We start from the raw sequence: 57,671 nt of genomic DNA, 5'->3' as shown, positions 1-57,671 counted from the left end.
AATAAATTCACTGTTCATATCACCCAGCCCGTAAAAACGATCGAAGTGGATGATAAAGCTGTCGCCGTTATCGGTGACGCGCAGCCGGTTTGGCTGGGTTTTCTGGTTGGTGATGTACTGATCGACAGCATCTTTACTGTAGGTGACCTGCACCTGGCAGGAGCGTTCTACTGACGCCTGGCCCGAACTCGCTACGGGTGCTGCACTCTGAGCAACGGGTGCGGCCTGTGGTTCGGGAGCGACCGCTGCCGGCGCAGCCGACTGAGGCTGGCTGCCGGAAACCGCTGCCGACTGTGCGCTGTCGCCGACGATCGCATTCAGGTCGTTCACGCGGTTCACGTAGGCGTTTTGCAGCTCGGTTAATGACGTGGATTTATTGCGAACCTCTTTTAACCACGCCAGCTGCGATTTTCTGATGGCGGCTTTATTGTCCGGGTTCTGCTTAATCGCCTGGCCGTATAAGCCGCTCACTTTGTCGTCCAGCGCGGACAGCGCCGGGGTTGAACAGATGGTCTGTTCAACGTAGCCGCTGGCTTTATTACAGTCGAAGCCGGCAGCGAAAGACACTGAACTAAAAATAACACTCGTAACGGCTAATGCAGCGAGACTCAACTTCTTGTTCATCTAAAGTCCGATTAATATTGTTGTGCTGGTGAAGCGTTATTTTCCAACAGATTCACAATCTGATTTGTTGGAAGTCTTATTATTTATACTGACTGGTTTAATGCTGTCTTGCCTTTAGGGACGTGATTTATATCTTTTTAATTCTGTGACTTACGTGAAGATTGCGCTGATCGATTCAACCATCAGAACACGCCCGCGATTGTATAGTATGCCCGCGTTGCCCTGCCAGATAATTTTACTGAAACGGGTTCTGATCCGGCTGGCGGTCTCACTTCAATAATAAATGGACTTAACGGTAATGACCGAAAACATACTGGATGAAAAGGTTTTAATGATTCACCATCACGCAGATAAATAATCAATGCGGGTAGCTCATCCCTTAAGTGGAATATCAATTGATGCAGCAGTTTCTGGTTTCGACCTGAGAGTGATTAATCCGACTAATCCTGGGCACTAAATTGTTAAACGATCAATCCGGAATGCTCATGTTCGCGCTGGGCTATGTCACCAGATCGGTCAGTCCCAGGTTTGGTTCCTGTACCGTCCATTCCCCTCCCCTCCCCGGCATAATGACCCCGATCACAGAAATCACTTCTGCATTTTGTAATCGATTACTTTTGATCGTAGTTTGTAATCGATTACTTATTAATAACAGGATGAAAATTGATGAAAAATTTGATGGCAACGGTGGGTCTTTTGGCGGCTCTGGGCACGGCGTCGGGCTTCGTTTCAGCGGCGCAGGTGGATGATGAAATCGCACTGCAAATGTATACGCTGCGCAATGTCGGCATGCCAGCCGAGCAGTTCGCGATGGCGCACAAGGCGGGCTTTAAGCACGTGGAGCTGGTCGGCACGCACGATCTGAATGCCGCACAGCTGAAGGCGCTGCTGGAGAAAAACCAGCTGACGGTCACCTCTTCACACGTCCAGCTGAAGGCGCTGGAGCAGGACTATCAGCAAACCGTGGCTTTTAACAAGGCAGTAGGCAACAGCACCATCGTGGTGCCGTGGATTGAACCGCAGGATCGCCCGGACAGCACCCAGGGCTGGATCGACTACGCACAAAGGCTGGATAAGCTGGGCGCGAAGCTGCACAAGGACGGCATCCAGCTGGGCTATCACAACCATAATTTTGAAATGAAGAAGTACGACGGCGTCACCGCACTGGACATCATCTTTAAGCACTCGCAGCCCGCCAACCTGAAGCTGGAAATGGATGCGGCGTGGGTATCGCGCGGCGGTCAGGACCCCGCACGTATTCTGAAAGAGTATCCGGGCCGCGTGTTTGCTATTCACGCCAAGGATAATGCCTCGATCGGCATCCGCGATGACGAAATGAACTTTGCGCCGCTGGGCGAAGGCCTGCTGGACTGGAAAACGATTCTGCCCGCCGCGAAGGCCAGCGGTGTGAAGTGGTTTATCATCGAACACGATAAGCCGAAGGATGCCTGGAGCATCATCACCACCTCGCTGAAAAATCTGCGCGCCGCGCTGGAAAGCCTGCCGAAATAACCGCAGCAGAGCGGCACCGGAAAGGGTGCCGCTCGCCACAGGAACCCGGAGCTGCACCACAGCCTCGATTTTTGGTAATCAGACGGCTCACGGGCTGATGCCTAACCCGTGAGCCCGCCCCGTCAGTCAGCGATGCGGATAACGACCTTGCCAAATGCACCGCGTGACAGGTGTTCGAAGGCCTTCACCGCATCCCGGAAGTCGTAGACCTGCTCAATCACCGGCTTGATGTTGTGCTCGGTGAGGAACGGATTCATGCGGTCAAACGATGAACGCGGCGCTACCGCGATACCCCGGATCGTGGTCTGGCGGAAAATCACCGGCATCAGGTCCAGCTGCGATGTCTGCCCGGTCAGAAAGCCGACCTGCGCGATGGTTCCGGCAACCTTCGTGGCGGCCACCGACTGGTTAATCCCGTCCCCCCCGGCGACGTCGATAGTGATATCAACCCCTTTACCGTCGGTCAGCGCCAGCACGGCGTTATGCCAGTCCGGCGTGGTTTTATAATTAATCCCTTCATCGGCACCCAGCTGTTTAATCCGATCCAGATTGGCATCACTGCTGGAGGTGGCGATAACGCGTGCGCCATACGCATGGGCTATCTGCGCCGCAAAGACGGAGACACCACCGGTTCCCTGTACCAGCACCGTCTGGCCCGGTTGCAGGTTGCCAATATCCATCAGCGAATACCATGCGGTCAGTGCGGCAATCGGCAGCGTTGAGGCTTCCTCATCGCTCATCGTGTCAGGGGCTTTCACCGCGCTGTCCTGATGAATAATCATATACTCGGCCAGGCCGCCCGGCAGCGGCATTCCAAGGCACCAGTCCGGCTCATCCGCTGCGGGTTCGCCGTCCAGCCAGCGCGAATAGAGGTGTGAGTTAACCCGTTCGCCGACGATGAAGCGGCTTACGCCCTCACCGACTGCCACGACGGTTCCCGAGGCGTCGGACACCGGGATCAGCGGTTTAGGAACCCGGTGTGGTTCATAGAATCCGTCCACGATCGCCTTATCCCGGAAGTTGAGGGATACCGCCCCCACCTTCACCAGCAGTTCGCCCGGACCCGGCGCTGGGGTTTCCACCTCGGCGAGCTGTAAATTCTCAAGGCCAAAATCTTTCAGTAACCATGCTTTCATTTTTGCGTCTCCACGGTATGAGTTAAGTGGCGGCCATCATAAAAACTGCGTGCGGCGGGAAAAAGCCGTGGAAAAGCACTTCACTGTTATTGCAGGGGAAACAATCCGCCAGGGTATACTTCGCTGTATTGATACCCGGTGGGTGAACGATTTCAGTGGAGAAACGATGCGCGCTAACATGCTGGAACTGATGGCGATTTATGTTCAGGTGGTTGAACTGCGTAGCTTCACCCGTGCGGCAGATGCCCTGCAACTGCACCGTCCGGCGGTGAGTAAATCGGTACAGCAGCTGGAAGACGATCTGGGGGTAAAGCTGCTGCATCGCACCACGCGCAGCCTGAGCATGACGGCAGAGGGTGAGGAAATTTATCAGCGTGCTAAAGGGCTGCTGACCGACGTCGGCGAGATGATGGCCTCGGTGTCGACGGATAAACCGCCGCGCGGCCGTCTGCGGATTGATGCGCCGCTGGCGCTGACCCACGCCATCCTCGTTCCCGCGCTGGACGAATTCCAGGCGCTGTACCCACAGATTGAAATCGTGCTGACGGCATCCGATCGCCTGACGGATTTTATTGCGGAAGGTATCGACTGCGTTATCCGGCTGGGCGAACTGAAAGACTCCAGTCTGGTCTCGCGCCACGTTGGCAGCGTAGCGATGGCGACCTGTGCCGCACCGTCGTATCTGGAAAAGTACGGAACACCGCAGACGCCCGACGATCTTGCCAGGCATAAAGCGGTAAATTTTTTCAGCGAGCACAGCCGGGAAATCATGGAGTGGAAGTTCACGGTCAACGGAGAAACGGTTTCACGACGCCCGGCCAGCAGCATGCTGGTTAACAATTCCGATGTGCTGCTGTCCTGCGGGCTGTCCGGCCTAGGGATGCTGCACGCATTACGCGCCGCGCTGGAACCGCATATTCAGGTCGGAAGGCTGACCGAGGTGCTGGCGGAGTACTCCACCGTTGCCAAGCCCGTCTCGGTTCTGTATCCCGATCGCCGCTATCTGTCACCGAAGGTTCGCGTCTTTATCGACTGGTTTAGCGCGATGTTCGCCCGCCAGCACCCGCGTTAACCGCGCATTCTTTTTCACTCACTCCCGCGTTATTTTTACGATATGATTGCCGCTTGTCGTTAAGAACGATAACTATTTTCATTCAAACATTCCGTCTCTTTATCATCCCCGCAGAATATGCGGTTGTTGGGAAGCCACTTTGTCAGCGTTTGAACGTTACTACACCGAACTGTTCCGTTTCCTGAGCGGCAAACTGCGGGACAAACACCTCGCGGAAGAGCTGACCCAGGAGACATTCAGCCGCGCGCTGGCCTCTCCGGAACAGGTTTCCTCGCACCGCGGCCTGCTTTACCATATCGCCAGAAACCTGCTGGTCGATCGCTATCGTCTGCATAAACAGCATGAAGATGCACCGGATGTGGACGCTGACGAACTGCCAGCGCCGGGTCACGAGCAGCCCGACAGCCAGCTGGAGAACCAGCAGTACATCGACCATATCGTTGCCGCCATTGAACAACTGCCACCGCGCTGCCGCGAGGCGTTTATCCGCCATCGCATTGATGGCCAGTCGCAGAGCGAGATCGCCGCCAGCATGGGTATTTCAATCAATATGGTGGAAAAACACATTATCCGCGCCATGCTGGCCTGCCGCGCCAGCCGTGAGAGCTGGCGGGATGAACCAACAGGGAAGCCACAATGACGACGCAAGATAAGCAGGCAGTTGCCGAACAGGCGATCCGCTGGCTGCTTCGCCAGCAGGAGGGCCTGACCCGGGCCGAGCAGGACGCCTTTCAGCACTGGCTGCAAACCCCGGCACACCGGGCGGAGTATCAGGACCTGTCCGGCCTGTGGCAGCAAACGGCGGCCATCCCCGCCGACGCGGTTAATCATCTGCGCCCTGTGCCGGTTCGCCGCCACGTCTGGCGGCCGCTGGCGTACGGCTGTGCGCTACTGATGCTGGCGGCGGTGCTGTGGCTGCCGCTGCGCGTTGAATTCGCCGCACCGGTTTACACTGCCAGCTGGCAGACCGGTCGCGGCGAGATGCGCACTGTCGATCTGCCTGACGGCAGTAAAGTTTCGCTGGATGCCGGAACGCAGCTGACCGTGCGCTATTACCCCGGCCGCCGGGAAGTGGAGATGCCGCAGGGACAGGCCTTCTTCCAGGTGGCGCATAACCCGCAGCAGCCTTTTGCGGTGTTCAGCGGCCCGTCGCGGGTGACCGTGGTCGGCACCGAATTCAGCGTGCGCTACCTGCCGCACACCATGAGCGGCGACGGCACCGATGTGGCGGTCAGCTCCGGTGCCGTGCGCGTTGGCCCGCGCGGCCGCTGGCAGAACGGCTGGTGGCGGGCGATGCAGCATCTGCATCTGCCGCAGGCCAGTGCGCATCTGGCCGTGCTGCACGCTTCCGAACGTGCAACAGGTGATGCCGAGGGGCGACTGATCGCACGTACCACCCTGCCCGCCGACAGCATTGCCGCCTGGCGCGATGACCGCATCGTGCTGGACAATACGCGCCTGGATATGGCGCTGGCGGAATTTGCCCGCTATGGCGACGTGTCGATCAAACCGGGATCGTCCGCCGTTGCCGCGCTGAGAGTAAGCGGGAGCTTTGATACCGACCGCGCCGGGAGCTTTGCGAAATCGCTGCCGCTGGTGCTGCCGGTGAAAATAAAAACCGATAAAAATCAGTTAACTATCGTTTCATCTGCTGCTGAACGAAAAAATAATTAAAAACGACGTCAGGATTTGTCTTCGCGCTGCGTCTTCAGAAGAGAATGATTATTATTCATCTTAAATCTGGGGATCATGAATGGCCGTTTTTTCTGCTTTACGCGCGTTTCGTACACAGCACCTCGCCGTAGTTATCGCCGCCGCGCTGCCGATGTCCGGCGCTTATGCGGCGGCAACCCTCGCCGTTTCGCTGCCTGCGCAGCCGCTGTCAACGTCACTGAACCAGCTGGCCAGGCAGGCTGGCGTGCAGCTTATCGCCGCACCAGCCTCTCTTGACGGGAAAACCGCTCCGGCGGTATCGGGCCCGATGAGCCTTGAACAGGCGCTGGGACAGCTGCTGACCGGCAGTGGGCTGGAGTGGAAACTGATCGGCGGGACCGTCTCCATTACCCCATCGGCCTCCGGCGACGGTACGCTGACCGTGACCGCCAGCGTCAGTAACGCTGCCGCTGTACCGCAGCAGACCCTGACTGCCACCAAAACCGATACCCCACTGATTGAAGTGCCGCAGTCGGTTTCAGTGATCACCCGCGAGCAGCTGGATCGCCAGAACGTGCAGACCGTCACCGAGGCGCTGCGCTACGTGCCGGGCGTGAAAACCGAAACCTACGGCGTCGATCCCAAGGGCTACGACTGGATTTACATTCGTGGCTTTAACGCCCTGACCACTAATGACTATCGCGACGGCCTGCGTCAGCTGAACAACAGCTACAGCTATTTCCGCACCGAGCCGTACGCGCTGGAACGCGTGGATATTGTCCGTGGTCCCTCTTCCACCCTGTTCGGGCTGGGTGACGCTGGCGGGATCGTGAATCGCGTCAGCAAAATGCCGGACGCGCGCGGCGTGCATGAAGTGGAAGTACAGCTGGGGAATTTCAACCGTCGCCAGGCGCAGTTTGATATGAGCGACAAGCTGGACGAGGACGGCGAGTGGCTGTACCGCGTGGTCGGCCTGGCCCGCGACAGCGACACCCAGTTCCAGTATCGCGACGGGCCACATGTGGAAGACAACCGCGTGTATCTGGCGCCAACGGTGACCTGGATCCCCTCATCGGACACCAGCCTGACCCTGCGCGCTGACTATCTGCGCGACACGTCCGGCGGCACCATCGCCGTACTCACTACGCCGGGCGGTCGGGCCACCGATACCCTGCTGGGTGACTACAGCTACAACCGTTTCCGCCAGGAGCAGTACAGCGTCGGCTACGAATTCAGCCAGCAGTTGGGTGAAAACGTCAAGTTCCGCCAGAACCTGCGCTACGGGCAGACGGATACCATCCTGAATAACCTGCTGCCGGGCAGTCCTGACTTCACCACCAACACCATATCGCGCAACGCGATTCGTTTTGATGAGCACATGAAGGCCTTCAATGTCGATAACCAGCTGCAGATGGATTTCAATACCGCGTCCGTAGCGCATACGCTGCTGGCCGGCGTGGACTACAGCTGGCTGGACGGCAACGCCAAGCGTTTTGGTGCCGTTGCCCCGGCGTTGAGTATCACTAACCCGGTATACGGGCTGAATATTGCCGATCCAACCTATGCGCTCAACAATAACGATCAGACCACCGCACAGCTGGGCGTGTATGTACAGGATCAGATCCACCTGACGGACCAGTGGCTGTTAACGCTGGGCGGTCGCCATGACGATATCAGCATGCGCACGCAGAATAACCTGACCAGCAACACCTCATGGATTGATAAAGATGCCTGGACCGGTCGCGCGGGGCTGACGTATCTGGTCGGCAACGGCCTGGCACCGTACATCAGCTACGCCGAATCGTTTATCCCCAACAGCGGCACCGACAGCCAGAACCGCACCTTCGATCCCAGCAAAGCGCACCAGTACGAAGTGGGGGTGAAATACCAGCCGGACAGCAATCTGCTGATGACCCTGGCGGCGTTTGAAATCACCAAGTCCAACGTGCTGACCAATGAGCTGGTTGACGGAAGGGCAACCGGCTATCAGGTCGCCTCCGGCGAAGTGCGTTCCCGCGGTATCGAGTGGGAAACTCAGGCGAAGCTGACGGATAACCTTGATGCGCTGGCGTCATACAGCTGGACCGATACCGAAATCACCAAAAGCAACAACGGTGACGAAGGCAAGCAGCAGGCTAACGTGCCGAAAAACATGGCCTCCGCGTGGCTCAACTACGGCTTCCATCAGGGGCTGTTTGACGGGCTGATGCTGAGCACCGGCGTGCGCTACGTCGGCAGCATGTACGGCGATAACGCCAACACCATCCAGGTGAAAAACTTCACCCTGGTGGATGCCGGTGCGAAATATCAGGTGAATAAAAATATCCAGGTTGGCGTGAACGTGCAGAACCTGTTCGACCGCCACTACGTGGGCACCTGCGATGGCGATACCAGCTGCTACCCGGGCCAGGAACGCACCGTCATTGGCTCGCTGAAACTGAACTTCTGATGCCGGAGTTCAGCCGCCGTCACTGTCTGAAAATGCTGGTGATGCTGCCGCTGGCGGCGCGTGCGGGTCTGCCGACGGTAGACCCGCAGCGTATCGTGGCGATTAACTGGGCGGCGGCGGAAACGCTGCTCAGTATCGGCATCACGCCGCTGGCGATTTCCGATACCGGCTATTTTCGACGCCGCATTCCGCAGCCGGTGTTGCCTGACGGCGTACAGGACATCGGGCCGTTCTGGGAACCGAATATGGAACTGCTCGATGCCCTGCGCCCTTCTCTGATTATCAGCGATGTGCTTTCTGCACCGGTGATGGCCAAAATGGCGGCTATCGCGCCGCTGGAAACGGTATCGGGCTGGTATGCTTCGGGCAATCCGTGGCAGGCGCTGCACGACTGGACGCAGCAAACCGGGCGGCGGCTGGGCGCGGATGCTGCGGCCGCGCGCTGGCTGCAGCGGGTGAAGGTTGAAGTGAACGATCTGCGTCAGCGCCTCGAGGCGCGTCAGCAGGCGCGGGTACTGGCAATGGTGCTGGATCAGGACGGTAAGCACGCCACAATCTACGGCAGCGGCAGCCTGGCGGATGCGGTTATCCGCCAGCTTGGCCTGCGTAACGCCTGGCAAAAAGCGGTCAACGCCGCCCATATTGCCCGCGTACGCATCGAGGAACTGGCGGATCTGCCCTGCGACCGGTTGTTCTATACCGAATTACCCACCGCTATGACGCGACTGATGCGCGCCAGGCAGCCCGACGGCCTGTGGCAGCAGTTACCGATGGTTAAAAGTGACCGCGTCACGCACCTGGATCATTTCTTCCCGTTTGGCGGCCTCGCCACCGGGCTGGCACTGGCCGGGGATATCACCCGGGCGCTGGAGGCGGAGCAATGAGATCGACGACTGCCGCCGTTATTCTGCTTCTCTGTTTCGCCGCCGCGCTGGCCTGCGTGGCGATGAACTATTTCACGCTGGTGGCACGCTATCCGACAACGCTTGCTGCCCTGTTACTGGACCAGAGCTTCCTGCCGCGCGTTGCGGTCAGCCTGCTGTGCGGCGCGGGCCTGGCGCTGGCCGGACTGCTGTTTCAGCAGGTGCTGCAAAACCCGCTGGCGGAACCGGGTACGCTCGGTGTGGCCGCCGGGGCAAATCTGGCGATGTCGGCCGCGCTGGTCTTCGCGCCCGGCCTGCTGGCGCTGGGCCTGCCCGTTCTGGCGCTGTGCGGCTCGGCGCTCGCCGTTTTACTGCTGATCAAGCTGACCTCCGGCCGCCGTTTTGCGCCGCTCAGCGTGATTCTGGTGGGGATGGTGCTGAGCCTGTACGGCAATTCACTCAATACCCTGCTGGTGCTGTTTAATCATGATTATCTGAGCGACCTGTTCAGCTGGCAGGCCGGTGCGTTAACCCAGAGCGGCTGGCGCAGCGGCATCCTGCTGGCGATCGCACTGTGCGCTGCCCTGCTAATCAGCCTGCTGCTGGTCAGGCCGCTGGCCGTGCTCAGCCTGTCGGAACAGCAGGCCAGCGCGCTGGGGATCTCGGTGGTGAAGGTGCGCATTGCGGCGCTGAGCGTGGCGGTGGCGATCAGCGCTATTATCACCAGCCAGGTGGGGATTATCGGTTTTATCTGCCTGGCCGCCCCGGCCATTGTCAGGGCCAGCGGCATCCGCCGTTTTCTGCATCAGCTGATCGCCACGGTGCTGACCGGTGCGGTGATGCTGACGCTGGTCGATCAGCTGGCCCTGCGCTTTTCCCCCGCCGCCGGGGATATTCCGGCAGGGGCGATTACCGCGCTGCTCAGCGCGCCGCTGCTGCTGGTGCTGCTGTTACGGCAGCGGGTGACGGGTTCACCGACTGTGCAGTCTGCCGCCCCGACGGTCGCCGGTTTTAAAACCCGTCAGCTGGGCATTCTGCTGCTGCTGTTAGCGCTGGCGCTGCCCGCCTCGCTGTGGCTGAACCGGGAACCGCCGGGCGCGCTGACCTCACATCTGCTGTCCTGGCGCTGGCCGAGAATCACCGGTGCGCTCTGTGCCGGCATGATGCTGGCATGTGCGGGCGTACTGATCCAGCGGCTCACGGGCAATGTGATGGCCAGCCCCGAGCTGACCGGCATCAGCAGCGGTGCCGCGCTGGCGGTATTACTGACCGTGCTGTTCACGCCACTGCCGATGACCTTTATGCTGCCTTCGGCAATCTCGGGCAGCCTGCTGGCGATGCTGCTGCTGTTCCTGTTTGGCGCGCGCAGCCGGTTTAATCCGCAGAAGGTGGGGCTGATTGGTCTGAGCCTGACCAGCCTGGCCGGGGCGCTGAATATGATCCTAATGCTGAGCGGCGATCCGCGTGCGCTGATGCTGCTGAACTGGAGCACCGGTTCTACCGCCGGGATTAATGCGGACATGGCCGTTGAAGCGCTGATCGCCGCCGCCGTGCTGTGCCCGCTGGCGCTGCTGATGCAGCGCTGGCTACAGCTGTTAGGGCTGGGGCAACTCACCGCGCAGTCGCTGGGTATCCATTTACCGCGCACCAACCTGCTGGTGCTGTTGCTGATATCCCTGCTCACCGCCGCCGGGACGCTGCTGGTGGGGCCGTTAAGTTTTATCGGCCTGCTGGCCCCACAGTGCGCCAGGTCGCTGGGGGCGCGTGCGCTGCGCCATCAGCTTTGCGCCGCTGCGCTGATTGGCGGAACGCTGATGGTGCTGGCCGACTGGCTGGGGCGCAATATTGCCTGGCCCTGGCCGGTTTCCGCCGGGTTGCTCACTGCGTTTATCGGCGCGCCCTGGTTTTTATGGCAGTTTTCCAAAGCGCCATCACGATGAAAGGGGGAAATCGATCAGAGCAGGTTACCTATTACCAATAACGCCACCCTGTCAAATGACTTATATGCTATAAATAACGTTATATGGAAAAATTATAGTCATGATAAGCAAAGGGTTTTTGAAAAAAATGATTTCATTTAAAGAAATGGTTTCCCTGCGAAATTACTGGAAGGTTGTGCTGATCGTTATCGCTACATGCACGATAATCGGTGGGTATATTTTAAGAGAATGCTTTAACTCATTCACCGTGATGGTGTTAACCATTCTAATTGCTCAGCTCAGTTATATTGGCGCGCTGTTTTTCAAAAACGATCTTAAGCGCATGACGGAGATCATGCCGGACATTTTGGTCTGTGTATCACTGGCGTCAGTGATTTACGATGCGCTTAATATGGATAAAGAACCGACCACATTTAAATCCGTGCTTTTCTACACCATTCCCCTATTTTTCGTCATATTTTACTTTTTCAAGTTTGCAATAATGGCAAACAGGGCATCCCATCAGGACTCCGTTGCGGCGGTATTAATCCGTGAAAAGATCATCGGTCTTATCAATCATCCCGGAACCTGGACGACGAAAATAGACTATGCCTCCCTCATCAATCAGCAAGCATGCAATCATGCCGATATCAGAATCATCGACAGCGTGCTGGATAAAATGAATCAGGCAAACGAAATTCGTTTTATTCAGGCATCAATGAAATATGTCGGAAAAAAAAGAGATAACAAACTCAGATCGATTCATAAGTTCAGAATTTATGGGAAAACGGTGACAATCGCTCATCCCGACGCGCCTGCGGATTCACATTAACGCTGGCAATGTGCAGATTCCGTGTCCTGGGCCTGAATAGTCAATCCAGGCCAAGTCATTACCTGTCTTCACCAGGAACGGCTTGTGCCAGCCGTTTATCAATGACGGAATCTCACCCGCCAGGCTTTTTGAAATAGTGATCGGTGAGGATTTCCGCACCGTCATCGATCGCTTTCAGAATCAGCTTCTCGCAGGCATCGGCATCGCCCGCCGTTAAGGCTTCCAGCAAATGGTCGTAGTTGTGGTGCCCCTGTGCCATCTCCGTTGACTGCGGGTAGAGATAGTTGAAGCACGGGCCAATCTGTACCCACAGCTGCTCGATGATCGCTTCCAGCGTTGGCATCTTCGCATAGCTGTAAAGCGTAAAACGAAATGCGCGGTTGGCTTCCAGCGCCATCTCAACGTCACCGCTCAGCTTGGCCTGCATAAAGCGCGCACAGAGTTTTTTTAACGCCGTCAGCTGTTTTTTCGTCACGGCCGTCGCGGCAGACCTCACCGCTAAACCTTCAAGCTGCTTACGGATCAGCGTGATCTCCTGATAGCGTTGCAGCGTGATTTCCGGCACCAGAAACGCCGCCGCGGGCGTGGCATCCAGCGCGCCCGCAGAAACCAGACGCAGCAGCGCTTCGCGCACCGGCGTGATGCTGGTACCCAGCTGTGCCGCCAGATCGCGGGTCACCAGCCTGGCACCCGGCTTGAGTTTCCCCACAATCAGCGCGCTGCGCAGCGTGGATTCCACCTGTGCGGTGAGACTTAGTCGCTGCGCTTTTTCCATCTCAATCATGCTTTTTAGTCCTTTCCCGGATATCGCAAATGGTTATTTAATTTTAATGTTTTATTGCTATTCAGCCTGACTATAGGATATATCATGTATTACAAAAACACAGCATTGTCCTCACAGTATTCACTCTTTTCACTACCTTGCCGATGGCAATTTGGGAAAACGTTATGAGACTACCTGCAGTGAAGTTTGCCACTACCGCATTGCTTATTGCTCTGCTGCCTGCCGGTGTGCAGGCGGCGGAGATCACCATTGGTCAGGCGGCCTCCGCCACGGCAATGGACCCCGGCTTTCTGAAAGAATCCGCCACCCTCGTGGATAATATTTTCGATACTCTGGTGCGCCGCGGTGACGATATGTCGCTACAGCCGGGCCTGGCTACCGAATGGAAAGCGGTGGACGCCACCACCTGGCTGTTTACCCTGCGCCCGGGCGTGAAGTTTACCGACGGCGAGCCGGTGAATGCCGAAGCGGTGAAATTCTCCATCGACCGTATTCTCGACCCGGCAAACCACGCGCCGACCATCTCCTACATCCGCACGATTAAATCCGTTGAGACGGTCGGTGACAATCAGGTTCGCATCATCACCAACGGCCCGGACCCGCTGCTGCCAACGCGGATGAGCCGCTATCCGGCGTATATCGTCCCGCCTGCCTACGTGAAAAAAGTGGGTGCCAGCGAGTTTGCCCGCAAGCCGGTTGGCAGCGGTGCCTACAAGCTGGAAAGCTTTATCCCGGATGAAAAAGTGGTGATGGTCGCCAATGACGCCTACTGGCGCGGCAAGCCGGCTATCGATCAGGTCACCTGGCGTCCAATCCCGGAAGCCACCGCGCGCCTGACCGCGCTGCTGACCGGCGAAGTTCAGCTGATTGAGAACGTGCCTGCCGACCTGGTTCCGGCGCTGAAAAACCGCCCGAACGTACAGCTGGAGCAGGTGAAAGGCGGCGGCCTGACCATCTATCTGGGCCTGAAAGATGAGGAAAAACCGCTTAACGACGTGCGCGTTCGCCAGGCACTGTCGCTGGCGCTGAACCGTCAGGCGTATACCCAGCAGCTGCTGCACGGATTTGGCACACCGACCGGGACGACCGCCGGAGCCAATGACTTTGGCTATCTGCCGGTTCCGGCCACCGTGCAGGACGTGGCGAAAGCGAAGTCCCTGCTGGCGGAAGCGGGTTACCCGAACGGCTTCACTCTGCGCTTCCAGGCACCGCGCCGCTATATCGCCAGCGCCGATGTTGCCCAGGCCATCGTGCAGGATCTGGCGGCCATCGGCGTGAAAGCCCAGCTGGAAGTGCCGGAATGGTCGGTCTACACCCAGCAGGTCGCGGCGCAGAAACAGGCTCCGGTTTATATGCTGGCCTGGGGCTCAACCCAGACCCTGGATGCCGACGCCGCGCTGTTCCCGATCCTGCGCAGCGGCGAGCCGTACTCCACCGTGCATGATGCCGAACTCGACAAACTGCTGGACCAGAGCCGTCAGATTGTTGATCCCGCAGCGCGTAAAAAAGTGCTGGAGCAGATCCAGCAGCGCGTCGCCGAACAGCAGCCTCTGCTGCCGCTGTATCGGGAAGACACCCTTTACGCCCACAGCGATTCACTGGTGTTTAAAGGCCGCGTGGATGCCCGCATCCCACTGTATGACCTGAGGCTGAAATGATCGCACCGACCGCCGTGCTGCGCCGTCGCCCGAGGCGACTGATCTGTGGTGATGCCGTGATTGGCGCGACCCTGCTGATCGCGGTTATCGCCGCAGCACTGCTGTCGCCGTGGCTGCCCCTGCCCGATGCGCTAAGTAATAATCTGCTGGAAATCTTCCTGCCGCCGGGTAGCCCCGGCGCGCAGGGCACCCACTGGCTGGGCACCCACTGGCTGGGCACCGACCAGCTGGGCCGCGATCTGCTGTCGCGCATACTCTCCGGTACGCGGCTGTCGCTGCTGGTGGTGGTACTGGCGGCGCTGATCGGCGCGGTCATCGGCACCACGCTGGGGATGATTGCGGGCTATCTTGGCGGCTGGGTGGATGCGCTGCTGATGCGCCTGATCGATATCCAGCTGGCCATTCCGTTTATCCTGCTCATTCTGCTGGTGATTGCCCTGATGGGGGCGTCGCTGACCAATATTATTGTGATTATGGGCTGCACCAGCTGGGCGATTTATGCCCGCGTGGCCCGTGCCAAAACGCTGGAAATCCGCGAACTGGAATATATACAGGCGGTACGGGCGATGGACTTCTCCACCCTGCGCATCCTGTTCCGCCACATTCTGCCCAATCTGTTTACTCCGCTGATCGTCCTGCTGACGCTGGATATCCCACGCCTGATCGTGCTGGAAGCCTCGGTCGGTTTTCTCGGCATGGGTATTCAGCCGCCGACGCCGACGCTGGGCAATCTGATTGGCGAAGGGCGCTCTTATATGCTGCTGTCTCAGTGGCTGGTGCTCTATCCGGGGCTGGTGATTGCTGCCCTGGTAATCGGCTGCAATCTGCTGGGCGATGCCCTGCTGCGCCGCACGCATACGAGGCTGGATTAAGATGCTGAATCTGCTGCTCAACCGCGTCGGCCAGTCGCTGCTGGTGATGTTTGGCGTCTCGCTGCTGATTTTCTTCAGCCTGCATATTACCGGCGATCCCGCTGCGCTGATGATGCCGCCCGGCTCCAGCCAGCAGGAAATTGACACGTTTCGCCACAGCATGGGCTTCGATCGCCCGCTGCTGTGGCAGTACGGCCACTACCTTAACGGCGTGCTTCACGGCGATTTTGGTGAGTCGCTGCGCTACAGCCAGCCGGTGCTGGCGCTGATTGGCGAACGGCTTCCGGCCACCGCTTTGCTGGCGGTCAGCGCACTGGCCTGGAGCTCCGTGCTCGGGCTGCTGCTGGGTATCGTCAGCGCCCTGCGCCCGCACAGCTGGCTGGATCTGCTGTGCCGTCTGGTGGCATTCAGCGGCCAGGCCATCCCGGTATTCTGGCTCGGCCTGTTGATGATCCTGCTGTTCAGCCTGCAATTACAGTGGCTGCCCTCCAGCGGCTACGGCACCTTTGCCGCGCTGGTGATGCCGGCGATCAGCCTCGGCGCGTTTTACATGAGTGCGGTTGCGCGCCTGTCGCGCGCCAGCCTGCTGGATGTGCTGCAAACGGACTATATTCGCACCGCCCGCGCCAAAGGGCTGAGCGCCTGGCGCATCGTTGTTCGTCACGGCCTGCGCAATGCGCTGATCCCGGTGATTACCGTACAGGGGATGTATTTTGCCTCGCTGCTCGGCGGCGCGCTGGTGACGGAAATCATCTTTGCCTGGCCGGGTATTGGTCGCCTGGCGATTCAGGCGATACAAAACCGCGACTTCCCGCTGGTGCAGGCCATCGTGCTGCTGGCTGCACTGGTGTTTGTGGTGATTAATCTGCTGATCGATCTGCTGTATCTGGCACTCAACCCGAGGATACGCCTGTGAGCCGCCTCGATGCCACATTAGAACTGCTGAGTGAACTGACCCGCTGGCGCACCGTAGCGGGTGAGAAGGACGCCCAGCGCGGACTGGCTGCCTGGCTGGAGCAGTGGATGGTCGAGCGGCTGGATGCTGCCGTGGTGCTGCCGGTGGCCGTACAGTCCCACGACACGCCGCCGCTGGTGCACGTGCGAATTGATAACGGCTTTGAGCGCACCGTGGTGCTCTACAACATGTATGACGTGATGCCCGCTGACGATAGCGGCTGGGACGTGCCGCCGTTTGTGGGCGGTCTTTGCGACTGGCCTGAACTGGGCCGGGTATTTGTCGGGCGCGGTGCCGAAAACAATAAAGGTCCGGTGGCCGCCATGCTGATCCTGCTCTGCGAGCTTCAGCAGCAGCAGCGGCTGGACTTCAATATTGAAATTCTGCTGGAAGGCGAAGAGGAAGTGGGCAGCGGCACCCTGCGCCGCTATCTGGCACAGCAGCCCTGCCCGATTGCACCTGCCGAGGCGGTACTGTTTCCGTCGCTGTGCGAATACGGTGGTGGTGCACCGCGCGTTTACCTCGGTTTTACCGGGCTGGCCACCGGTCGCCTGAGCGTCACCGGCGGCGAATGGGGCGGGCCGTCTTCCGCCATTCACGCCAGCAACGCCGGATGGATTGCCAGCCCCGCGTGGCAGCTGGTCAATGCGCTGAACGCCATTGCCCCGGCCGCCGACAGCGGTGTGCTGGGCCGCCTGATGCCGGACGAAGAAGCCAACCTGCTACTGGCCGAACTGGCCAAATCGTTCAGCCTGGAAGATGAATTGCGTTTTCGCCGCAGTCAGCGGCTGATGATTGAAGGCGACACGCTGAGCTGCCTGCAAACGCTGCTCGGCAGTGCCGTGCTGACGCTGGCCGAACTGCACAGCAATCCGCCCGGCGGCCGTGGGGTGATCCCGTATCGTGCCAGCGCGGAGCTGGCGTTCCGCATCCCGCCGGGATTTGACCAGGACGCGATGATCGAACGCGCCCGCCAGCGTATGGCGCAGTCGGATCTGGCCGGGAGTGAACTTGAACTGTTCGACAGCTATCCCGGCATTCGCTTCCCCCGCAGTGCCAGCGGCGTCGATGCGCTGATCGCCAGCTATCAGGCGCTGGACGCCACGCCGCAAATCTGGCCGTGGGCACCGGGCTGCGCGCCCGCCTACGCCTTTGCGGCGGTTGCCCCGGCCTTTCTGATCGGCGGGCTGGGCCACGGCGGTAACGCCCACGCCGTTAATGAGTTTGTCACGCTGGAAGGACTTGAACGCTTCCAGCAGTCGCTGAGCCTCTGGCTCACAGGATTCAATGATCCGGCCTCTGGCCGGGTCGCGCGCCACACCAGGGAAACACCAAAGACTATTAAAACAGGTAAAAAACCATGAAATCAGTTGAAGAGTTCGAACGCGTTCCGCTCGGCTTCTTCCCCACCCCGCTTGAGCCGCTACCCCGGCTCAGCGAGGCGCTGGGGATTACGCTGAGCATCAAACGCGATGACTACAGCGGCTTCGGCGGCGGGGGCAATAAGGTCCGCAAGCTGGAGTACCTGATGGCCGAAGCCCGCCGTTCCGGGGTTAATGTGGTGATCACCACCGGCGGGCATCAGTCTAACCATGCCCGTATGGTGGCCGCTGCCGCTCGTAAGTTCGGTATGCGTCCGGTGCTGGTGCTGCGCGGCAACCCGCCATCCAACTGGCAGGGTAACCTGCTGCTGGACAAGCTGTTCGGGGCCGAAGTGCAGTTTCTTGACCCGGACGGCTACTTCACCCAGATCGAAGGGGCGATGCAGGCACACGCCGATAAGGCGGTTGCCAACGGCGAAACCCCGCTGATTATCCCGCTCGGCGGCGCGACGCCGCTGGGTGCGTTGGGCTACGTACGTGCGGTGGAAGAGATCGCCGCGCAGCTTGAACCAGGCGGCACCGCTGCCCCGGACTTTATCGTCGCGCCGACCGGTTCCGGCGGTACGCTGGCCGGGCTGCATGTCGGCACGCGACGCTACTGGCCGGACAGCCGTGTCGTGGGCATCAGCGTCAGCGCGAAAGCCGACTGGTTCCAGCCGCGCATTGCCGGGATGGCGCAGGACTGCGCCGATCTTCTGCAGTGGCCGCAGCAGTGGCAGCCGGAAGATATCTGGATTGAGGATGGCTATGTCGGCCAGGCCTACGGCGTGCCGTCGGATGGCGGCATCGAGGCGATCTACAAACTCGCGCAGTCGGAAGGCGTGCTGTTAGATCCGGTGTATACCGGCAAGGCGATGCACGGCCTGTTCTCGCTGGTTGAGCAGGGCAAGATCCCGCAGGGATCGCGCGTTACCTTTATTCACTGCGGCGGTTCCCCGGCGCTTTATCCGTTTGCCGACCGCCTGCTGGAGCAGTAATGGACGGCCTGCTGCGCGTCCTTAATGACGCTGACGTCGCCCGGCTGGGCGGCGCAGACGTGGCGCTAGCGCTGGAGGATGTCCGCGAGGTGGTGAAGCTGATGCGGCTCGGCGAGGCGCAGATGCCCGCCGAGAACGCCGTCGACCTCGCCACGCCGCTGGGCAAAGCCTATGCGCTGCCCGCCCGCGTCGGAGGCCGTTTCAATGCGGCCGGAGTGAAATGGACGGCGCACCGGCCCCTGCGGCCGGATGCCCTGCCCGCCGCGCTGGCCGTAACGCTGATTAACGATGCGCAGAACGGCGTGCCGCACGGCCTGTTAGCCAGCGGCGCGTTAACCGCCGCGCGTACCGCCGCCGTTACCGCCGTAGCGCTACAGCACGCCGCACCGCAGCCGGTGAAGCGTGTGCTGCTGCTCGGCAGCGGTATCCATGCGCAGGCCCATCTGCAGATGCTCAGGCAGCTGTTCCCGGGCCTGGCGCAGATTGGCGTCTGGAACCGCACCCCCGGAAAAATACTGCCCGCCGCCGATCTGACGCTGGAAAGCGATCTTCAGCAGGCGCTGGCACAGCCGTATGACGCGGTGATTACCTGCACCAGTGCGGACCAGCCGATGTTAACCGAGACCGCCGTCCGCCCGGGGCGAATTGTGATTCAGGTGGGCTACCACGAGGTCAGCTTTGACGCCATTCGCGTCAGCGATCGGGTGGTGGTAGATGCGTGGGGCGATTTTGCCGAACGCAGCGCCAAGAGCCTGTTCCAGATGTACCGCGCCGGGCTGTTTCAGCCGCAGGAGGTGGCCGCCGATCTGGCCGCGCTGCTGCTGGACGGCTGGCGCGCCGCAGCGGATGACAGCGTCTACTTCTCTTCATTTGGCCTCAACGTGTTTGATATCGCCCTTGCCGCCCGCGTGCTACAGGCTGCGGAACGTGACGGGGTCGGGCAACGGCAGCCGCTGTTTACGGGAGCACTTCAATGATTATCTCAGCTCAAGCGCTGCACCTGCGCCAGTCGCGCGGCGAGCACTTTCTGCTGATAGACGTGCGCGATGCCGCCGAATGGCAGCAGGCCACGCTGCCCGGCGCGCTACACTGTAACGTTTATGACTATTTTATTGCCGACAGCACCGAAGCGGGCCTGGCGGTGATGGCCGCTGAGGCCGCCACCGCACTCGAGCCGCTGCTGGCGAGCTATCCCGGCGCCACTCCGGTCTTTTTTGAGAATCAGGTCGGCATGCGTTCACCGCGCGGTGCCTGGTTTGCCTGGCTTCTCGGCCATGAGGATGCGCTTATCCTTGACGGCGGCATTGAGGCCTGGCGCGAAGCCGGGTTTGCCACCGCTGCCGGGCAGGGATTAAGCCGGACGATCGCGCATCAGCCCGCCGCAGAAGCCACGCGCTGGCAGCGGGATCTGGTCTGTACCCGTCAGCAGGTGCAGGAGGCCGACGGCGTCGCGGTAATTAACGTTGATGCCCGTCGACCCAGCGAGTTCGACGGCAGTTTTGCCCACGACTGCTGCCCGCGCGCCGGGCGCATTCCGCATTCCGCACTGCTGTTCTGGGAGGATGTGGTGTCCGGTGGTCATTTCCTGGAGCCGGAGGCGATCCGCCAGCGTGCCCGGAATGCCGGACTGCGTGAAGAGGCAAAACTGCAGGTTTACTGCCATCGCGGTGCCCGTGCGGCAACGGTGCTGGCCGCACTGAAACGGGCGGGCTTTATCGATGTTTCAGTGTACGTCGGCTCGTGGCACGAGTGGGCCGAACATCCTGAACTGCCGCTACTGCGCGGCAGCTGAGCGCTGTGCCAGCGCCTGATGGACATCGGGCGCTGCGGCCAGCAGTTGCAGGGTATAGGGGTCCTGCGGCTGGCTGATAACCCGTTCGGTCGCCCCTTCTTCCACCACTTTACCGTGATACATCACCACAATGCGGTCGCACAGCTGACGTACCGCGCTGAGATCGTGGCTGATAAACAATACGGATAAACCCAGCTTGTGGCGCAGTTCGTTAAACAGCGCCAGGATCTGGCCGCGCACCGATAAATCCAGCGCGGCGACCGCTTCATCGGCCACCAGCAGCTTCGGTTCCATCGCCAGCGCACGGGCAATGACGATACGCTGGCGCTGCCCGCCGGAGAACGCGCCCGGCAGTCGACCGGCATGCTGCTCCTGCAATCCCACCAGCGTTAACAGCTCTTTGACCCGTGCCTGCACGGCCGCTTCGCCTTTGCGCAGCTGCCAGACCCGCAGCGGTTCGGCAATCTGCTCGCCGACGGTGATTTTGGGATTCAGGCTGGAGTAAGGGTCCTGGAAGATGATCTGACAGTGGCGGCGCAGCACTTTGCGCTGCCGCCCGCGCAGCGCCTCGCCCTCGAAGCGGATCTCGCCGTTATCGGCCTCAATCAGCCCAATCGCCGCGCTGCCCAGCGTGGTTTTGCCGGAGCCGGATTCGCCGATCACCCCGACAATTTCACCCTGCGCAATGCTGAGATCCAGCGGGTGCAGCACGGTCTGCCGCTTAGCGGGCCAGAACGGCAGCGGGCGCGGCAGCGGATAGCTTTTGCAGATGGCGTTCAGCTCAAGCAGCGGCTGCGTTTTGACGGCGGCCTGCGACGGCAGCTGCGCCACCGAGGCGTCTACTAGTTTGCGGGTATAGGGGTGAACCGGGCTGCCGAGCGTGGCGACCGTTTCCCCCTGCTCCACCAGCTGCCCCTGCTGCATCACGCACACGCGGTCGGCATAGCGGGCGACCACCGACAGATCGTGGGTGATAAGCAAAATACCCATGCCCATTTCCCGCTGCAGATCCTGCAACAGGCTGAGGATCTGCGCCTGAATGGTCACGTCCAGCGCGGTGGTCGGTTCATCGGCGATCAGCAGCTGCGGCTGGCCGCTTATCGCGCTGGCAATCATCACCCGCTGGCGCATACCGCCGGAAAGCTGGTGGATGTACTGCCGCGCGCGCAGCGCGGGGTTGACGATCCCCACGCGATCCAGCAGGGCAATCGCTTCCTGCTGCGCCTGCTTCCAGCTCATCTGGCGGTGACGCACCAGCACTTCGGCAATCTGCTCGCCGATGCGCAGTGTGGGATTCATGCTCGACATGGGTTCCTGAAATACCGTCGCTATGCGGCAGCCGCGCAGCGATTGCACGTTACCGGCTTCCAGCCGCTGGCCTGCAAAGGTCAGTTCGCCCGCCGCCTTCTGCACGCCCGCAGGCAGCAGATCCATCACCGCCAGCGACGTCAGCGTTTTACCGGAACCGGACTCCCCCACCAGCGCCAGGATCTCCCGCTGGTCGAGATGAAACGAGACGTTATCGACCAGCAAACGGCCTTCGGCAGTTTCCAGCGACAGATTTTCAACGGACAGCAGGCGGGAATGCGTCATCGGAACGGGCTCTCTTCGGGCTTAAAGAATACATGATATATTCTGTGTTATAGCGCCTCAAGAACAATAGGTTTTCATTCTGGCCCAAATGGAATAAGCCCCACGGGCCAGACATTTTACTTTTAACCCGATTGATTCAGTTTTACCAGGCCAATGGTTTTCTCAATCACCATCAAAAGCAGGATGGCAATGACGATAAAAATCACCGAAATGGCGTTCACCGTAGGATCGAAAGTCTGGTCGACATAGTTAAAGACCTGCACCGGGACGGTAATCGTGCCGGGAGCGGTCATAAACAGGCTGACCGACACCTCGCCAAACGAGGTAACGGCGGCAAAGACCGCACCGGCTAAAATTCCCGGTTTAATCAGCGGCAGCGTCACCGTGCGGAAGGTATACCAGCGCCCGGCTCCCAGGCTCATCGCCACCGACTCAAGGCGTTTATCCATCGCCGCAAGGCTGACGCTGACGGTGCGCACCACGTAGGGCAACGCCACCACCGCATGGCCGATCGCCAGCCCGCTGAGCGTTCCGGCGATCCCGGCGGCGGTCAGCACGTACAGCAGCGCGATGCCCAGTACCACCTGCGGGATCATCAGCGGCGACAGAATAAATGCCTGTAGCGCCTCGCGGTAGCGGAAATTAAGCCGCGCCAGCGACCAGGCGGCAAAGGTGCCCAGCACCACCGTTAGCGGCGTGACAATCGCCAGCAGCAACAGGCTGACCCACAGTGACTCAGTCCAGGCCGGGTCCTGCAACAGTGCTTCAAACCAGCGCAGCGACAGCCCCTGCGGCGGAAACTGCGGGTAAGGCTCCGGGCTGAACGCCGACAGCACGATCACCACGACCGGCAGCGCCAGAAACAGGTAAACAATAATACCGGCAAGGGTGACGGCCAGGCGGCTCAGCCGCAGCGACAGACGGTGTAAGGCATCAGCCATGATTTTTTTTCTCCCAGCGTTTCAGGAAAATACCGGCCACGCCCGCCACCGCCAGCGTCATCACCAGCAGCGTCAACGACAGCGCCGCCGCCAGCGGCAGATTAGCAATCTGCATCGCCTGCTGATAAATCGCAATGGGCAGCAGCGGCTGCAGGCGTCCGCCAATCAGCAGCGGGGTAATATAGCTGCCTGCGGCCAGCGAGAAGACGATGATAAAACCGGTCAGCATTCCCGGCAGCGTCAGCGGCAGGATCACCCGGCGAAAGGTCATCCCCGGCGTGGCACCCAGGCTCATCGCCGCCAGACGTAGCGCGGGGGCAATCTCATTCAGCGAGGTGATCAGCGGCAGCACGGCAAACGGCAGCATGACCTGCACGAAGGCGATCACCACCGCATTCATATTCCACAGCAGGCTCAGCGGCTGCGGGATCAGCCCGGTAAACAGCAAAAAGCCGTTAATCAGGCCGTTCTGCGCCAGCAGCACAATCCACGCAAAGGTGCGGATCACCACGCTGGTCAGCAGTGGTGAAATCAGTACCACGTACAGCAGCGTGCGCCAGTGACGTTGACGGGCGTTGACCAGCAGCCAGGCGGCGGGCCAGGCAAGCAGCACCGTGATGGCCGCCGTCAGCAGCGACACCCACAGCGTGGTCCAGAGCGCGTGCAGGTACTGGGGATCGCGGAAGATCGTCACGTACTGCGCCAGGCTGAACCCCGGTAGCGGATTGAGCAGGCTGTCGACATCGGTCAGGCTCTGGTCGAACAGCAGCAGCAGCGGCACCAGTAAAAACAGCAGCAGAAACAGCAAGCAGGGCATCAGCATCAGCCAGGGAAACAGGTTACGCGTGCGCATCATCACCCCGCACCTGCTGCGGCAGAACAATCACATCCCCGGCCTGCCAGTGCAGCCAGCAGCGGTCACCCGGCGCGGGCAGCCGGGCGAAGTGTGACTCGGCGGGCTGTACGCGAATTTCTCCCCCGCCCGGCAGATCGCACGCCAGCCGCAGCGTTGCGCCCGCAAAGCTGACCTCTCTGACCACGGCGGCACAGGCATTCACTGCGGCGATACCGGGTTCAGCGCTGTACTGCACGCGCTCGGGGCGAACCACCAGCAGATCCGCATTCACCGCCGTGGCCGCCCGTAGCCGCAGCGGCACGCCGTCGGCGACAAAGTGCTCGCGCGCGGCGTACTCTTCACCCTGTGTCGCGACGGGAAAGAGATTGGCCTGGCCGATAAACTCCGCCACAAAGCGATTGGCGGGCTGGCGATACAGCGCCGCCGGGGTGCCAACCTGCTGCAGCTCGCCGTGGCCGAGGATGCCGATGCGATCCGAGAGCGTCAGCGCTTCTTCCTGATCGTGGGTGACCAGGATAGTGGTGATACCGACGCGCTGCTGGATCGCCCGCAGCTCGTCCTGCATCTCTTTACGCAGCCGCGCATCCAGGTTAGACAGCGGTTCATCCAGCAGCAGCACCTGGGGTTCAATCGCCAGCGCGCGGGCAATCGCGACACGCTGCTGCTGCCCGCCGGAAAGCTGATGCGGCATACGCTGCGCCAGCCCTTCCAGCCGGACCAGCCGCAGCGCATCGGCCACGCGCTTCTCCTGTTCGCTGCGGGAAACCTTACGCACCTTCAGGCCAAACGCCACGTTGTCCCCCACGCTCAGATGCGGGAACAGCGCGTAGTTCTGAAACACCATACCGATATTGCGCTGGTAGGGCGGCAGCGCGGTCACCTCCCTGCCGCCCAGTAAAACCCGCCCCTGATTCGGGGCGAGAAAACCGGCGATGATGTTAAGCAGGGTGGTTTTACCGCAGCCGCTCGGCCCGAGCAGGGAAAAAAACTCCCCCTGCGCGATGGTCAGGCTGACGTCATTCAGCGCGCGGTGGTTGTCGAACTGCCGCGCGACGCCGTCGATGACGACAGAACTCACTGGTTACCGCCCAGCGCCTGGCTCCAGCGACGGGTCCAGTCGGCCAGCTGCGGGGTGGCCGTGCTGTAGTCGATCCAGATCAGCTTGCTGTAGGCCTCTTCACCCACCTTCACCTGGCTCTTGAGGCTGTCGCTGTACTGCACGTCTTTGTTGGTCATGCCGTACAGTGACTTATCCGAGAACGCTTTCTGCACCTCGGGGGCGGACATGGCATTCACCAGTTTGTAGGCGTTGGCGAGATTCGGTGCGCCTTTCGGGATCACCCAGTTTGCCGCACCCACCACCGGGCCGTCCGACGGATAGACAAAATCAATCTTCATCCCCTGCTGCTTCAGCGCAAAGACCCGACCGTCCCAGTACGGCACCACCCACGCATCGCCGCGCTCCAGCAGCGTCTGAATCGCCCCCGGGCTGTCCGGGAACGCCACGGCATTGCCGCGCAGCTCCTGCAGTTTGCTGAACGCCTTGTCCACCGCCGCAGGCTGGTTCAGCTCGCCGCCGAGCGCATGAACCAGACCGGCAAAGAACTGCAGCCCGGCCGCATAGGTCGGTGAGGAAATAGCAACGTGGCCTTTATATTCCGGGTTCCACAGATCCAGCCAGCTTTTCGGCGGGTTTTTCACCAGATCGGTGCGGTAGGCCAGGCCCAGCTGACCGAGGCTGAACGCGGCGGCATAGGTCTGATTATCGTAAACAAAACGCGACTGCACGGTTTTATACAGGTTGTTCAGGTTCGGGATATCTTTGGCATCCAGCGGCTGCAGCAGCCCCGCCGCCTGTGCGCGCTGGACGGTATCGGGCTGGAACACCACCACGTCATACGGCGCGCGGCGTCCCTTGGCGGCACGCAGTTTGGCGAACCATTCCGCGTCCGCGCCCGGCACGATGGTGAGCTTCAGGTGATTATCTTTGGCAAACTGCTCAAGGCCGGAGGCGCGGATGTTTTTTTCCCAGTCTCCGCCGTAAACGCCCACGACCACCGAATTGCTGGCCTCGGCCGCAACGGCGGCGTGGCCGATAAAGATGCCCACCAGCGCGGCGAGCAGACGTTTTTTATTATGAATATTAGGCATGGTTGTCTCCTGGTATTAAGGTCTCTGAAACGGCAAGCTGCTCCGCCAGCCTTTCCAGCGTGTCGGCAAAGGCACGCCGCGCAGGGGTTGGATCGGCAGAAACAGAACGGGGGAAATTCTCCGGCAGGCTGCCCAGCGCGGCGGCAAAGACCGCCTGCTTATGGCGCTGCCGTTCGGCCGGGCTGAGCGGATACAGCAGCCGGTTCAGCCGGGTCAGTGCGGCACTGTCAAACACGCTCAGCCAGTTGGCCCGCGCGTCAGACGTTGCATTATCGGATTGGCGCGGCTGGCTGCGGGCGGCTGCCGTGGCGGCGTCATCAACGCCCTGTGCGCCGATCGCCACGCCGTAGTGCCGCAGCGCCTGTTCGGCGGTCAGCAACTGGTTATCCACATCCCGCTGCACCGCAAGGGGATCGCGCAGCCAGGGATCGCCCCAGCCGCCGCCGCCCGGGGTTTGCAGCAGCACTTCATCGCCACGGTTGACGCTGAGCAGATCGATTTTGCCGAGTTTTTTCGCCTCGGGGCTGTCAGGATTTAAGGTCAGCGTGGTGGGCGCACCGGACTGACCGCCCTGCACGCCCCACGGCTGGAACAGCATACGCTCCAGGCCGCGCGCCAGCAGGGTGCTGTCGTCCTGTAAAATCCGTACACGGATCTGCTGGCCCATACCACCGCGCCACTGGCCCGCGCCTGCGGAACCGGGCCGCAGCGCGTACTGGCGAATTTCGATTTGAGTTTCCGCCTCTACCATCTCGACCGGGTTGTTCGCCAGGTTGGAGATACTGTTATCGCGGCCATCGATGCCGTCGCGCCCTGCCCGCCCACCGCCGCCGCCGACCAGCGGCTCAATCACCTGCACATTCTGTTCCCGGCCGTGACGCGCCGACTCGGCAATCACCAGCGGGATAATGGTTCCGCCGCTGGCGGCAGGCATCACGTCGGGCAGCGGCTGGCCCAGCAGTCCGTTCAGCAAGTCGTTTACTCTTACCGCCGCCGCATGGCGCACGCCCACCGCGGCCGGGTAGTGCGGATTGACCAGCGATCCCGGTGGTGCATACAGCGTAACCGGGGCCAGCAGGCCCGCATTCAGCGGCACCGTTTTATCCAGCGTGCACACCAGTGCAAGTATCCGCAGCGTCAGCCACGCGTGGGGATCGCCGTGGCTGGGAATATTGATGGCGGCCGCCACCTGCGCGTCGCTGCCGGTAAAATCCAGGTGGACCTGGCCGTCAGTAAAGGTGGCGGTTATCGCCAGCCGTACCGGCAGGCCGCTGCCTGCGGCATCATCCAGATAGTCTTCAAACTGATAAACGCCGTCGGGAATGCGTTTCAGCACCTGTCGCGCACGCGCCGCCGAGTAAGCCTGCAAATCCTGCTGTGCCTGGCGCACCGCCGGAACACCGTGCTGTGAGGCAATCCGGCTCAGACGCTCGCGGCCCGCATTCAGCGCCGCCAGCATCGCCTGAATATCGCCGCTAATCGCCTCCGGGGTGCGGCTGTTGGCGGTGAGGATCGCCATCACATCGCGATTCAGCTCCCCGGCGCGCAGCAGCTTCACCGGTGGGATCTGCAATCCTTCCTGGTAGATATCGCTATTGGTGGGGGAAATGCTGCTCGGCACGCGCCCGCCAACGTCTGAGGCGTGCAGGAATGCCCAGCCCCACGCCACCAGCTCACCGTCAATAAACCACGGCGCCAGCAGCTGCAGGTCGGGAAGATGGGTGGCCAGCCCCCGTGAGCGCCACGGATCGTTGGTCAGGATCACATCGCCAGGAGCCACTTCTCCGACGGCGGAAATCGCCGTCAGGGCATTCAGCCCGACGAAGCCGGACACCCCAATGCCTTTGGGATAGGCAAAAAAACGCCCCTGCAAATCCGCTACCGCGCAGCAGAAGTCGGCGGTTTCTTTCACGTACAGCGTGCGGCCGGTGCGTTGCAGAATATGGCACATCTCTTCCGTCAGCGCGGTGAGTTTCTGGTTGAGAATTTCAAGCGTAATCGCATCAAGCTTCATGCCGTGCCTCCCGGAATACGGACGATCAACAGATTGCCGTGGGCATCGGGACGCGCCGTCCAGCCCGGTAAAATCACCGTGGTCGTGTCATCCTGTTCGATGACCGCCGGGCCGTGAATCGTACTGTCGGTGCGCAGATTCTCACGCTGCCAGATCGCGGCGTCCATCCAGCCGTCGGTCAGGAAAACCGGCCGACTCGCCGGGGCAACGTGGGCCGTTTGCGCATCGAACGGTTTGTCCTCAGGCTGCGGCAGCGCCGCATTCAGATACAGGCGCAGCGTCGTCAGCTCAACGGTGGCTTCCGGGGTAATAAAGCCGTAGCGCTGCTGGTGCAGCTGCTGGAATCTGGCCCTGAGCTGTTCCAGCGTAACGTCCTGCGGAGAACCGAGGCTCACGCTGAGCTCGTAGGCCTGCCCGACATAGCGCATATCCGCTTCCACGCCATAATCAACCCGGCGGCTGAGGCGGCTGGCCTGCTGAGTAAACCAGCCTTCGGCCAGCTGATGCAGTTCTTCAAGCGTGGCGGCGATTTTGCTCCAGCTGCCCGCCGTGAGCGTTATCCGCAGGCTGCGGACAAAATCTCGCCGGATATCTGCGCCGATAGCGCCGTCGGCGCAGAACGTTCCCGGGCGCAGCGGCACCAGAATACGTTGCAGCCCGGCTTCGGCGGCGAAGAAGTTGGCGTGCGTCGGGCCTGCGCCGCCAAACGGGATCAGCGTCAGCTCATCGGAGGCAAGACCGCGCTGCGCCAGCGCCTTGTTCAGCTCGGTGGCCATCTGGGCCGTTGCCACCGCAATCGCACCGCGTGCTACCTCGGCTGCTTCCATCCCCAGCGTTTCGCCTATTTGCTGAAGCGCACGCGTGGCGGCTTCACGGTCCAGTTCGATACTGCCCGCCAGGCGGTTTTCAGCAGACAGGATGCCGCTGACCAGGTAGCAGTCGGTCAGCGTCGGCTGCGTGCCGCCGCGCCGGTAGGCAACCGGTCCGGGATCGGCTCCGGCGCTTTCCGGCCCGACTTTCAGGATGCCGTATTCATCCACCTGCACAAGCGAGCCACCGCCTGCGCCGATGGCCGATACGCCGACCACCGGCAGGATCAGCGGCAGGCCGCCGATTTCGGTGCGGTTTACCCGCTCGATTTCCCCTTCTGCCGACAGCGAAATATCGCTACTGGTGCCGCCCATATCGAAGGAAACGAAGCCGCGGCCCGCGGCAAGCCGCGATGCGGCCGTGACCCCGGAGGCCGGACCGGAGAGCAGCGTATCCACCGGGCGCTGCTGAGCGGCATCCAGCGGCAGCACGCCGCCGTTAGAGGCGGTGATCAATAATGGAACCTCAATCCCCTGCCCGGTCAGCAATGTGTTAAGGCGGGTAAAGTAGCGCTGCATCAGCGGCTGGATATAGGCGTTAAGCCCGGCCACCAGCGTACGTTCATATTCGCGAATTTCCGGCCACAGCTGCGCTGAAGAGAGTACCGGCACATTGCCGAGCCTGGCGGCCAGTGCTGCCGCCAGTTCCGCTTCCCGCGCCGGGTTGGCATAGCCATTGATGGTCACCAGCGCCACCGCGCTGACGTTTAACGCGGCCAGTTCTTCGGCAGCCTGTGCCAGCGCGGCCTCGCTGGGCCACTGCGTTACCTCACCCTCTGGGTTGAAACGCGCCGGGATCTCCACCACGCGACGGCGTGGTAAAAACGGTGCTTCGCGGTCGGCGTGAAAATCGAACGAGGACGGCATACGGGCGCGGGCAATCTCCAGCACATCGCGAAAGCCCTCGGTGATCGCCAGAGCAATATCCGCCCCGCGACGCTGGATAATGGCATTCAGCCCCAGCGTGGTGCCGTGCAGTACCAGCGACAGCGCGCTGGCCGGTAAATGGCTTTTTTGCAGGATCGCCTGTAGCCCTTCACTGACGGCAAGGGCAGGATCGGCGGGCGTACTGGGTTGTTTATGGTAAAAACGCTGCTGGCGCTGCGGGTCAAATAGAACAAAGTCGGTAAAGGTTCCGCCGACGTCCACGCCGACGGTTGCGTCGGCTGCGGGGCTGTTATCCACCTTACTTCTCCTGCATTACAAGTCACTGAGATAATCGGTACGGTCTGTAACCCCTTAATCTCCCTTGATTTGCCGGATATCACGACTAACAAAAATGACTTAGCTTTGCCGAAAAATGCATGAAGTGGATTCTTCACTTGATGGCTACTGAGATAAAATATCACTCACAATAGATTTAAGAGTTTTAATATAAGCTTTTAGAGTGGATTTATCGCTTTTAAAGGCGTTAAAACAACTCTTGTGATAGACTTGCGGTTAAAATTATTTGCTGACATAAAAGAGCTTAAAACACCCCTTGTCGGTGATTTAAACTATCAGGAGCGTTTATTATGTCTCTTAAACTCTATTCTGAATCGACACTGATTGCCCAGCTGGGGCAACGCCTGCGCGAACATCGTTTACGCCGCAACCTGCTGCAAAAAGAGCTGGCCGAAAAGGCGGGGATTTCAGTCTCAGCGCTGAAAAAACTGGAAAGCGACGGTAAAGTGACGCTGGAAAACTTTATGAAGGTCGTGTTCGCGCTGCGGCTGGAGAGAGAGATGACCGGCCTGTTTCAACTCCCGGCGATGAGCATTGCGCAGGTTGAGGCGCTGAAAGCGCCCACGCGGCAGCGTGCGGCTAAACGCAGGGCGCGGCCTGCGGCGCAGGATGCAGGCAGAACGAGGGGAAATCATGAAAAATAACTACGCCCCGCTCCGGCGGCTGGACGTGATCTACGAAGGCTGGGGAGAACACTGGGTGTTGGGTACGCTGGCCGAAGGTCGCCAGCGCGGCGAATGGCTGTTTGAATATTCCGCACAAAGCATCGATCGCGGCATTGAGTTTTCGCCGCTGCTCCATCCGCCGGTCAGCACCACCTACGCCGATTTTGAACGCCATCAGGAAGGTATCCCCGGTTTTATTGCTGACTCGCTGCCCGACGGCTGGGGGCGGCTGTTAATGGACCGGCTCCTGCGGCGCAATGCCATTGAGCCTGCGGCACTCTCTCCGCTGGACAGGCTGGCGATGCTGGGCAGTAACACCATGGGTGCGCTCACTTACCGGCCGGTGATGGAGGTTCCGGGGCAGGCAGCGGAGCAGCATACGATTAACGATTTGATGCTGCTGGCGCGTGAAATCGAAGTGGAGGTTGCCGGACTGGATTCTGACGTGCTGCCGGAGCTGGTGCGGCTGGGCGGTTCCCCGCACGGTGCGCGCCCCAAGGTGCTGCTGGATTTCGAAGCCGCCAGTGGAAAAATCCATTCGTCGCCGTTTGCCGGCAGCGATCCGTGGCTAATCAAATTCCCGGCGGCGCAGGAAGCCGCCTGGGTCTGCCCGCTGGAAGAAATCTATGCCCGGCTGGCGAGAAAAGCCGGTATTGAATTCCCCGAAAGCCGCTGGTTTGCGCTGGGCGACGGACTGTCGGCCTTCGGCGTGAAGCGTTTCGATCGCCAGCAGGGCATGCGGGTGCCGACCCTCAGCATGGCGGGTGCATTGCAGGCCGATTTCCGCCTGCCCTGCCTGGATTACAGCGATATTTTGCAGGCCACGGCGATGATTACCCGTTCGGCTACCGAGCGGGAAGCGCAGGCACGCCGCATGGTGTTTAACGTGATCATGAATAATCAGGACGATCACGCCAAAAACTTTGCCTTCAGTCTGAATCAGAACGAGGAATGGCGGCTTTCGCCCGCCTACGACATCACCTTCCAGAGCGGACCGGGCGGCCAGCACCAGTCTTCCGTTGCCGGACACGGGAAAAACATCAGCCGCAGGGCACTGATGACGGCCGCGAAATCGGCCGATATCAGCGAAAAGACGATGAATGTGATTATCGAAGAGGTCTGCGACGTTGCCACCGCCTTTGTCGCTACGGCAAAAGCGCTGGGCGATGCGATTCCGGCGGCGGTGCTTAACGAGGTAAACGCGAAGATTCAGGCCAGCATCCGCGCGCTTTAACCCGGTGAGAAGGCGAATGCCGGTTCCGCCGCTGCGGGCAACGGCGGCTGACGCGCTTCCGCCCCGCCAACCGCCGACAGAAGCTGGCGGGTCCAGGCGTGCTGTGGCCGGTGCCAGACATCAGCCGCATCCCCTGCTTCAATGATTTCCCCCTGATTCATCACCATAATCCGGTCTGACATATAACGCACCACGGCCAGGTTGTGGGAGATAAACAGATAGCTCAGACCCAGTTCCTGCTTCATCTCCAGCAGCAGATTAAGGATCTGCGCCTGCACCGAGACATCCAGTGCGGAAACCGCCTCATCGCAGATCACCAGCCGGGGTTTAACAATCAGCGCACGGGCAATGCCAATACGCTGGCGCTGACCACCGGAGAACTCATGGGCGTAGCGATGCAGCGACTGCCTCGGCAGGCCCACCCGGTCCAGCATGGTATGAATGCGCTGTAATCGCTGTGATGCCGGAGCGGGATCGTGCAGATGCAGTACGGAATCCAGAATAGTGAAAATGGTTTGCCGTGGATTCAACGACGCGTACGGGTCCTGAAAAATCATCTGCACGCTGCTGCGCAGGTTTTTCAGCCCGGATTCCGGAAAAGGGGTAAGATCCTTGCCGTCCAGCAGAATCTTACCGCTGTCCGGGCGCAGCAGGCGCAAGATACTTCGCGACAGGGTTGATTTCCCGCAGCCCGATTCGCCGACCAGGCCCAGCGTTTCACCGGCGTGTAAATCAAAGCTGATGTCTTTCAGGGCGGGGATGCTTGTGCGGCCCCGGCTGTAGCTCACATTGAGCTGGTTTACCGACAGCAGCGGCTGCGTTTCCCGCTGGCTGGCCGCCTCAGGAAACGACAGCGTAGCGGGCTGATGGAGATGAAAGCGATCGGCACCGTCGTGGCGAATTTCGGTGAGCAGGCGCTGGCGATAGTGCAGATCGCGCTCGCCCATCAGCGAGGCGGCCATCAGGCCACGCGTATAATCATGGCCCGGCTGGTGCAGTATCGCCTCGGCGGACCCCTGCTCGACAATCCTGCCGTTGTGCATCACGGCGACGCTATCGGCCCAGCGGGAAACCAGCCCCAGGTCGTGGGTGATCATCAGTACGCTCAGCGAAAGTTCCCGGCGCAGCCGGTCCAGCAGCGACATAATGCTGGCCTGCACCGTGACGTCGAGTGCGGTCGTCGGCTCATCGGCGATCAGCAGTCGGGGTTCACAGGCAACGGCCATCGCAATCATTACCCGCTGCCGCTGGCCGCCGGAAAGCTGATGCGGAAAATCATCCACCCGCCGGGCAGGATCGGGAATATTCACCAGCGCCAGCAGTTCGATGGCGCGGGCGCGGGCCTGTCTGTGCGACAGACGCTGATGAATCCGCAGGGTTTCTGCGATTTGCGCCCCGACGCTGTACACCGGATTCAGTGAGGTCATCGGCTCCTGGAAAATCATCGACAGCGCATCACCGCGCAGTTTTCGCAGGGCGGACGGCGGCAGTTTCACAACATCGCGTCCGGCAAATTCAATGCGCCCGCTGACCTTTGCCTGGTCTGACAGCAGCCCCATAATTGCCAGCGCGGTGGCGGATTTCCCGCTGCCGGATTCGCCGACCAGCGCGAGCATTTCACCCTGTACCAGGCTGAAATTCACGTTGTTAACCGCGGCATGACTGCCGAAACGAATGTGCAGATTTTCCACGGAGAGAAGCGGTTGCATTATTGGTCACTCAGTCTTGGATTAAAGGCGTCATTCAGCGCATCGCCCAGCAGATTCAGCCCCAGCAGCGTTATCACCAGCGCAACGCCCGGCTCGGCGGTCAGATACCATGCGGTGCGGAGCATTTCCCTGCCGCTGCCGATCAGGAAACCCCAGCTCACGACGTTAGGATCGCCCAGGCCGAGGAAGGACAGTGCGGCCTCCATCAGTATGGCGGAAGCCACCATCACCGATGACGTCACCACGATAGCCGGGAGGGCATTGGGCAACATCTCGCGAAAGATGATGTGCGCAGAGGAAAAACCCTGGCAGCGGGCGGCCAGCACAAAGTCAGACCCGCGCAGAGTACGGAATTCAGCCCGCACCAGTCGCGCGATGGTCGGCCAGGTGGTGGCACCAATACTGAGGGTGATTAAGGTTACTGTCGGCGTAGAGATAGCCAGAATGATAATCACCAGCAGAAAGGCGGGCATGGTCTGAAACAGCGTGGTGATACGCATCAGGAGATAGTCAACGCTGCCGCCGAAATAGCCGCTCAGGCTGCCGACCAGCGAACCGAGGAGCAGCCCGATCAGCGTGGCACCCAGCCCAATCAGCAGCGAGACGCGCGCGCCGTGAAAAATACCGGCGGCCAGATCGCGCCCCATCGCATCGGTTCCCAGCGGCCACGCCGGGTCGGTAAACGGCGCCAGCAGCGGTGAGGCGACCATATCCAGCGGATCGCCGGGGAACAGCCAGGGGGCGATAACGGCCATCGCGACGGTCAGCAGCAGGATAATTAACCCGGCGATGCCCGCCGGGTTGCGCAGAAACTGGCGCAGGGCGCGGCGGTTAACCGGGGAATGAACAGATACAACGGACAGAGTGGCCATAGATCATCTCGCAATACGGGGGTCTAACCAGGCGTGGAGAAGATCCACAATAAAGTTGGCGAGTATCACCATCAGTGAGGAGAACAGCAGGATGCCCAGCAGGATATTAACGTCGCGCGCCATCACCGCATCCAGCGCGAGCCTGCCCAGCCCCGGCCGGGAAAACACCGTTTCCACCACCGCCGCGCCGCTGAGCAGCGTCGCGATATGCATACCGCTCACGGTGACCAGCGGAATTAACGCGCAGCGGAGGGTGTGAACCAGCGTGACGCGCAGCGGCGACAGCCCTTTGGCATGAGCGGTACGCACAAAATCCTGATGGGCGATTTCCAGCATCGCCGCGCGCGTCAGGCGAGCGTAAATCGCCAGGAAAAAACTCGCCAGCGACAGAACCGGTAACACCGCATGCTTCAGCCGATCGCTGATATAGGCCCAGCCGTGCAGATCGGCACCGATAGTCATATTGCCGTTGCTGGGCAGCCAGCCGAGGTGCACGGAAAACAGCACCAGCAGCATCAGTCCAATCCAGAATCCGGGCAGGGAATAAAGCAGCAGGCTGACGAGTGATAATACCCGGTCAGGCCAGCGCCCGACGAATAACGCCATCAGCACACCGAAAATTACGCCAATAATTAACGCAATGGCCTGCGCGGCCAGCATTAAAATAAGCGTGGCGGGGAGCCGTGAAAGAATCAACGTGCTGACCGGAGTATTAAAGCGGGGGGAAAATCCCAGATTACCCTGCAGGATGTGGCTGCCCCAGTTAAGAAACTGCTGCCAGCCGGGCAGGTTCAGACCGTACTGCTCACGCATCAGCGCCATGCTGGCGGCGCTGGCTCCGCCCGACTCCCCCGCCAGTACGTCAACCGCATCACCGGGAATAGTTTTGAGGATGATAAACATAATCAACAGAATACCAATAAACGTTGGCACGACCTGAAGCGCACTTTTAAACAGAAATATCAGCAGCCAATGGCGCTCTCGCTGCATAGCCAGCGTCCTTAAATCACAATCTGTGGAGAGGGTCGAAATTAACAGGCGATGTTTTTCTCACTTAATAATTTTTCCGGGAAACCTTTTCTGAAATAAGACGATTGAGGAGCCATGACCGCTTTTGCAAATATCGAATGAGTTAACCCGAAATACTCAGTAGCCATCGTTTACCTGATGCCGGTTAATGACGCCCTCCACTTTTTATTATGTATAAAGGCGAAGGTATGTCAGAGAGAGGGGGTAACGGCCCCGTTAACCGGGTTGCTGTAGATGTTGGCGGGACATTTACCGATATCGTGATGCTGCACGGCAGTACGCAATTTTCCGCAAAAATTCTCACCAGTGCCGACGCACCGGAACGTGCGGTGATTACCGGCATCAGCGACGTGCTGGATCAGGCGAAATTAACGTTCAACGATATTGATGCGCTGATTCTGGGGACGACACTAGCCACCAATGCGCTGATTGAACGCAAAGGCGCGCGTACGGCATTGATTACCACTGCCGGATTCCGCGACCTGGTTGAAATCGGCCAGGAAGATCGCTTTGCCCAGTATGACGTTTTTCTGCAAAAGCCCCGGCCGCTGGTTGAGCGCGAATGGCGCTTCACCGTAGAAGAACGCATTGATGCCCAGGGACAGGTGCGCATTCCGCTCAACGAAGCGCAGGTTGTCGCGCTGGCGGCAGAGCTGCGGGCGCAGCAGTTCGAGAGCGTGGCGATTGGCTATCTGCAAAGCTTTATCAATCCGCAGCATGAACAGCGCACCGCTGAGATCCTGCGCGATTTGCTGCCCGGTGTGACCGTGTCACTTTCCAGCGAGGTCTGCCCTGAAATACGCGAGTACGAGCGACTGTCAACGGTTTCAGCCAATGCTTACGTGCAGCCGCTGGTCGCGGGCTATCTGCACCGCCTGCAACAGCAATTGGCAACGCGCGGTCTGCGGGTTCCGCCCTATCTGATGACCTCCGGCGGCGGCATTACCACCCTGGAAAACGGCATCCGCGAACCGGTCCGTCTGGTGGAATCCGGCCCGGCGGGCGGTGCGATTCTGGCGAGTAATATCGCCAGCCAGCTCGGTCTGCAAAAGGTTCTGTCATTCGATATGGGCGGTACTACGGCCAAAATTTGCTTTATCGATCGTTTCCAACCGCAAATCTCCCGCAGCTTCGAGTTTGGCCGCGTGCATCGTCATCAGAAAGGCTCCGGCTTACCGATTCGTATTCCGGTGATCGACCTGGTGGAAATCGGTGCCGGAGGGGGATCGATTGCCCGCATCGATCATTTGCAGCGCCTGCAGGTGGGGCCCGACAGCGCCGGTTCTGCCCCCGGCCCGGTCAGCTATAACCTCGGTGGTGAACTGGTCACGATTACCGATGCCAATGCGCAGCTGGGGCTACTCGATCCGGCCAGTTTTGCCGGTGGCAAAGTCGAGCTGAATGTTGCTAAAGCCGCTGCGGCGCTGACGCAGCAGATCGGCAAACCGCTGGGGCTGGGAACGGATGAAGCCGCACTGGCGGTTACTGAAATTATTGCCGAGAACATGGCTAACGCGGCGCGTGTTCACGCCACGGAATCCGGTAAGCAGGTGGACAGCTACACGCTGATTGCCTTTGGCGGTGCGGCACCGCTGCATGCCGCCCGACTGGCCGGCAAGCTGGGCATCGATCGCGTGGTGATCCCGCATGCCGCAGGCGTAGGGTCGGCGCTGGGTTTTCTGTGGGCACCGGCGTCCTATCAGGCCGTGCGCAGCTTTTATCAGCGACTGGATAACCCCGACTATCCTGCCGTCAATGCACTGCTGGAAACACTGAGCGAGCAGGCCCACCGCATCGTTCAGCAGGCCGATGAAACGGCGGAAGTCACGCTACAGTGCAGCGTTTATCTGCGCTATGCCGGTCAGGGACATGAGGTGGCGATACCGCTTGAGGGGCAGCACGTTGATGAGCAGGAGCTGACCGCACTGCATGAACGCTTTACCCGGACCTATCGCCAGCTCTACGGCCGCAGCCTCGATCACGTGGCGGTGGAAGCCATCAGCTGGACGGTCACTGCCACCACGGCCGCGCCGGAAATTGCCTTCCCTGCTCCCGGCGAGCCGACCGTGCCGACTGCCGGTGCGGCCGAACGCACGATCTACTCCCTTCAACAGCAGCAGCGGATTCAGGTGCCGGTCGTGACCCGTGCCGATATTGCGCACGCGGGGCAGCGCCCCGGTCCACTGGTCGTGGTCGATCCCGAAACCACCACGCTGGTGGATGAACGCTTTACGGTCAGCAGCACCCGCGAAGGCCATCTGCTGTTGGAACGTCAACCCCTGTCAGGAGCGGCACAATGAGCCAACAGGTTATTCAGTCTCAGGTGATCTGGAATCGTTTGATTTCGGTGGTAGAAGAGCAGGCGCAGGCGCTGATCCGCACCGCATTCGGTACTGCCACGCGCGAAGCGGGCGATCTGTCCGCCGGGGTATTTTTACCTGACGGGCGGATGATCGCTCAGGCGGTTACCGGCACGCCGGGGCACGTCAACTCGATGGCGGAGTCGGTTAAGCATTTCCTGCGTGAATTCCCGCTGGATACCCTACAGCCTGGGGATGTGCTGCTGACCAACGACCCCTGGAAAGGCACCGGACACCTGTACGATATCACCATGGTTACGCCGGTATTTCATCACCAGCGCCCGGTGGCGCTGTTTGCCTCTACGCTGCACGTGATTGATATCGGCGGCTTAGGCCCGGGACCGGACGGTCAGCAGATCTGGCATGAGGGATTATTCCTGCCGATCCTCAAATTTATCCATGCCGGACGGCTCGACCAGACCGTGCTGAATATCGTGAAGGCCAACGTTCGGGAACCGGCGCAGGTGGAGGGCGATTTTCTGGCGCTGGTGGCCTGTAACGATGTGGGTGCCCGCCGTCTGCTGACGCTGCTGGACGAGTTTGCCCTGACCGATCTGCTGGAGGTGGGCGAGTATATTTTGACGCGTTCCGAGCAGGCGATGCTGGAAGCGGTCAGAAGCTGGCCTGCCGGCAGCTGGGAAAGTGAACTGTGGGTTGACGGCTACGACCAGCCGCTGCGGCTACAGGCGAAACTGACCCTCGGCCACGACGGCATTCACGTTGATTTTGCCGGCAGTGCGGGCTTCGTTGCTAAAGGGATTAACGTCGTCAAGGCCTATACCGACGCCTATACCTCCTTCGGCATTCGATGCCTGATCGGGGCCGATATTCCCAATAATGCCGGTTCTCTCGGCGTGATTAAAATTGATGCGCCGGAGGGGTCGATACTCAATGCGCCTTATCCGGCGGCGGTCACCTCCCGCCATATTATTGGCCAGATGCTGCCCGACGTGGTGTTCAACTGCCTGCGGCAGGCACGCCCCGGAGAAGTCCCGGCCGAGGGGGCATCCTGCCTGTGGAATATTCAGCTCTCCGGCGGCCATATTTTGCCGGAATACGATGCCGTTAATACCCTGACGCAGCCTCGTTTTTCCATCACCAGTTTTTCAACCGGCGGCACCGGCGCACGTCCCCGGCTTGACGGGCTGTCCACCACGTCGTTCCCCAGCGGGGTACGTAACGTGTCGCTGGAGATCCTGGAGTCGATCAGCCCGGTGGTGTTCTGGCGCAAAGAATATCGTCAGGATTCCGGCGGAGCGGGCCAGCAGCGCGGTGGTCTGGGCCAGGTGATAGAACTGTCACACGGCCAGGATCTGCCAATGGAGCTTGGCGCGGCGTGGGATCGCATTCACTTCCCGGCGCAGGGTGCCGAGGGCGGTCTGGCCGGTGCACCGGGCCGGGTGACGCTCTCCACCGGCGAGACGCTGTCCGGTAAAGGTCGGCAGATTGTGCCGCCAGGCAGTCATCTGATTGTGGAAACGCCCGGCGGCGGCGGGCTGGGCAATCCCCGCGAACGCCCTGCCGCCAGCGTTGCCCGCGACCTCACCCACCAGCTTATCAGCCCCCAGGCCGCTGCGACATCGTACGGCCATTCGGCTCAATCAACGAATAAAACGGAGTAAAACATGCTTGAGACATTTCGCCGCTCGCTGCTGGCGCTGGCACTGGGTGCCAGCCTGATTGGCGGTGGCGCACAGGCCGCCGAGCCGCAAAAGGGCGGTACGTTAAATCTGGTGCTGAACTATGAGCCACCCGCGCTGATTGCGCTGACCACGGTCGCCACGCCTGCACTCAGCGTCAGCGCCAAGGTTACCGAAGGGCTGCTGAGCTATGATTATGAGCTCAATCCTCAACCCCAGCTGGCAACAAGTTGGGAGGTCAGCCCGGACGGCACGCGATACACCTTCCATCTGCGCCCCGGCGTGAAGTGGCACGACGGGCAGGATTTCACGTCTGCCGATGTGGCGTTTTCCATTGAGCTGCTGAAAAAGGTGCATCCGCGTGCCTCCAGTACCTTCGCCAACGTCACGAAAGTGGAAACGCCCGACCCGCTGACGGCGGTGCTGGTGCTGTCGAAACCCGCCCCCTATCTGATTAAAGCGTTTGCCGCCGCCGAGTCACCGATTGTGCCCAAACACATTTACGACGGTACTGACGCTCTGACCAATCCGCACAACAACGCACCGATTGGCACCGGTCCGTATGTCTTCGACAAGTGGGTGCGGGGCAGCTACATCCTCTATAAGCGGAATCCTCACTACTGGGATAACAATCGCCCGTACCTGGATCAGCTGGTGGTGAAGTTTATTCCCGATGCGGCAGCGCGCTCGGTGGCGTTTGAAACCGGCGATGCGGATCTGGGCTATCGTACCCCGGTGGCGCTGAATGATGTGGCACGGCTGAAAACGCTGCCGCAGCTGGGCTTTGAAACCAAGGGCAACAGCTACTCCTACAACGTCAGTTCGTTACAGTTCAACCTCGACGATCCGCATTTCAAAGATTTGCGGGTGCGGCAGGCCGTTGCTCATGCCATTAACCGTAATGTGATTTTGCAGGTGGCCTACTTTGGTCTGGGCCAGGTGACAGCGTCACCGATTGCGCCGGGGATTAAGGCCTATCACGACCCTTCTCCGTCTCCTTATGACTTTGATATCAAGAAAGCTAATGCGTTGCTGGATCAGGCGGGCTTTGCCAAAGGCAGCGACGGTACGCGGTTTAGCGTGACGCTGGATTACAATCCAATCTCAGAGGATCTGCGCAAAACGGCGGAATACACCCGCTCGGCGCTGGCGAAAATCGGTATTAAAGTCACGCTGCGCGCTCAGGATCTCTCCAGCTTTGTGCGCCGCATCTATACCGACAGGGACTTCTCTTTCACCATAAACGGGCACAGCAATCTGTACGACCCGACGGTGGGCGTGCAGCGCGTGTACTGGTCGAAAAACTTCCGCAAGGGCGTGCCGTTCTCTAATGCATCGGATTATCACAACCCGGAAGTTGACCGTCTGCTGGAAGCCGCTCAGGTTGAAAACGATCCGCAGAAGCGCGTTGAGGAGTTTAAAGCCTTCCAGAAAATCGTTGAACAGGAACTGCCCGATATCAATCTGATATCACCGCAGTTTATTACTATCTACAACCGCAAGGTTCACGATCATTCGGTGACCGCCGACGGCGTGGAGGGGAATCTTTCGCAGGTCTGGCTGGAGAAGCAGTAAGAGATGAGGGAAGCCGTCGCTGACGGCTTCCCTCACGCGATGTCAGGATCAGAAGCGATACTGCAGACCCGCGGTCACGGTGTAGTTTTTGTTAGCAATACCGGCCGCATCACCGCCGATTGAGCCAGACTCACCGGTGCTGTTGTCGATAATCTGCGTGCCGCCCTTACCTTCTTCGTATTTGCTGTAGCTGAATTCAGCGAAAACTTTGGCGTTTGGCGTCACGTAGTAACCGGCATCAACGGACACGCCGTAATAGCGAGAGCCGGACGTCTTCTCACGGAAAGTCAGTTCGCGAACGTAGTGTTCGTCGTTATCGTGCGCGCGGACCCAGTCACTGAATTTGAACTGAGTATTGAATTCAAAGTCATTGAAGCGGTACTGACCTACCAGACCGATATACGGCAGGGTGAAGCGCTGGCTGTAGCCAATGCCGACCTGATCATTCGGGAAGTTACCCACGGTACTGCCGTTATCGTAGTTGTAAGACCCACCGGTCGCCGTCCAGCTAAAGCGCGTTTCCTGATAACCGGCCACGATCCCGGCTTTGTAGTCCTCGCCACGCAGCAGCCAGCCCTTCACGTTCAGGTCATACTCGTTGGCGTAGTTGACGTCGGTGCTCGGGTGAGACGAATGGTCGGTCCAGCCTGACTGATTGCTGTTGTCCCAGTCGTAATCATCCATATGACCGGAACCGGATGCCAGCGATGTCCAGCCGCGCGCGTTCAGCGTCAGGAATGAGTAGGCATCCCAGGAGAAATCCGCTTTCAGGATCGCCACATTTTTGATTTTCCAGTCCAGCTGGCTGAGTTTACGGCCGGTCGTTTCGTCATAAACCAGCTCGGTTGATTTGCCGCTCAGCAGGCCCACGGAGGTGGCAACGCTGAGGCTGTCAGAGGATAAATTCGGTATATATTGTGAAGACTCAGCGGAAGCCGTTCCGGAAATCCCAGCCATCACCATCATGCAGATAATACTTTTTTTCATTATATTTCCTGTGGGTAATTATATTAATCCTTAAACTGCGCGCGCAGATTAAAACATGACAAATTGTAAAGCAAGTGTAAGGATTCTATTAAGATGAAATCGGAATCATGCGGGTGATATGGTGATGGGATGATTCGTAGTAGATTTTAAAAATCCACCGCCTTATTTCGCGTAATGAAATTTGTCACTGGGTTTATTTTTCCAATGAATAACTTTCATGTTGTGTTAAAAATAGCCTGATGTCAGGATGTGTCGCTACATTTGATAATCATCAGACACCGATATCTTAATAAGCAGAACGGTGGACATCCTCAATCTGAACGCGTCAGGCAGAGCCAGGACGTGACACGACTGAGGATCATGGAAACGCAACTTAGCGTGCGTTATGACAGGTTTATGGAGAGGTAACCAGATGAAATACAGTGTTTTTATCGCCGCAGCGATGCTGTCCCAGCCCGTCCTTGCCGAAACGGATTACGATAAAGCGGTCAGTGCCTATATTGAATATAACTGCGATTACAATGCCAAATCGTTAATCAAAGAAGAGGCAAAAATCCCCTATAACGACCTGATTGAAGCCTGCAAGAAAGGTGCAGCGGATATTAAAAAGTTTATTACCGACTGGCCCGACTTTGGCACCAATGAAGGTATTATGGCATTCCAGGATACCGTGGCACCCTATGCGAAAGAAGCCAGCGCTGAGGGCGCGTATAAAAACCAGATTTACCAGTATGGCGTGGGCTCGTGGGGGATTGGTTATATTCAAAGCCCGGCAGCAAAAGCCAATACGGTAAAACAGTGGAAGCAGGGAAAGTTTAAGGTGAAATAACCGCCGGGCGATCCGCCGATGGATTGTCTTCGGATGACAATTCGTCCGATTCAGAAAGCCGCCTGCGTTAACAGGCGGCAATGTCATCAGAAAAGTACCGAATAATTCAGGCCAAAGGTGCGGCCACGGCCCTTATAGGTATACAGCCCAGCAGCGCCGTAGGTCGGGCTGTAGAGCCCCGGCGCACGCTGCCCCCATGCGGTGGTGTAATCCTCGTCCAGCAGGTTTTCCACGCTGAAGCTCAGCTTGCCGACCGGCAGCGCGTAGCTTCCCAGCAGATCCACCGTGTTGTAGCCATCAATTTTCTTACCGGCCTCATCGGACAGTGAGAAGGTCTGGGTGCTTTGCAGGCGCAGCGTCCAGTCTCCCGGTGCCCAGCCGATCCAGGTGCTGACTTTCGACGGGCTGGCGCTGTCTACGGTCAGCTTCTTCCACTGGCCGTCAACGCGGGTTTCAGATTTGATGGCGTTAAAGTTGGCACCGGTACTCCATTCACCGTCGTCAAAGAAGTAGTCCACCTGCCCTTCCACACCGTAAATCCGACGCTTATCGTCATCAATATTAATAGTCATATCGGATTTATTGATGCTGATGGTTTTATCCGACAGCGAATAATAACCGGCGATTTGCGTACGCAGGTTATCGCCGATAAAGCGCCAGCCCAGCTCGTAAGAATCGACCTTGATACCATCGAGTTTGGAATTATTCACGTTGACGCTGTTAAGCAGGTTGTAGTGGCCGTTGTTCAGTTGATAGGTGCCGGAACCGTAATACTTTGCCAGGTCCGGTAGCTCAAAGCCCTGCGAGAAGTTAAACCACAGCTGCTGGCGTTCCGTCAGGTGGCCGAGGATGCCCGCGTTGAATAACAGATTGTTGTAATCGGTTTTGCCACCCGGCACGGCATCGGCGGAGGTCGCTTTGCCGCTGGCGATAGCCTGCTGCTGCGCGTAGCCGACGAAATCCTCAACCTTGTTTTCGGTGTACTGATAGCGCACGCCGCCGCTCAGGGTAATCGCGGCGATGTCGTAGCTGCTTTGCAGGAACGGGGCCAGATTGGTAATGCTGTAGCCCGGATAGCGCCCGACGTTGTAAGCATTGTCCAGCTTCATGCCGCCGCTGGCCGCCGCCTGGGCAAGGTCAAAGAACTGCTGGTTGGCATTGAAAGATTCATGCTCGGCATCGACACCCCAGGTCAGGGTCAGATCGTCCAGCGGCTTACTGTTGATGGTCAGCTTGCCGCCGTAGAAATCGGTCTTCTGCTGCGAGGCACCAATCGAAGTGACTTTACCGGCGGACAGCGTCGGGAACGGATAGAAACTCAGGCTTTCATCACGATAGTAAATCTGCGCCACCAGATCCTGGCCCCAGAAATCGGTATTGGCGTACTGCAGGTTAATCAGGTGGCGTTCGGTGCCCGGCAGCCGGTCGGAATCCAGATTGCCCTGGTTATAGGCATTGCCGCTGCCGGTGACCGCCGAGAAGTTTTCGCCGAGGTACAGGCCGTGCTTACCGTCGGACTGGCTTTTGTAATACTGCGTGGTCAGCTGCAGCTGTTGGGTCTCGTCGATATTGATCGTGCCGGTGCCCATCAGATCCAGGCGGTCTGAATACTGCAAGCCGGTCTGGGTATTATCGATGATCACTTCGTTGCCTTTGCCGTCATACCAGCCGCCGTAGCGCTGATACGCTACTGATACCCGGCCAGAGGCTTTTTCATCACCGCCGCTGACCGCAGCGGCAATGTTCTCGTCGCGATCGTTATGGCTGTTAAAGCCGCTTTTCAGCCCGGTCTGAAACTCGACCTGGGTGCCCGCCTGGCCTTTTTTGGTGACGATGTTGATCAGGCCGCCGGTGCTGCCGCCGCCATAAAGCGAGGTGGCTCCGGAAATCACTTCGATGCGCTCGATATTAAACGGATCGATGGAGTCCAGCTGGCGGCTGTCGCTGCGCGAGGAGTTCAGGCGCACGCCATCCACCATCACCATCATCGAGCGGCCGCGCATATTCATGCCGTAGTTGGTGCGCCCCTGGCTGCTGACATCCATACCGGGGATCAGCTGCGCCAGCACTTCTTTCAGCTCTTTCCCGCCCTGCACCTGCTGCTCGATTTCACCCTGCTCTATTACCCAGGTGGTTTGCGCCATATCGGTCACGCTGTGGTTAGCGCGGCTGGCGGCCACCACCAGCGTGTCGTCTTTCTTTCCCTCTGCCCAGCTCCCGGTGGAACACATCATCAGTAAACAAGGATTTAAAACCCAAAGGTAACGGTACTTCATGGTAATCAAATTCCCTTATAAGGAGAAAAATGCGGCTGTCAGCGTCCTCCAGCCGATAAAATCATATCTGCCAGCGATAATGATAATTCTTATTATATTAATAACTGTTAACATGTAAACACTATTTGTAACATCAGTGCGGCAATCTATCAGTATGAAAATTCCCGGGAAAAAGAATGGCGTTGATGATAAAACTCAGATGAGGGTGAAATAAAAACGTTATTCAACGATTCTGGTCAGAGTTTTAAATAAATTTGGTTAATTCAAATTTCGTCTTAAATGAATACCTGATTTTGTTTTAAAGCCAGAATCTTAGGGCTAATTATTAAGACTGTCTGCGTTATTATCAATAATTCCCACCCCGCAAAATAAATGATATTCATTAGTGTTTTATGCTAAAGCCATGATAAAGTTGTTGTTAAAATCGTCTGAATTTCCACTGGTGTAGAATTATGCAACATGAGATAGATCAGTACATATCAGTCATTCTTAATGAATGGATTCCTTTAAGAAAGAGCCTACGCGAAGATACCGTGGCGTTATTATCTCAGATAGCTGAATGCGAGTCGGAAAAGCTGACCAGTAAATTCTACGACAGCATGCTGAAAGACCCTGATACCGCCTCGCATCTTTCTTATGAACTGGTTCAGGTGCAGCTGAGTCGCTCGCTGATCAAATGGCTAAAAGCCGTACTTTGCGTGAAGACCGATGAGCTGGAACCGCTGGCCAAACAGCAGTACCACATTGGCGGAGTCCATGCACGAATCGGCATTCCCATCCAGTTTGTTCAGCGCGGCTCCCGCCAGATTAAATACGGCATCTACCAGTATCTGAAAGAGTATGACGCCGATCGTGCGGTCATTTTTGAAGTGAAGCATTACTCATCAATGGCTATTGATATGGCGATAGAACTCATGAGTCATGCTTATGCGATGTCGCATCACCGCGCTACGCAGAACGAGGAGTCCTATCGTCTGCACGTGCTGATGAACAATTCTGACCTGGAACAGGGCAAGCAGCAGGCGGCTCTGTCCAGCTGGGAAAACACAGTCATGTACGATCTGGTGAGCGGAGCCAGGAACACGGAGTCGTTAATCAGCCTGTCCAGTTCCGGGTTCGGCCTGTGGTTCCGGCATAAATGCGTTAAGAATTTCGGTGAAGATCGTAAGGTTAGTGAAATTCGCCAGTTAATCGATGTTATCGACCGGGAAATACTGGGCATTGATACCAGCGTGGAGCTGGAAGTGAAAAAAACGCAGGAGCTGTTACGCGTTATTCATTCCAACTGCCAGCAGATACATATGAATCTGGAGATGTTATTCAGCGATGCTTCTAATATGAAGGACGGTAAAGATGCGCTGACGAATCTGCTCAACAAACGCTATCTGCCAACAATATTAAAACACGAGGTGAGTCTGGCAATTGAAAATAAATTGCCGCTCAGCGTGGCGATAATTGACGCCGACTACTTTAAGAAAATAAATGATAAATGGGGCCATCCGGTTGGCGACCGTGCGCTGATGCATATTGCCGGGCTGCTGGGCGATAATATCCGCTCGAGCGATTATCTGTTCCGCTACGGCGGCGAAGAGTTTTTGCTGATCCTGGTGGAGGCCGGCGAGTTCGACGCCCGCACCTCGCTGGAGCGGATAAGAAGAACGATCACCAGTACGCCGTTTGAAGTGCTGCCGGGGGAAACTATCCAGATCACCGTCAGTATCGGCTATGCGATCCATAACGGCCATCCTGACTATAACCTGTTATTGAAAAACGCTGATGCCGCGCTGTACACCGCGAAGGGTAACGGCAGAAACCGCATCGAGCGTTTTTAAGTTTGAGTTAGTCGATTAGCGAGTAAACCCCGTGGCGTAGCATCCCTGCTCCACGCCATCCGGAGTCTGAACGGAAGAGAATTAACGCAAAGGCTTGCCGCGAACCGGCGCATCGCCCGCCACGTAGTAGTCGGCGGTGCTGCGCGGCAGCGGCGCGCGGCCGCGAACGGCGTCGGCAATCTTTTCACCGATCATAATGGTGGTGGCATTCAGATTGCCGGTGATAATCAGCGGCATAATCGAGGCATCCACTACGCGCAGGCCGTCCAGGCCGTGCACGCGCCCTTCTCCGTCGACCACCGCCATCTCGTCGGTGCCCATTTTACAGGTGCCGCACGGGTGATACGCCGTTTCGCCGTGATTGCGCACAAACTCATCCAGCTCTTCGTCCGTCTGGTACGCGTCACCGGGGCTGATCTCTTTGCCACGGAAGGCATCCAGCGCAGGCTGATTGATAATCTCGCGGGTGATGCGGATTGCCGCACGGAACTCAACCCAGTCCTCTTCATCTGCCATGTAATTAAACAGAATGCTCGGGTGCTGGCGCGGATCGCGGGATTTCAGCTGCACGCGGCCCCGGCTTTTGGAGCGCATTGAACCGACGTGGCACTGGAAGCCGTGAGCTTCTACCGCGTTGGAGCCGTTGTAGTTAATCGCCACCGGCAGGAAGTGATACTGAATATTCGGCCAGGCAAACGCGGCATCGCTGCGGATAAAGCCACCGGCTTCAAACTGGTTACTGGCACCAATACCGGTGCCGTTGAACAGCCACTCCGCGCCGATTTTCGGCTGATTCCACCATTTGAGCGCCGGGTAAAGCGAAACCGGCTCTTTGCACTCGTACTGCAGGTACATTTCCAGGTGATCCTGCAAGTTCTCACCCACGCCGGGCAGGTCGTGCACCAGCGGGATATCAAACTGTTTTAACAGCTCAGCCGGGCCCACGCCGGAGCGCTGGAGGATCTGCGGCGAGGCAATCGCCCCGGCGGAGAGCAGCACTTCTTTACGGGCGCTGGCGCGATGCAGCGTATCGCCGTCACCCACCAGGTATTCCACGCCCACGGCGCGTTTGCCGTCGAACACAATGCGGTTGGTCAGCGCGTGAGTGATGATTTTCAGGTTCGGGCGCGGTTTGGCCTGGTCCAGGTAGCCGCGTGCGGTGCTGGAGCGGCGGCCTTTCGGCGTCACAAAGCGATCCATCGGACCGAAGCCTTCCTGCTGATAGCCGTTCAGATCGTCGGTGCGCGGATAGCCTGCCTGCACCCCCGCTTCCACCATCGCCGCGAACAGCGGATTGTTGCCCGCTTTGGGTGTGGTGATGCTCACCGGACCATCTGCACCATGCCAGTCGTTGGCGCCGGTGTCGCGGTTTTCCAGCTTGCGATAGTACGGCAGGCAGTCAAGGTAGCTCCAGTTCTCCAGACCGGGCTGCTGCGCCCAGCCGTCAAGATCCAGCGCGTTGCCGCGAATGTAACACATGCCGTTAATCAGCGAAGAACCGCCCAGGCCTTTACCGCGCCCGCACTCCATACGGCGGTTGTTCATGTGCGGCTCAGGGTCGGTTTCATACGCCCAGTTATAGCGTTTTCCCTGTAGCGGGAAGGCCAGCGCCGCTGGCATCTGCGTGCGGAAATCAAAGCGGTAGTCCGGACCTCCCGCTTCCAGCAGCAGCACGTTAATGTTGGCGTCTTCGGTCAGGCGGGTGGCCAGCACGTTACCTGCCGAACCCGCACCGATAATAATGTAATCAAATTCCATGAGTTGCTCCTCTAAGCAGGGATTAAAACACCGACTGGAAGGTGGCCATCTCAATCTGTACTGACTTCAACTGCGTGTAGTTTTGCAGGGTCATCACGCCGTTTTCGCGGCCGATGCCTGAATGCTTGTAGCCGCCCACCGGCATTTCAGCGGCGGATTCGCCCCAGGTATTAATCCAGCAGATACCGGCCTCAAGCTGGTGGATCACGCGGTGCGCGCGGTTCAGGTCGCGGGTGACCACACCGGCGGCCAGGCCGAACTCGGTCTTGTTGGCGCGGCGAATCACTTCCTCTTCGTCGTCATAGCTGAGGATCGACATCACCGGGCCGAAGATCTCTTCGCGGACGATGGTCATCTCGTCGTGGCAGTCGGTAAATACGGTCGGTGCCACCCACGCGCCGTTGTCGAAGCCTTCGCCGGTTAAGCGCTCACCGCCGCACAGCACGCGTGCGCCTTCGGCCTTGCCGCTGTCGATAAAGCGCATCACATTGTCGCGATGGGCGAAGCTGACCAGCGGGCCGAAGTTGGTTTGCGGATCGTTGAGGTCACCGGCGCGAATGCGGGAAACGCGGAAGCGGATCTTGGCTTCAAACGCGCTCTTCAGCGCCGACGGAATAAACACCCGGGTGCCGTTGGTGCAGACCTGGCCGGAACTGTAGAAGTTGGCCATCATGGCGATATCCGCCGCCAGATCCAGATCGGCATCGTCGAAGATAATCAGCGGCGATTTACCGCCCAGCTCCATCGTCACCTCTTTCAGCGTTGAGCCTGCGGCGTTGGCCATCACCTTCTTGCCGCTCACGACGCCACCGGTAAAGGAAACTTTGTCGATGCCCGGATGCTCGGTCAGCAGCTGTCCGGTGACCGCACCGATGCCGGGCAGTACGTTAAACACGCCGTCCGGCACGCCCGCCTCGGTGTAGATTTCAGCCAGCTTCAGCGCGGTCAGCGGGGTGACTTCGCTCGGTTTGAAGATCATCGCATTACCGGCGGCCAGCGCCGGAGCGGATTTCCACAGGGCGATCTGGATTGGATAGTTCCACGCGCCGATACCGGCCACCACGCCCAGCGGCTCGCGGCGGGTATAAACGAATGCGGTTTCACGCAGCGGGATCTGCTGACCTTCCAGTGAAGGTGCAAGTCCGGCGTAATACTCCAGCACGTCCGCACCGGTGACGATATCAACGCTGGCGGTTTCGCTCAGCGGTTTGCCGGTATCCAGCGTTTCTAATGCTGCCAGCGCGTCGTTGCGCTCGCGCAGGATGTCGACCGCACGGCGTAAAATGCGTGAGCGTTCCATGGCGGTCATCGCGGCCCAGATCTTCTGGCCTTTGCGTGCGGATTCGACGGCGCGGTTGACGTCGGCGGCACCGGCGGCGTGAACCTGGGCCAGCACTTCACCGTTCGCGGGGTTGATGGTGTCGAAACGCTCACCGCTTTCTGCTGCGACGTAGCCGCCATCAATATAGAGTTTCTGCTCCGGGAATCGTGACATGGTATCTCCTTTCTCAGGTTATTCGGTTCGTGCAAGCTGTTGACGAATAAACTGACGGGTCAACGCCAGCGCCAGCTCTTCATCAAACGGTTTGCCGCTCAGCGCGGCACGTAGCCAGAGGCCATCAATCAGCGAGGCCAGTCCGTGCCCGGCAATGCGCGCCGCTTCTCGCGGCAGTTCCCTGCGAAATTCCACCACTAACATGCTGAACAGTCTGCCGCTGCTGACCCGCTCCAGGCGGTGTAAAGAAGGCTGATGCATGCTGCTGGACCAGAAATCCAGCCAGGCCTTCATGGCGGCGCTGTGGACCTGCGTTTTATCGAAATTCCCTTCAACGATCGCGCACAAGCGGGCTTCTGCCCCGGCATCGATCAGTTTTTCCAGCCGCGCCGCGACGGCGTCGCGCAGCTGACGGGTTACGTCACGCATGGTCGCTTCCAGCAGACCGTTCTTGTCTTTGAAGTAATGGCTGATGATGCCGGTAGACACGCCAGCCCGCCTGGCAATCTGCACAATGGTGGCATCGTTAATGCCGACTTCATTGATGGTGTTCAGCGTGGCATCTATTAACTGTCTCCGCCTGATTGGCTGCATCCCTACCTTTGGCATAACCTCAACTCCACGAGTAAAACGAGACGCTAGTGTAACTTTTTATTGATTGAACGTTCAATATAAAATGTTTTGTTGCTAGTATGTATGTGTTGCAGGCGATTCGTTACGAACCGCAAGTAATTGTTGTGAATTCTTTTTGTTGATTTAAAAACCAGAGGTAATTGATGAATAATCCACCTGCCAGTGAAAAGGACAAAATCAATCCCGTGGTGTTTTACACGTCCGCCGGGCTGATTTTGTTGTTTTCCCTGATGACGATTCTCTACAGCGACCTCATGGCGAGCTGGATACTGCGCGCCGTTAACTGGGTTTCCGCCACGTTTGGCTGGTATTACATGCTGGCCGCTACGTTATATGTGGTGTTTGTGATTTTTATGGCCTGTTCGCGATTTGGCGCGATCAAACTCGGGCCCGAGCAGTCGAAACCGGAGTTCAGTATCCTGAGCTGGGCGGCGATGCTGTTCGCCGCAGGCATCGGTATCGATCTGATGTTCTTCTCGGTGGCTGAACCGGTAACGCAGTATATGCAGCCACCGGAAGGCCAGGGGCAAACGTTCGAAGCGGCCCGTCAGGCGATGGTCTGGACGCTGTTCCATTATGGCCTGACCGGCTGGTCGATGTACGCCCTGATGGGCATCGCGCTGGGCTACTTCAGCTACCGTTACAACCTGCCACTGACCATTCGCTCCGCACTGTATCCCATCTTTGGTAAACGCATTAACGGCCCCATCGGCCACACCGTGGATATCGCCGCCGTTATCGGCACCATTTTCGGTATCGCTACCACGCTGGGTATCGGCGTGGTGCAGCTAAATTACGGGCTGAAGGTGCTGTTTGATATCCCGGAAGGGCTGGGTGCCCAGACGACGTTAATCGTGCTGTCGGTGATTATCGCCACGATTTCTGTCACCTCCGGCGTTGATAAAGGCATTCGTATTTTATCCGAGCTGAATGTGGCGCTGGCGCTGTTCCTGATCCTGTTCGTGCTGTTTTTCGGTAACACTGAATTCTTACTGAACGCGCTGGTGCTGAACGTCGGGGACTATATCAACCGCTTTACCGGTATGACGCTGAACACCTTTGCCTTCGATCGCCCCGTTGAGTGGATGAACAGCTGGACGCTGTTTTTCTGGGCGTGGTGGGTGGCCTGGTCGCCGTTTGTCGGACTGTTCCTGGCGCGTATCTCACGCGGCCGTACCATTCGTGAATTCGTGCTCGGCACGCTGATTATCCCCTTCACCTTTACCCTGCTGTGGCTATCCGTGTTCGGCAATGCCGCACTGTATGAAATCATTCACGGCGATGCAGGATTCGCGCAGGAAGTGATGAGCCATGCCGAGCGCGGTTTCTACAGCCTGCTGGCACAGTATCCGGCCTTTAAATTCAGCGCTTCGGTTGCCACCATTACCGGTATGCTGTTCTACGTCACTTCGGCGGATTCGGGATCGCTGGTGCTGGGCAACTTCACCTGCAAACTGAAGGACATCAACAGTGATGCGCCGAACTGGATACGTATTTTCTGGTCGGTCACCATCGGTCTGCTGACGCTCGGTATGTTGATGACCAACGGCATTTCCGCGCTGCAAAACGCCACGGTGATTATGGGGCTGCCGTTCAGCTTTGTGATCTTCTTTGTGATGGCCGGTCTGTATAAATCGCTGAAGGTGGAAGATTACCGCCGGGTGAGTGCCAACCGCGATACCGCCCCGTATCTGGCCAGCGCACACGATCGGTTAAGCTGGAAAAAGCGCCTGTCGCGCCTGATGAACTATCCTGGTTCGCGCTATACCGAGCAGATGATGCAGACGGTGGTTTATCCGGCGATGCAGGATGTGGCGAAGGAGCTGGAGCTGCGCGGCGGCAAAGTGATGCTGGAAAGCCTGCCGGCCCAGGAAGGGGAAGACCTCGGCCATCTGGAACTTCGCGTGCATCTGGGCGACGAGCAGGACTTCGTCTATCAGGTGTGGCCGCAGAAATACTCGGTGCCGGGCTTCACCTACCGCGCCCGCAGCGGGAAATCCAGCTACTTCCGCCTGGAAACCTTCCTGCTGGAGGGCAGCCAGGGCAACGACCTGATGGATTACAGCAAGGAACAGGTGATTATTGATATTCTCGATCAGTACGAACGTCACCTGAACTTTATCCACCTGAATCGCGAAGCGCCGGGCAACAACCTGACCTTCCCGGATATCTAAAGCCCCCCGCACGCGGCGTTCTGCCGCGTGCTTTTACCCCATAGACTAATTACTCTTCTCATTGACTGACCCTCTGAGGCGGCATGCAATATCATTCATCGCCTTTGCACCGGGGAATAACCCTTTCGTTGATGATAAATATAAGTCGTGATGCTGCCGTGCACTGGCAGGATGGTTCTTATGTTACTGAACAGGTGACTATTTCTGGTTAGTCATCATTTAAATCATGGGGGATTTTTTGTTATTACCACCTCGACGGTAATTAATTTAACGATGGTTAACTTTCAGTTCGGATAATTCTCATAATGCTGTCAGGTAAGGATTATTTATAGGGAAGGCCTAATTTTTCCGTGTAACTTTATGTATACAAAAATACGCAAAAAGACATGGATTATTACAATCAAAGGGCTTTCATTAATGTTCAACTTTAAAACGACCTTGTTACTTTCCGTTATTGCACTTACTGCCTGCGGTGGAGGCGGCGGTGGTGGTGGCGACGACAGCGCACCTCCGGTCACCACCTCGCCGGGCGAAACCGACAGCGGCAGCGGCGGCGAGAATAACGGCGGCACCACCCCAACGCTGCCCACGTCACCGGCAGCCAGCTACGCCACCGGCGGGACTGTTTCCGGCTACACCTACACCACGCCGGACGGCAGTAAATACACCATGCGCCAACCGGGCCTTGTCGTGACTGGCGTATTCACCCAGATGCTGACCCGCACCGACGGCACTCAGGTTTCCGCCACGTCCTGGTGCTGCGGCACGATGAGCTACACCACCTACGGCACCTGGACGCATTTTGAAAAGGGCACGCATGACGTCTTCTACACCGGCGATGCCACGCTGGCGGCCAACGTACCGACTCAGGGCACGGCGACCTATGCCGGTAGCGGCATGCGCGAAAGCACCCGCAGCGACGCGACCTTCAACGTGGATTTCGCGGCGAAAACCATTAACGGCAACATCGCCGCCGGTGACGATTACGGCAGTGCGGTCGCCATGCAGGGCAAGATCAGCAACGGTGGCTTCAGCGGTGATGCCCAGTCCGGCGGCGAGAACGGCACCTTTATCGGCTACTTCAACGGCCCGGCAGCCGAAGAGCTGGGTGGCATCACGCAGTTCAGCGATAGCACCAAGAACACCTCGTTTGGTGCGACGAAAAAATAATCCCTTTCCGGCCAGCCAGCCTGGCCGGTTTTCCTGCAATGGTAATGTCTATGAAAGTCCGGGCTTTAGCTGTACTGGGATTATTGTGCCCGGTCAGTATGCTTTTCGCTGCACCACCTGAAACCCAGTATCTTCCCGCCGCCAGTCATTTAGACCGGCTTGAACAGCCGACCGACACCGGCGACAGCCGCCGTACGCAACACATTAACAATAGCGATCTTGCGGCGCAGCCTGAGTTGGCCAAAGCGATGCTGGACCGTGCCGTCAGTGAAGGCCAGTGGCCGATCGTGCGCGCGATTTTACCGGTTTACGCCGCTTCCCCGCAGCCGGACGAGATACTGATTCACTTCGCCCGCGCCGGTCTGGCCCGCAGCGAAGGCCATTACGATCGGGCGATAAAACACTATCGCGCGATACTCAGTGCCCACCCCGATTTTGCTGCGGTACGGCTGGAACTGGCGCGGGCGATGTATGAAAACCGGCAGACCGACGCCGCGGAATATCAGTTCCGCCGGGTACTGAGCAGCAATCCGCCGGAGAATGTTCAGCAGATTATCGCGCAGTACCTGGACCGTATTCACCGCGGCAGCCCGCTCACCGGGAGTTTCAGCCTCAGCTATCTTAACGACAGCAACGTGAATAACGCCTCGTCGGGCGACACCGTACGCATCGGCGATCGCCTGTTTATCCGCAATAAAGACAGCCTGCCGCAGCGCGGCGAGGGCGTGCAGTTCAGCGGCGCGCTGCAAAAAGACGTGCAGCTGTATAACCAGCACGGCCTGCGCTTCCTCGGCACGGTGTATGGCAAAAGCTACTGGAACAACCACCGCTTTGATGACGTCACCGGGCGCGTTTACGCTGGCTATCAGTGGCGGGATTTCCGTCAGCAGTTTGCCGTTCTACCGTTCTATGAACAGCGCTGGTACGGCACCGAAAGCTACTCTTCCGGCCCCGGCGTTCGTGCGGAATACAGCTATCTGCTCTCGCCCCGCTGGCAGATAAGCCAGGCGCTGGAGTATCAGAAACTCGGCTATGACAACAGCGACTATGCGTTCCTGCGCGGCCATAACCGGCTTTCCTCCACCTCGCTTTCCCACGCGCTGAACTCGCGGGTTTCCCTGTTTGGCGGCGTGGATTTGCTGGAGCAGCAGACGCTGACGCAGAGCGAAAATAACCGCCGCATCGGGCTGCGCACCGGCACACAGGTTGATTTACCCTGGAAACTCTCTTTCTCCGCGATGGGGGCGTTTTCCCGCCGTCAGTACGAGGCGGACAGCGATATCTTTTCCATCCGTCGCAGGGACAACGAGCAGTATTACAGCCTGGCCGTCTGGCACCGCTATCTCGACCTGTTTGGTCTTATGCCAAAGTTGAATTTCACCTACAAACGGGTAAACAGTAACATCGATTTTTACGACTACCATCAGCGCAATATCAGTATTTCGCTGGATAAAAACTTCTGACGGCCGGGTCGTCGCCCAGGGTTATGCGGCGGCGATGAGCGGCTAAGGTGGACATAATCGATGACGACACTACGTGATTTCAATCGTCTCTGGCGTGACCGCAACGACACCTCATCACTTAAAACGCCGCGCGTACTGATCCGGGTTTTTGTTAAACCCGGTGAACTGGAAAGCAGCGTGGCCTTTTACGAGCATCTGCAATCAACCCGAGCGGATGGCGGATTCCCGTTCCCGGAAGCAGGCTTAAGGCTGGCGATGGTCGGTGCGTTTTTGCTGATTGAAGGCAGCGATGATGCGCTGGCCCCGTTCACGTCCACAACCGGCACGCTGCTGGTAGACGACGTTCAGCCCTGGTACGACAAACTGGTTGCTGCCGGTGCCACGATCATTTTTCCTCTTCAGGTCGTGCCGACCGGTGCAGCGTTTAATGCCGTTCATCCTGATGGCACGGTCGTGGAATACGTTCACCATCGGCCTGATGGTGAGGGTCGCTAGGGTTTATATGGTGATAAATATACGGCGATAATTGCCGTGTAATTGTGTGTTAGTAAACTTACTGTCTCTTCTGGTTTTACAAAATCGCTAAACACGGCGATAATTGCCGTATATTTTACTTTTTGTAAACCCGAGGCGCTATGCTCGATCTTGAAAGCAGGAAAAGGCTAACTACGCTAGTCCCCCATGAACTGATCGCCACAAAAACATGGTTGCGCCAGCAGGGACTCAGTCTGCATTTTATTGATAATGCGGTAAAAGGCCGTGTGCTGAAAGTCCTGGTGCCCGGCGTTTACGCACGATATGAATCCACGTTAACCTGGAAAGGCATTATTGCCTCTCTCCAGCGTATGTCTGATGCTTCAATCGGAGTTGGAGGGCTGTCTGCGCTAAACCTTGAAGGACTTGCCCATTACCAGGAAAGGGGAAAACTCAGCCTGGTGCATCTCTATTCGGATGCTCCACCACCGGCATGGTTGGGAAAACTTGACGGGAATACCCGCTTTAAATGGCATGGGACACGGCAGCTATGGCAGCCGCTTAAGACTAATGAAGCAAAATTTTTTCGTCAGGATATCTGGCGAGAAACACTTCCACCCGTTATCTATTCAGTGCCCGAAAAAGCCATTGTTGAGCTACTTTCCGATGTCCCAAAATTCATCAGCTTCGAACACGCTGACCGGCTAATGGAAGGATTGTCTAACCTTTCTCCCCGACGTCTTGACGTTATTTTGCAGGCCAGCACGAGTATTAAGTCTAAACGGTTATTCATGTGGCTGGCCGGGCGGCATAATCATCCCTGGCTTAAACATCTGAAGCCGGAGAACTATGACTTTGGCAGCGGCAAGCGTGAACTTGTATCGGGTGGACGTTTAAACAAAGCATGGAATATTACCGTACCCAGGGAGATGTCGTTTTAAATGGACAGAGAGAATATTTATTACCGGCAGGTACAACTGCTGCTAAAACTGATACCTGTGATTTCAAGGCACGATTGTTTCTCCTTAAAAGGCGGCACGGCAATCAATCTGTTTGTGCGGGACCTGCCGCGTTTATCTGTTGATATAGATTTGGTCTTTTTACCCGTGATGGAAAGGGATGGCTCGCTAATGGCGATCAAATCGGCACTGGATGAAATCGCAAATGAAACTGCGCAGATTCTCCCTGATTGTCGGGTGTCGAAGTCATATGAAGATAAAAATGACGCACTGCGACTGACTATCGACCGCGAGGGGGTGATCGTTAAGATTGAACTTTCACCTGTGTTACGCGGAACGGTTTATGAAAGTCAGATCATGGTGGTAAGTGAAGCTGTTGAAGATGAGTTTGGATTTGCAGAAATGCAGG

The 57,671-nt window shown here is 58.6% G+C and carries 46 protein-coding genes (2 of these 46 cut by a window edge); 28 read left to right on the top strand and 18 right to left on the bottom strand.

Features of this window, described 5'->3' with window-relative positions; translation table 11 throughout:
* Positions 1-567 carry the beginning of a lysozyme inhibitor LprI family protein gene (locus IBT47_RS02750; protein WP_200559066.1) on the bottom strand. Its footprint begins 660 nt before the window's first position, so 567 of the gene's 1,227 nt are visible here — the first part of the coding sequence; the start codon lies at positions 565-567; the stop codon falls past the left edge of the window.
* A gap of 723 nt (positions 568-1,290) precedes the next feature.
* On the opposite strand from IBT47_RS02750, the gene IBT47_RS02745 reads away from it, so the two are divergent.
* On the top strand, positions 1,291-2,136 hold the full coding sequence (locus IBT47_RS02745; RefSeq protein ID WP_200559065.1) for a sugar phosphate isomerase/epimerase: 846 nt from the start codon (positions 1,291-1,293) through the stop codon (positions 2,134-2,136).
* A 122-nt stretch (positions 2,137-2,258) separates the two neighbouring features.
* On the opposite strand, the gene IBT47_RS02740 is transcribed toward IBT47_RS02745, so the two are convergent.
* Complete coding sequence (locus IBT47_RS02740; RefSeq protein WP_200559064.1) at positions 2,259-3,272, bottom strand: NAD(P)-dependent alcohol dehydrogenase; 1,014 nt, start codon at positions 3,270-3,272, stop codon at positions 2,259-2,261.
* 166 nt (positions 3,273-3,438) lie between these two features.
* Between IBT47_RS02740 and IBT47_RS02735 the strand changes: the two genes are divergently transcribed.
* From IBT47_RS02735 to IBT47_RS02705, 7 genes are all read left to right on the top strand, one after another.
* The gene (locus IBT47_RS02735; RefSeq protein ID WP_200559063.1) at positions 3,439-4,344 is read left to right on the top strand and encodes a LysR family transcriptional regulator; all 906 of its coding nucleotides are present in this window, start codon (positions 3,439-3,441) and stop codon (positions 4,342-4,344) included.
* Between the two features lie 139 nt (positions 4,345-4,483).
* Positions 4,484-4,984, top strand: coding sequence for an RNA polymerase sigma factor (locus IBT47_RS02730; RefSeq protein WP_200559062.1), 501 nt, complete (start codon positions 4,484-4,486; stop codon positions 4,982-4,984).
* Positions 4,981-6,018, top strand: coding sequence for a FecR domain-containing protein (locus tag IBT47_RS02725; RefSeq protein WP_200559061.1), 1,038 nt, complete (start codon positions 4,981-4,983; stop codon positions 6,016-6,018). Before IBT47_RS02730 ends, IBT47_RS02725 begins: the two co-directional genes overlap by 4 nt.
* Before the next feature lie 79 nt (positions 6,019-6,097).
* Positions 6,098-8,446: a TonB-dependent siderophore receptor gene (locus IBT47_RS02720; protein WP_234471669.1), complete on the top strand. Its 2,349-nt coding sequence runs from the start codon at positions 6,098-6,100 to the stop codon at positions 8,444-8,446.
* Complete coding sequence (locus IBT47_RS02715; RefSeq protein WP_200559060.1) at positions 8,446-9,330, top strand: ABC transporter substrate-binding protein; 885 nt, start codon at positions 8,446-8,448, stop codon at positions 9,328-9,330. The genes IBT47_RS02720 and IBT47_RS02715 overlap by 1 nt, the downstream gene beginning before the upstream one ends.
* Positions 9,327-11,249: a Fe(3+)-hydroxamate ABC transporter permease FhuB gene (fhuB, locus tag IBT47_RS02710; RefSeq protein WP_200559059.1), complete on the top strand. Its 1,923-nt coding sequence runs from the start codon at positions 9,327-9,329 to the stop codon at positions 11,247-11,249. Before IBT47_RS02715 ends, fhuB begins: the two co-directional genes overlap by 4 nt.
* A 118-nt stretch (positions 11,250-11,367) precedes the next feature.
* Entirely contained in the window at positions 11,368-12,060 is a 693-nt protein-coding gene (locus IBT47_RS02705; protein ID WP_234471668.1) for a hypothetical protein, read from the top strand.
* Between the two features lie 112 nt (positions 12,061-12,172).
* Here IBT47_RS02705 and IBT47_RS02700 read toward each other — a convergent pair whose 3' ends face one another.
* On the bottom strand, positions 12,173-12,844 hold the full coding sequence (locus tag IBT47_RS02700; RefSeq protein WP_200559057.1) for a GntR family transcriptional regulator: 672 nt from the start codon (positions 12,842-12,844) through the stop codon (positions 12,173-12,175).
* Between the two features lie 164 nt (positions 12,845-13,008).
* Between IBT47_RS02700 and IBT47_RS02695 the strand changes: the two genes are divergently transcribed.
* Genes IBT47_RS02695 through IBT47_RS02665 form a run of 7 tightly spaced genes read left to right on the top strand, consistent with a single transcriptional unit; the run spans position 13,009 to position 20,480 of the window.
* Positions 13,009-14,502: an ABC transporter substrate-binding protein gene (locus IBT47_RS02695; protein ID WP_200559056.1), complete on the top strand. Its 1,494-nt coding sequence runs from the start codon at positions 13,009-13,011 to the stop codon at positions 14,500-14,502.
* Complete coding sequence (locus IBT47_RS02690) at positions 14,499-15,374, top strand: ABC transporter permease (RefSeq protein WP_200559055.1); 876 nt, start codon at positions 14,499-14,501, stop codon at positions 15,372-15,374. The genes IBT47_RS02695 and IBT47_RS02690 overlap by 4 nt, the downstream gene beginning before the upstream one ends.
* A gap of 1 nt (position 15,375) precedes the next feature.
* Positions 15,376-16,290: an ABC transporter permease gene (locus IBT47_RS02685; RefSeq protein ID WP_105591784.1), complete on the top strand. Its 915-nt coding sequence runs from the start codon at positions 15,376-15,378 to the stop codon at positions 16,288-16,290.
* Positions 16,287-17,693, top strand: a complete 1,407-nt coding sequence (locus IBT47_RS02680; RefSeq protein WP_200559054.1) for a M20/M25/M40 family metallo-hydrolase — start codon at positions 16,287-16,289, stop codon at positions 17,691-17,693. The genes IBT47_RS02685 and IBT47_RS02680 overlap by 4 nt, the downstream gene beginning before the upstream one ends.
* Positions 17,690-18,688, top strand: a complete 999-nt coding sequence (locus tag IBT47_RS02675; RefSeq protein WP_200559053.1) for a 1-aminocyclopropane-1-carboxylate deaminase/D-cysteine desulfhydrase — start codon at positions 17,690-17,692, stop codon at positions 18,686-18,688. Before IBT47_RS02680 ends, IBT47_RS02675 begins: the two co-directional genes overlap by 4 nt.
* On the top strand, positions 18,688-19,665 hold the full coding sequence (locus IBT47_RS02670; protein ID WP_200559052.1) for an ornithine cyclodeaminase: 978 nt from the start codon (positions 18,688-18,690) through the stop codon (positions 19,663-19,665). The genes IBT47_RS02675 and IBT47_RS02670 overlap by 1 nt, the downstream gene beginning before the upstream one ends.
* Positions 19,662-20,480 (top strand): sulfurtransferase, encoded by an 819-nt coding sequence (locus tag IBT47_RS02665; protein WP_200559051.1) that lies wholly within the window; start codon positions 19,662-19,664, stop codon positions 20,478-20,480. The genes IBT47_RS02670 and IBT47_RS02665 overlap by 4 nt, the downstream gene beginning before the upstream one ends.
* Here IBT47_RS02665 and IBT47_RS02660 read toward each other — a convergent pair.
* The 7 genes from IBT47_RS02660 to IBT47_RS26940 all read right to left on the bottom strand — a co-directional run bounded on the left by IBT47_RS02660 (position 20,463) and on the right by IBT47_RS26940 (position 30,089).
* Positions 20,463-22,073 carry an ABC transporter ATP-binding protein gene (locus IBT47_RS02660; RefSeq protein WP_200559050.1) on the bottom strand — a complete coding sequence of 537 codons (1,611 nt, stop codon included), beginning with the start codon at positions 22,071-22,073 and terminating at the stop codon, positions 20,463-20,465. The two genes, IBT47_RS02665 and IBT47_RS02660, sit on opposite strands and share 18 nt — an antisense overlap.
* Before the next feature lie 122 nt (positions 22,074-22,195).
* Positions 22,196-23,014 (bottom strand): ABC transporter permease, encoded by an 819-nt coding sequence (locus IBT47_RS02655; protein ID WP_105591778.1) that lies wholly within the window; start codon positions 23,012-23,014, stop codon positions 22,196-22,198.
* Positions 23,007-23,870 (bottom strand): ABC transporter permease, encoded by an 864-nt coding sequence (locus tag IBT47_RS02650; RefSeq protein WP_200559049.1) that lies wholly within the window; start codon positions 23,868-23,870, stop codon positions 23,007-23,009. The genes IBT47_RS02655 and IBT47_RS02650 overlap by 8 nt, the downstream gene beginning before the upstream one ends.
* Positions 23,854-24,948, bottom strand: a complete 1,095-nt coding sequence (locus IBT47_RS02645; protein WP_200559048.1) for an ABC transporter ATP-binding protein — start codon at positions 24,946-24,948, stop codon at positions 23,854-23,856. The genes IBT47_RS02650 and IBT47_RS02645 overlap by 17 nt, the downstream gene beginning before the upstream one ends.
* A complete protein-coding gene (locus IBT47_RS02640) occupies positions 24,945-26,021 on the bottom strand; it encodes a PotD/PotF family extracellular solute-binding protein (RefSeq protein WP_105591776.1) in 1,077 nt (358 codons plus the stop codon). The genes IBT47_RS02645 and IBT47_RS02640 overlap by 4 nt, the downstream gene beginning before the upstream one ends.
* Positions 26,014-28,035, bottom strand: coding sequence for a hydantoinase B/oxoprolinase family protein (locus IBT47_RS02635; protein ID WP_200559047.1), 2,022 nt, complete (start codon positions 28,033-28,035; stop codon positions 26,014-26,016). Before IBT47_RS02635 ends, IBT47_RS02640 begins: the two co-directional genes overlap by 8 nt.
* Positions 28,032-30,089 (bottom strand): hydantoinase/oxoprolinase family protein, encoded by a 2,058-nt coding sequence (locus tag IBT47_RS26940; RefSeq protein ID WP_200559046.1) that lies wholly within the window; start codon positions 30,087-30,089, stop codon positions 28,032-28,034. The genes IBT47_RS02635 and IBT47_RS26940 overlap by 4 nt, the downstream gene beginning before the upstream one ends.
* A 329-nt stretch (positions 30,090-30,418) precedes the next feature.
* Between IBT47_RS26940 and IBT47_RS02625 the strand changes: the two genes are divergently transcribed.
* Positions 30,419-30,772, top strand: coding sequence for a helix-turn-helix domain-containing protein (locus IBT47_RS02625; RefSeq protein ID WP_200559045.1), 354 nt, complete (start codon positions 30,419-30,421; stop codon positions 30,770-30,772).
* Positions 30,762-32,027 (top strand): type II toxin-antitoxin system HipA family toxin, encoded by a 1,266-nt coding sequence (locus IBT47_RS02620; RefSeq protein WP_200559044.1) that lies wholly within the window; start codon positions 30,762-30,764, stop codon positions 32,025-32,027. The genes IBT47_RS02625 and IBT47_RS02620 overlap by 11 nt, the downstream gene beginning before the upstream one ends.
* Here the strand turns inward: IBT47_RS02620 and IBT47_RS02615 are convergent.
* Genes IBT47_RS02615 through IBT47_RS02605 form a run of 3 tightly spaced genes read right to left on the bottom strand, consistent with a single transcriptional unit; the run spans position 32,024 to position 35,598 of the window.
* Positions 32,024-33,736 (bottom strand): ABC transporter ATP-binding protein, encoded by a 1,713-nt coding sequence (locus IBT47_RS02615; RefSeq protein ID WP_200559043.1) that lies wholly within the window; start codon positions 33,734-33,736, stop codon positions 32,024-32,026. The genes IBT47_RS02620 and IBT47_RS02615 overlap by 4 nt on opposite strands.
* The gene (locus tag IBT47_RS02610; protein ID WP_200559042.1) at positions 33,736-34,608 is read right to left on the bottom strand and encodes an ABC transporter permease; all 873 of its coding nucleotides are present in this window, start codon (positions 34,606-34,608) and stop codon (positions 33,736-33,738) included. Before IBT47_RS02610 ends, IBT47_RS02615 begins: the two co-directional genes overlap by 1 nt.
* A gap of 3 nt (positions 34,609-34,611) precedes the next feature.
* Positions 34,612-35,598, bottom strand: a complete 987-nt coding sequence (locus tag IBT47_RS02605) for an ABC transporter permease (protein WP_200559041.1) — start codon at positions 35,596-35,598, stop codon at positions 34,612-34,614.
* Positions 35,599-35,825: 227 nt separating this feature from the next.
* On the opposite strand from IBT47_RS02605, the gene IBT47_RS02600 reads away from it, so the two are divergent.
* The 3 genes from IBT47_RS02600 to IBT47_RS02590 are packed head-to-tail and all read left to right on the top strand — an operon-like array spanning position 35,826 to position 41,212.
* Positions 35,826-37,937, top strand: coding sequence for a hydantoinase/oxoprolinase family protein (locus IBT47_RS02600; protein WP_200559040.1), 2,112 nt, complete (start codon positions 35,826-35,828; stop codon positions 37,935-37,937).
* A complete protein-coding gene (locus IBT47_RS02595) occupies positions 37,934-39,619 on the top strand; it encodes a hydantoinase B/oxoprolinase family protein (protein WP_200559039.1) in 1,686 nt (561 codons plus the stop codon). Before IBT47_RS02600 ends, IBT47_RS02595 begins: the two co-directional genes overlap by 4 nt.
* A gap of 3 nt (positions 39,620-39,622) precedes the next feature.
* Complete coding sequence (locus IBT47_RS02590) at positions 39,623-41,212, top strand: ABC transporter substrate-binding protein (protein ID WP_200559038.1); 1,590 nt, start codon at positions 39,623-39,625, stop codon at positions 41,210-41,212.
* Between the two features lie 48 nt (positions 41,213-41,260).
* Here the strand turns inward: IBT47_RS02590 and IBT47_RS02585 are convergent, their stop codons facing one another.
* Positions 41,261-42,199 (bottom strand): omptin family outer membrane protease, encoded by a 939-nt coding sequence (locus IBT47_RS02585; RefSeq protein WP_200559037.1) that lies wholly within the window; start codon positions 42,197-42,199, stop codon positions 41,261-41,263.
* Between the two features lie 412 nt (positions 42,200-42,611).
* Here IBT47_RS02585 and IBT47_RS02580 point away from each other — a divergent pair, with 412 nt between their 5' ends.
* Positions 42,612-43,028 (top strand): hypothetical protein, encoded by a 417-nt coding sequence (locus IBT47_RS02580; RefSeq protein WP_200544931.1) that lies wholly within the window; start codon positions 42,612-42,614, stop codon positions 43,026-43,028.
* Between the two features lie 86 nt (positions 43,029-43,114).
* On the opposite strand, the gene IBT47_RS02575 is transcribed toward IBT47_RS02580, so the two are convergent.
* Positions 43,115-45,304, bottom strand: coding sequence for a TonB-dependent siderophore receptor (locus IBT47_RS02575; protein ID WP_200559036.1), 2,190 nt, complete (start codon positions 45,302-45,304; stop codon positions 43,115-43,117).
* Positions 45,305-45,756: 452 nt separating this feature from the next.
* Between IBT47_RS02575 and IBT47_RS02570 the strand changes: the two genes are divergently transcribed.
* Positions 45,757-47,136 carry a GGDEF domain-containing protein gene (locus tag IBT47_RS02570; protein WP_105591762.1) on the top strand — a complete coding sequence of 460 codons (1,380 nt, stop codon included), beginning with the start codon at positions 45,757-45,759 and terminating at the stop codon, positions 47,134-47,136.
* 81 nt (positions 47,137-47,217) lie between these two features.
* Here IBT47_RS02570 and betA read toward each other — a convergent pair whose 3' ends face one another.
* The 3 genes from betA to betI are packed head-to-tail and all read right to left on the bottom strand — an operon-like array spanning position 47,218 to position 50,998.
* Positions 47,218-48,894, bottom strand: coding sequence for a choline dehydrogenase (betA, locus tag IBT47_RS02565; protein ID WP_105591761.1), 1,677 nt, complete (start codon positions 48,892-48,894; stop codon positions 47,218-47,220).
* A gap of 22 nt (positions 48,895-48,916) precedes the next feature.
* On the bottom strand, positions 48,917-50,389 hold the full coding sequence (betB, locus tag IBT47_RS02560) for a betaine-aldehyde dehydrogenase (RefSeq protein ID WP_200559035.1): 1,473 nt from the start codon (positions 50,387-50,389) through the stop codon (positions 48,917-48,919).
* Between the two features lie 18 nt (positions 50,390-50,407).
* A complete protein-coding gene (gene betI / locus IBT47_RS02555; protein WP_200559034.1) occupies positions 50,408-50,998 on the bottom strand; it encodes a transcriptional regulator BetI in 591 nt (196 codons plus the stop codon).
* 167 nt (positions 50,999-51,165) lie between these two features.
* Here betI and IBT47_RS02550 point away from each other — a divergent pair, with 167 nt between their 5' ends.
* The 6 genes from IBT47_RS02550 to IBT47_RS02525 all read left to right on the top strand — a co-directional run.
* Positions 51,166-53,196, top strand: coding sequence for a choline transporter (locus tag IBT47_RS02550; RefSeq protein WP_200559033.1), 2,031 nt, complete (start codon positions 51,166-51,168; stop codon positions 53,194-53,196).
* Positions 53,197-53,613: 417 nt separating this feature from the next.
* Positions 53,614-54,366, top strand: a complete 753-nt coding sequence (locus tag IBT47_RS02545; RefSeq protein ID WP_200559032.1) for a Slam-dependent surface lipoprotein — start codon at positions 53,614-53,616, stop codon at positions 54,364-54,366.
* Positions 54,367-54,410: 44 nt separating this feature from the next.
* The gene (locus IBT47_RS02540) at positions 54,411-55,829 is read left to right on the top strand and encodes a porin family protein (RefSeq protein ID WP_234471667.1); all 1,419 of its coding nucleotides are present in this window, start codon (positions 54,411-54,413) and stop codon (positions 55,827-55,829) included.
* Between the two features lie 60 nt (positions 55,830-55,889).
* The gene (locus IBT47_RS02535; protein WP_200559030.1) at positions 55,890-56,324 is read left to right on the top strand and encodes a VOC family protein; all 435 of its coding nucleotides are present in this window, start codon (positions 55,890-55,892) and stop codon (positions 56,322-56,324) included.
* A 140-nt stretch (positions 56,325-56,464) separates the two neighbouring features.
* Positions 56,465-57,244 (top strand): type IV toxin-antitoxin system AbiEi family antitoxin domain-containing protein, encoded by a 780-nt coding sequence (locus IBT47_RS02530; RefSeq protein WP_200559029.1) that lies wholly within the window; start codon positions 56,465-56,467, stop codon positions 57,242-57,244.
* A protein-coding gene (locus IBT47_RS02525; protein ID WP_200559028.1) for a nucleotidyl transferase AbiEii/AbiGii toxin family protein crosses the window boundary here: on the top strand, positions 57,245-57,671 show its beginning. It continues 485 nt past the right edge of the window; only the first 427 of its 912 coding nucleotides appear in the window; the start codon lies at positions 57,245-57,247; its stop codon lies off the right edge, out of view.

Source organism: Erwinia sp. S43, assembly GCF_016624745.1.
Taxonomy (GTDB): domain Bacteria; phylum Pseudomonadota; class Gammaproteobacteria; order Enterobacterales; family Enterobacteriaceae; genus Erwinia; species Erwinia coffeiphila.
The sequence above is the reverse complement of the archived record's forward strand: the minus strand, read 5'-3'. Positions and strand labels throughout refer to the sequence as shown.

What these genes read in the sequence shown, in the direction of transcription:
- IBT47_RS02635 (WP_200559047.1), bottom strand. Translation starts at nt 28,035, where the DNA reads ATGAAGCTTGATGCGATTACGCTTGAAATTCTCAACCAGAAACTCACC.
- IBT47_RS02735 (WP_200559063.1), top strand. Translation starts at nt 3,439, where the DNA reads ATGCGCGCTAACATGCTGGAACTGATGGCGATTTATGTTCAGGTGGTT.
- IBT47_RS02725 (WP_200559061.1), top strand. Translation starts at nt 4,981, where the DNA reads ATGACGACGCAAGATAAGCAGGCAGTTGCCGAACAGGCGATCCGCTGG.
- IBT47_RS02670 (WP_200559052.1), top strand. Translation starts at nt 18,688, where the DNA reads ATGGACGGCCTGCTGCGCGTCCTTAATGACGCTGACGTCGCCCGGCTG.
- IBT47_RS02720 (WP_234471669.1), top strand. Translation starts at nt 6,098, where the DNA reads ATGGCCGTTTTTTCTGCTTTACGCGCGTTTCGTACACAGCACCTCGCC.
- IBT47_RS02675 (WP_200559053.1), top strand. Translation starts at nt 17,690, where the DNA reads ATGAAATCAGTTGAAGAGTTCGAACGCGTTCCGCTCGGCTTCTTCCCC.
- IBT47_RS02665 (WP_200559051.1), top strand. Translation starts at nt 19,662, where the DNA reads ATGATTATCTCAGCTCAAGCGCTGCACCTGCGCCAGTCGCGCGGCGAG.
- IBT47_RS02530 (WP_200559029.1), top strand. Translation starts at nt 56,465, where the DNA reads ATGCTCGATCTTGAAAGCAGGAAAAGGCTAACTACGCTAGTCCCCCAT.
- IBT47_RS02715 (WP_200559060.1), top strand. Translation starts at nt 8,446, where the DNA reads ATGCCGGAGTTCAGCCGCCGTCACTGTCTGAAAATGCTGGTGATGCTG.
- IBT47_RS02590 (WP_200559038.1), top strand. Translation starts at nt 39,623, where the DNA reads ATGCTTGAGACATTTCGCCGCTCGCTGCTGGCGCTGGCACTGGGTGCC.
- IBT47_RS02585 (WP_200559037.1), bottom strand. Translation starts at nt 42,199, where the DNA reads ATGAAAAAAAGTATTATCTGCATGATGGTGATGGCTGGGATTTCCGGA.
- IBT47_RS02575 (WP_200559036.1), bottom strand. Translation starts at nt 45,304, where the DNA reads ATGAAGTACCGTTACCTTTGGGTTTTAAATCCTTGTTTACTGATGATG.
- IBT47_RS02540 (WP_234471667.1), top strand. Translation starts at nt 54,411, where the DNA reads ATGTCTATGAAAGTCCGGGCTTTAGCTGTACTGGGATTATTGTGCCCG.
- IBT47_RS02605 (WP_200559041.1), bottom strand. Translation starts at nt 35,598, where the DNA reads ATGCAGCGAGAGCGCCATTGGCTGCTGATATTTCTGTTTAAAAGTGCG.
- IBT47_RS02615 (WP_200559043.1), bottom strand. Translation starts at nt 33,736, where the DNA reads ATGCAACCGCTTCTCTCCGTGGAAAATCTGCACATTCGTTTCGGCAGT.
- IBT47_RS02610 (WP_200559042.1), bottom strand. Translation starts at nt 34,608, where the DNA reads ATGGCCACTCTGTCCGTTGTATCTGTTCATTCCCCGGTTAACCGCCGC.
- fhuB (WP_200559059.1), top strand. Translation starts at nt 9,327, where the DNA reads ATGAGATCGACGACTGCCGCCGTTATTCTGCTTCTCTGTTTCGCCGCC.
- betI (WP_200559034.1), bottom strand. Translation starts at nt 50,998, where the DNA reads ATGCCAAAGGTAGGGATGCAGCCAATCAGGCGGAGACAGTTAATAGAT.
- IBT47_RS02700 (WP_200559057.1), bottom strand. Translation starts at nt 12,844, where the DNA reads ATGATTGAGATGGAAAAAGCGCAGCGACTAAGTCTCACCGCACAGGTG.
- IBT47_RS02690 (WP_200559055.1), top strand. Translation starts at nt 14,499, where the DNA reads ATGATCGCACCGACCGCCGTGCTGCGCCGTCGCCCGAGGCGACTGATC.
- betA (WP_105591761.1), bottom strand. Translation starts at nt 48,894, where the DNA reads ATGGAATTTGATTACATTATTATCGGTGCGGGTTCGGCAGGTAACGTG.
- IBT47_RS02595 (WP_200559039.1), top strand. Translation starts at nt 37,934, where the DNA reads ATGAGCCAACAGGTTATTCAGTCTCAGGTGATCTGGAATCGTTTGATT.
- IBT47_RS02695 (WP_200559056.1), top strand. Translation starts at nt 13,009, where the DNA reads ATGAGACTACCTGCAGTGAAGTTTGCCACTACCGCATTGCTTATTGCT.
- IBT47_RS02655 (WP_105591778.1), bottom strand. Translation starts at nt 23,014, where the DNA reads ATGGCTGATGCCTTACACCGTCTGTCGCTGCGGCTGAGCCGCCTGGCC.
- IBT47_RS02570 (WP_105591762.1), top strand. Translation starts at nt 45,757, where the DNA reads ATGCAACATGAGATAGATCAGTACATATCAGTCATTCTTAATGAATGG.
- IBT47_RS02640 (WP_105591776.1), bottom strand. Translation starts at nt 26,021, where the DNA reads ATGCCTAATATTCATAATAAAAAACGTCTGCTCGCCGCGCTGGTGGGC.
- IBT47_RS02625 (WP_200559045.1), top strand. Translation starts at nt 30,419, where the DNA reads ATGTCTCTTAAACTCTATTCTGAATCGACACTGATTGCCCAGCTGGGG.
- IBT47_RS02535 (WP_200559030.1), top strand. Translation starts at nt 55,890, where the DNA reads ATGACGACACTACGTGATTTCAATCGTCTCTGGCGTGACCGCAACGAC.
- IBT47_RS02745 (WP_200559065.1), top strand. Translation starts at nt 1,291, where the DNA reads ATGAAAAATTTGATGGCAACGGTGGGTCTTTTGGCGGCTCTGGGCACG.
- IBT47_RS02545 (WP_200559032.1), top strand. Translation starts at nt 53,614, where the DNA reads ATGTTCAACTTTAAAACGACCTTGTTACTTTCCGTTATTGCACTTACT.
- IBT47_RS02685 (WP_105591784.1), top strand. Translation starts at nt 15,376, where the DNA reads ATGCTGAATCTGCTGCTCAACCGCGTCGGCCAGTCGCTGCTGGTGATG.
- IBT47_RS02620 (WP_200559044.1), top strand. Translation starts at nt 30,762, where the DNA reads ATGAAAAATAACTACGCCCCGCTCCGGCGGCTGGACGTGATCTACGAA.
- IBT47_RS02550 (WP_200559033.1), top strand. Translation starts at nt 51,166, where the DNA reads ATGAATAATCCACCTGCCAGTGAAAAGGACAAAATCAATCCCGTGGTG.
- IBT47_RS02580 (WP_200544931.1), top strand. Translation starts at nt 42,612, where the DNA reads ATGAAATACAGTGTTTTTATCGCCGCAGCGATGCTGTCCCAGCCCGTC.
- IBT47_RS02600 (WP_200559040.1), top strand. Translation starts at nt 35,826, where the DNA reads ATGTCAGAGAGAGGGGGTAACGGCCCCGTTAACCGGGTTGCTGTAGAT.
- IBT47_RS02650 (WP_200559049.1), bottom strand. Translation starts at nt 23,870, where the DNA reads ATGATGCGCACGCGTAACCTGTTTCCCTGGCTGATGCTGATGCCCTGC.
- IBT47_RS02660 (WP_200559050.1), bottom strand. Translation starts at nt 22,073, where the DNA reads ATGACGCATTCCCGCCTGCTGTCCGTTGAAAATCTGTCGCTGGAAACT.
- betB (WP_200559035.1), bottom strand. Translation starts at nt 50,389, where the DNA reads ATGTCACGATTCCCGGAGCAGAAACTCTATATTGATGGCGGCTACGTC.
- IBT47_RS02740 (WP_200559064.1), bottom strand. Translation starts at nt 3,272, where the DNA reads ATGAAAGCATGGTTACTGAAAGATTTTGGCCTTGAGAATTTACAGCTC.